A 57,671-nucleotide genomic window follows, 5' to 3' on the forward strand; every position below is an offset into this window, starting at 1 on the left:
GGCCGGAGCAAGGCTATCGTTTGCGATCTGCTGGAACAGTTTGACCGCATCATCGAACCGCTCAGCCTTCCAGGCAGCAAGTCCCAACGCTTCCCGTGCGCTTGAGCGCATCGGATTGCCGTCTGCGGAAAGCGTTTCGACGCGCTTGGCGACATCGTCATAGGAACCGCTGTCAACCAGCAGATAACCGGCACGCAGGCGAGCCACGTCGCGAAGCGGTGCAGGCACAGCGTTATCGGCAGCAACCTCATCAAACGCCTTCACGGCACCGGCGGCATCGCCCTTGTCCGCGATGACCGATGCGGCGCGAAGACGTGCCAGAACCGGATAGGAGCCGTAGCCGGTCTTTTCCAGATCATCGAGCGCGGTCAACGCCTCGTCGTTCTTGCCTTCCGAAGCCAGATCCAGTGCGGCAAGGAACTTGTCACCGGACGCAGAGGCCTTGCTGTCGACCCAGTGTTGATAACCGACCCAGCCAGCCGTTCCCAGAACGATGGCCACAGCACCGCCGATCAGCAGCGGACCGAAGTTCTGCCAGACCTGCTTTGCCCGTTCCGAACGGATTTCCTCGTTTACCTCGCGAATGAAACTGTCGTCTGCCATGGACCTGCCACTAAAGCCAAATTGATGTTCGTATTTGTTCGTTCTGGCGCTTTTAGTCGCATTTCGCGCCATATGTAAGACCCGTCTGCGAAATAAGCCGAAACACGCGTCACAAAGTGCATTTCGGTCCGACAATAGCCTTATTCAAGAAGTAGCCACAGAATTTCTGGAACTGTTCTCTCCCCCGCCTCGTTTAGTGGTTCATGCGCATTCTGTCCCCCCGCCCTCTTCTTCTGTCCGCCTTCGTTCTGGCCACCTGCACTGCACAGGCAGAACCTGTGTCCGCAAAGCCGCAATATGTGCTGATTTCCTTCGATGGCGCACATGACAATGCGCTGTGGACCCGCTCGCGCGAGCTGGCAAAGAAGAACAACGCCCATTTCACCTATTTCCTCTCTTGCGTCTTCCTGATGACCAAGCAGGATCGGCGCGATTACAAGCCGCCCCACAAGCGGGCCGGTTCGTCCAATGTCGGCTTTGCGCTGAGCCGCGACGAAGTTGTCACCCGCCTTGACAATATCTGGCAGGCGCATCTGGAAGGAAACGAAATCGCCAGTCATGGCTGTGGCCATTTTGACGGCACCGACTGGTCGACCGCCGACTGGGATACGGAAATCAAGGAATTCCGCCGCATTACCGCTGATGCCTACAGGAATAACGGCATCGACGGTGAACCGGAAGGCTGGCGCAATCTTGCGCTGAAGGGCATCGACGGTTTCCGCGCGCCCTATCTTGCCGCATCGAAGCCGGTGCAGGATGCGCTCAAGGCAAACGGGTTCCGCTATCAGGCGTCCTCCATCACGCGCGGCCCCGAGGAGCCGACCCTTGCCGGTCAGTTTGCTTCATTCGGATTGCCGCTTGTGCCGGAAGGACCATCGCAGCGCCCCATCGTGGCGATGGATTATAATCTTTATGTCCGCCACTCGAAGGGCAAGGAAGCCGTGCCGCAATCAGCGGCTTTCGAGGAAAGGGCCTATAAAGCTTTCCGGGCGGCGTTCGACAAGCAATATGCGGGCGAACGTAACCCGCTCCAGCTCGGCTTCCATTTCGTGCTGATGAATGACGGCGCCTATTGGCGTGCCATGGAGCGGCTCGTTACAGAAGTCTGCACCAAGCCCGACGTCAAATGTACCACCTACAGCAACTATCTGGACAGCCTCGACAGGGACACTGTCCATAACGACCAGAGCAGATCCTGACCTTATGTCGAAGGGGTTGTACCGAGGCTTGCGCTTTCAAGCGATGGCAGCGGCTCATCACGGATGACCGCCTCGAAAGCCCTCAGACGCTTGTAGATCGACAGCAGTTCGATGATCGTCGTCCATGAATTGACGAGATACTGGAACGATCCCTGCACCTGCGAGAAGACATTGCTGATCTGACTCATCAAGCCAAGGGTCAGCTTGCCTGCCACGATGGATGGTATGAGAATAACTGTTGGGAAAATATTGTCCGCCTGCAAGTAAACAATGCGGGCAACGTTGAAATAGACATAGTGGAAATAGAGCCGGAAATAATTATGCCGGACGTTGCCGAATAATTCGCGCATTGTGGCTGGTTCAGCCCGATCCGCATGATCCTCGCCATAGACCAGCTCCTTGCGGTAGGCCGCTTCAACGCGCTGATTGTTGAACTCCAGTCCCGGCAGCTTGATACCAACCAGCGACAGTAAACCAGTGCCGAAAGCAGCCCAGAAAATCGCCGCCCAGACAAGTGCATGTGGAATAACGCCGATAACTGGCAGTTCATTGATCTTTTCGGAGAAGCTGAACAGAACCGGCAGAAAAGCGATCAGCGTCATCACCGATTTTACGAGGCTGACGCCAAGCTGTTCCAGCGTCGTGGAAAAGCGCATCGTGTCTTCCTGCACGCGCTGGGCTGCACCTTCGATGGAACGCAGTTGCGGCCAATGGCTCATATAGTAGTCGTTCATCGCCGTGCGCCATCGGAAGATATAATGGCTGACAAAGAAAAGGCTCAGCACACCGATCGTCACGGCAATGAGAGCGATCCCTAGGAAATCAACGGTACCCCAGTAAAAATCACTGGCCGTAACGGCACCCGGCGTCGACAACGCCTTCTGCACCATATCGTAAAACGGTCCATACCAGGCATTAACCGCCACACTGGCCTGTACCGAAAAATAGGTGGTGAACAGGATCAAGGCCGATCCAAGGATTGACCAGCGCTGCCATGGGTGCGGTGAAAACCACGCCCAGAACAGGTAGAAAGCGAACGTCGCCACCGCGAAATAGACATAGAACCAGAGAAACGGCGCCGACCAAAACAGGCTTGCACCGATGATCGGCGCCGCGTCATGCGCCAGAGGCGGCAGACCGAATGTTGCGCCCAGCCTTTCCCCTCCTTCATACCAGCCGAGCACCGCAAGCAGGCTCCAGACCAGCGCGGACCAGAAGAACAATTTCGGGCGAGGAAAGAATGACACAAACACTGAATTTCAGTCCGGCTTCGTGAGGTTTTTTTCATAAAACGCCGGTCTTTGCACCTTTACCAGTTAAATTCTTGTAAGGTTTCAGCTCTGTGATCTTGTCATGCGGCCCGCCATGATGCCAAGCACTGCGACGACCACCAGCGAAAGCGCTGCGGCCAGACTTGCCGAAGTGAACGAACCGGAACGCTGCGCCATGAAGCCTGCGACCAGCGGGCCGACGATCTGGCCGATGCTGAAGCAGACCGTCATCCGCGCCAAGGCGCGTTTGGGAGACGCCGGTGCAAGCGTGCGGGCGATCTGCAATCCGAACGCCGTCAACGCCATGAAAGTGATGCCCAGAAGCGCACCCCCCACCAGGGGCCCCAGCGGCGGCGCCAGAACCACGCTCGCGGCAACGCCGACAGCCTCCAGAATGGCCGTCAGGGCAAAAGCGTTGAAGAGGCCGAACTTCTTCGCAGCCGGTGCCCACAGCCAGATCGAGGGCGCGGCCGTCAGGCCGGTCACCACCCACACGGCCGCTTCCATCAGTGGGCCGCCATCGGTTGCGCGCACAATTGCAATGAGGAAGGTGGCCGTGATCACATAGCCAAAGCCGAAAATTCCATAGCCCAGCGCCAGCGCGTTGAAGGCGAAGCTCTTGGGAAGCGGCGGTTCACGCGTGCCGCTGTTGCCACCGACCGGCCCTTCCCTGACGAAAGCCGCAACCAGAACAACCATCACAATGGTCAGAACCGCAGCACCGATCCAGTCGGCCCGCCAGCCCTGCCCGGCAAAACGGATCAGCGCCACCAGAACGGCAGAAAGTGCAATGCCGCTGCCGACGCCGCCGAAATGAAGGGCTCCCAGCCCGGCTCTTTCCGCCGCCGTGACATGGCTCAGCACGATTGCCGTGCAAAGGATCATCGTCACCGCGCTGATGAAACCAGCGGCAAAGCGGATGATGGAGAACAGCCAGACACCGTCAAAAAGCGCCATGGCCGCGCATAGCAATCCGCTGATGATCAGGCCCGCAATGACGCTTGCTCGTTCGATGCCCGCAGACCATCCATAACCGGCAACAATCGCTCCCAGCAGGTAGCCGATATAGTTTGCCGATGCGATGAAACCTGCATCGGTGGCCGTGAAGCCGACATCGGCCATCATTCCCGGCAGGATCGGCGTATAGATGAAACGCCCGATCCCCATGGCAGCAGCCATGGCCAGAAAACCGCCGAAAGCATAACGGACGGCAGTGCGGTGTTGTGAAGATACAGGCTTGGTCATTTCCAGGGAGGTCTCGGTCATTGGCGGGAAAATATACCTCAATCATCCGGGGACAATTGAATTTTTCTGATCGGACCGATCACGCGGATTGAGGCTGAAACTGTCCCTCAGCACGTTAGAGCGCGTCTCGATCCGATTGAATCAGATCGGCGCTCTAAATATTAGTTTTAACGCGCATCTGATCCGAAAACCGTTTCACACTTTTCGGGATGCGCTCTAACACTAACCACAGAGTTGGGTTTGAACTCCGCCAAAGCAGACCTACAATAGATTTGCTACACTTTCTTGATGGAGGATCAGGATGAATAGAACAGGACTATCCGTTTGTCTGTTGATCGCCGTTACGATCACCGCCACAGGGGCAGTTCAGGCGCAGGAACTGAAGACGATGGACGATGTCGGCAGCGCGTTGAACGCCTGCTGGTCTCCGCCTTCAGGCAGCAAGAATTCCGCCGTTACTCTCAGCTTCAGCTTCAAGCGAGACGGAAGCCTGATGGGACCGCCGCGCGCCAGCGCGATCAACGTTCAGGGCGATGACAAGGCCAAAAAGGCATTCGTGAACGCTGCAATCGAGGCGGTCGAAAAATGCACGCCGCTGAAACTTGCCCCTTCGCTGGCACAGGGCATCGGCGGGAGTGTCTTCACCATGCAGTTTCATTCATCTGATTAATCAAGACGCTCACGTTCAAATGAGGTCTTGCGAATCACATAAGTGTATGCTTATGTGATTTCATGAATGAGAACGATATATTTCGGGCGCTTGCCGACCCGACTCGCCGGATGATTTTCGAGAAGCTGGCATCGGGCAGCATGAATGCCAGTGCGCTGCGCGAAGGCATGGAGATCAGCCAGCCCGCCATGTCGCAGCATCTCGCAGTGTTGCGCGGTGCGGGACTGGTGCGTGAGGAACGTGAGGGACGCTTCGTCAATTACGAAGTCGATCCGAACGGACTGGCGCTCATCGCGAACTGGCTTGCGAAATACCGCGCTTACTGGCCGGAACGTATCGACGCTCTCAAAACCTTGCTGAAGGATATGGACCAATGACCGACCGGCAGGAAGAACCACGCGGAAAAGGCATTGAGTTGGAATATGCGCTGGATGCCGCGCCGCAGAAAGTGTGGCGCGCGATCAGCATTCCGGAGTTTCGCGAAAACTGGCTTCCGTCCGAGGCACTGGCCGATCCGGAGCCTGCATCCTGCAAACCCGGCGAGGAAATAAGCTACCGGATGCGGGAAAGCGAACCGCCCTTTCTGGAAAGCATGGTCACGTTCCGTATTGTACCGGGTATTTCCGGCGGCACCTGCCTGCGCGTCATCCATGAGCTGAACGATACGCGCCTGAAGCGCGTCGCGGCAGTTGCCGCCAACAGCAACCGGGCGCCGATGATGCTCGCAGCCTAAACTATCTACCTCCCCGAAGTTCTGGAAAAGAGGAGTTCGCCGATGCGCGAAACGATGCAACTCGTCCCTATGGTCGTGGAACAGTCGAGCCGAGGCGAACGGTCGTTCGATATCTATTCACGCCTGCTGCGCGAACGGATCATCTTTCTCAATGGCGAAGTGAACGACACCGTGTCCGCACTTATCTGCGCGCAATTGCTGTTTCTGGAAGCGGAAAATTCAAAACAGCCGATCAATCTCTATATCAATTCGCCGGGCGGCGTTGTGACCAGCGGTCTCGCGATCTATGACACGATGCGCTATGTCCGTGCGCCCGTGCACACGCTTTGCATGGGGACGGCCCGCTCGATGGGCTCCTTCCTGCTGATGGCAGGGGAGCCCGGTCATCGCGCGGCGCTTCCCAACGCAAACCTGCTTGTTCACCAGCCTTCCGGCGGATTTCAGGGGCAGGCATCGGACATCTTCATCCATGCAGAGGAAGCGCAACGAACCAAGCGGCTGATGACGCGTCTTTATGCCGAGCATTGCGGTCGCACCTATGAAGAGGTGGAACGCGCGCTCGACCGCGATAATTTCATGACTGCGGAAGCAGGCCTCGAATGGGGCTTGATCGACCGCATTCTGGAACGGCGGGAAGTCGCTGAAGCTTGAAGATATTCTGTCTTCAGCCATCGTTGTGTATGTCCGCCAGGGACAGTATCAACGAATGATGGTCGGAAATCACGTAACAATACCTGACGAAGCGACAAAGGCTCTGACCGTTTTGCGGGAAAGTCTGGGGCAATCTTTGCAGGCCGTGTATCTGCACGGCTCTGCCGTAAATGGCGGACTTCGCCCCAATAGCGATGTCGATCTGCTGGTGGTCGGCAACCAGCCTCCCGCACTGGAAACCGGCGCGCGTCTCGTCGACAAGCTCATGCAGATATCAGGTCGGCATCCGGCCAAACCCGGCACGCCCAGATGTCTGGAAGTGATGATTTTTCTAGAGCAGGATCTCGCCGCACTCAGCTATCCCGCGCGCTGTGCATTCATCTATGGAGAATGGTTGCGCGACGAGTTCGAGGCCGGAACCGTGCCGCAACCGCACACTGATCCGGAATACACATTGGTGCTCGCGCAAGCCGGTCAGGAGGCCGTAAGCCTCTTCGGCCCTGCACGGGAACACCTTCTGCCACCGGTGCCGCTTGACGATGTGCGACGGGCAATTGCGGACGCCTTGCCCGGCCTGCTTGGCAATCTTCAGGGCGACGAGCGCAATGTGCTGCTGACGCTTGCGCGCATGTGGTACACACTCGAAACTAGAAAGTTTACCCCGAAAGATGCCGCTGCCGCATGGGCCCTGTCGCTGGTTTCATCCGAAACCGCCGCTGCCCTTGCGCTTGGGCAGGCGGCCTATCGTGGTGCGGTTTTTGACGACTGGCAGAACCACTCCAAGCTTGCCCGACAAGCGGCGGATGAGCTGGCGCATCATGTGCGGTCGCTTCTCTGAAAATCGTCAAGCTGCGGCTTCGTCCTGCTTTTGCTGCCGTTTGGGCACGGGAAGACTGTCCGGAATATCGGAATGCAGGAAATGCAAAAGCGTGTCCTGAACCGACGATAGCCGATGCGCGCAATCACGCCAGCCGAACGGAATATCCTTTGGCATAGGCGGGATTCGACGTGGCTCCTGTCCCTCCTCCAACTCGCAATTGGCAATAACCACCTGCAACGCTTCCGTCAGCCAGAGCGGCGGCGGCGCCTCCTTCTTTCGCAGTGCATTGCCCAGCGCCTCCCCGAACAGCAGCGCCGATGCGTAAAGACGGATGCCGCGCCGGTCGTACCGGCCCGCCATTTCCGTAACCTCACGCGCCACCAGCCGCCCGCGCAGCGACCAGCGGGCATTGCTGCGCGCCAGCGCAATGCCGTCGCCCAATGCGATCACCGCCCGGTGGGCGGATGTGAACTGATTGATCGCGCTTTGTGCCCGCACGGGGTCCTGTTTTTCGAGCGCGACAGCCGATTGCTTGAGCCCGTTTGCGAGACGGTCGAGCAAGCCGCGAACAGCCCTGTCGATCAGAAGTACCGGACTTGGAGTCATCAATATCTGGCTGAACAGCAGACCCACCCCGGCACCGACCAGAACGTCGATCAACCGCGTCACACCCGCAACCTGCGGCCCCATGGCGAGAACCAGAATTGCCGAAACACCCGACTGGATGGCAATTGCCGGAGCCATGCCGAAAGAGGTCGCCAGAACCATGGCAACGAAGGTCACTATGCTTGTGTGGAAGACCGGAACCGTTTCCGGCAAGAGCAGCGAAAGTTCGCCGACCAGCACGCCTGTCGTGACGCCGACCATCACCCCTATCGCCTGCTTGCCATGGTTGGGCAGGTTCGGTGCCAGGCAGATCACAGCCGTGACCATGGCAAAGACGGGTTTTGGCTGCCCCAGAGCCAACTGGCAGATCAACCATGCGACACCGCCTGCAAAGGAAGCGATCAGGGAATCGCGCCAGCTCGCAGACCATTGCTGGACAACCTTATTTGCGCGCTGCCGCATCGATTTCTCCATCAGCTTATCGGCAGCTATCTATGGCAACGTTTTCCCGCCTCAAGGCTTGAAGAAGTTTTCGTACTGGTCCGGCTTGAAACCGACCGTCAGTTTCCCGCCCTTGTCGAGCACCGGACGCTTGACCATGGATGGCTGCGCCAGCATCAGCGCCCGCGCCTTGGCGGCATCGACATTCTGGCGTTCTTCCTCGGGCAGTTTGCGAAACGTCGTTCCGGCCCGGTTGAGCAACTGTTCCCACGCAATATCTTTCAGGAAGCGGTCCAGCGTTTCGCCGTCGAGCCCTTCCTTTTTATAATCGTGAAATGCGTAATCGATGCCATGGTCTTCAAGCCAGGTGCGCGCCTTCTTCATGGTGTCGCAGTTCTTGATACCGTAGATGGTCACGCTCATATCCGACTCCTTTGATCGCTTTGCCGCGATCAAAGGCTATCGAAACACCGGTTTCAACCTCTATCTGGAATCGTGAAAGATTATGCCCAGCGTATGCCGCTGGCCGGAACGTATACGGCTGACACCGTGCCGCATCTTGACGCGATAATCGCCGCGTGTGCCTTGCATCGGGCGATCATTGACCGCGAAAACCACACCGTCGCCTTGTCGGAGCGGCACGACTTCCGCCCGGCTCTGCATACGGGGACGCTGTTCGGTCAAAACGAACTCACCGCCCGTAAAATCCTTCTCCGGCTCGGAAAGCAAAATCGCCACCTGCAAGGGAAATGCGATATCGCCGTAAATATCCTGATGCAGGCAATTATAGTCGCCCTCGACATATTGCAGAATGAGCGGTGTCGGACGGGTCTGCCCTGCTGCGTGGCACCGGTCCAGAAATTCGTCATGGGTCGGGGGGAAGCGGACATCCGATCCCAGTCTCTCACTCCATCGATTGGCGATGGGCGCAAGCTGCGGATAGAGCTTCTGGCGCAGATTCCAAATTAAGGCAGGAATGGGATTTGCGTAATATTTGTATTCTCCGCGCCCAAAACCGTGTTTTCGCATCGAAATAACGGTTCGAAATGCGGCCAAATTGTAGTAACCGGCGGCTAATTCGTGGCACTCTTGTGGCGAAATGATGTTTTTGAGGATTGTGGCGCCGAACTCGTCCAGTTCGGCACCGACTTTTTGCCAGTCATAGGCGGCGATATTTTCCGCCTGCAAGGGTACATTTCTGTTCATGCCTGGCTCTCCCGCTTCAGGAGATCGCGCTTGCGCTCGACGCCCCAGCGATAGCCGGAGATGCCACCATCATTGCGCACGACCCGGTGACACGGAACCGCAACAGCGATCTTGTTGGCCGCACAAGCCTGCGCCACTGCACGCACCGATTTCGGCGCGCCTATCCGTTCGGCAATTTCAGTGTAACTTACTGTTTTTCCTGCCGGAATTTCGCGCAAAGCCTGCCAGACGCGCTGTTGGAATGCGGTTCCTTGCAGATCGAGCGGCAGGTCGAGACCGATGCGCGGCGCTTCTACGAAACCGACAACTTCGGCCACCATGTCCTCGAACTCACGGTCTGCACCGATGAGATTGGCCTGCGGAAACCGCTTTTCCAGGTCGCGGATCAGTTCTTCCGGGTCATCGCCCATCCAGATAGCACAGACGCCCTTGTCGCTTGCAGCCACCAGCACCGCCCCGAGCGTCGACTGGCCGATGGCAAAACGAATATCCGCGTTCTTGCCGCCTTGCTTGTAAGCCTTTGGAGTCATTCCTAAAATCCCGCCTGAAGCCTCATAGAAACGGCTGCTGGAATTGTAACCGGCATCATAGATGGCGTCGGTTACGCGGATTTCCGGGGCATCAAGCGCCGCCCTCATTTTCCTCGCGCGATGCGCATCGGCATAGGCTTTCGGGGTCAGCCCTGTGAACTCCTTGAATACACGATGAAAATGGGCCGGGCTCGCTTTCACGGAAGCCGCAATTTCTTCAAGGGAAGGCACCTCTTCCGCCGTCTCTATAAAGCGGCAGGCGCTCGCGACCATATCGGCATAACGGGTGCTGTTCTGTGTCGCCAATGTCTCGGAGAGATGCGGCTTGCAGCGCATACATGGCCGGAAGCCAGCACGTTCCGCATCCTCGCAACCGTCGAAAAATTGTACATTTTCGCGCTTTCCACGCCGCGACGGGCATGATGGACGGCAATAGACGCCTGTAGTGCGCACCGCATAGACAAATGCACCGTCCGACGCCTTGTCGCGGTCGAGTACCTTCTGCCAGCGATTTTCGTCAGGGTCGTGGGTTTTCATGGTCATAAGGTTCATGTCCGTATTCCTTCAATATGAGCATGAAGGAAGGCTAATGCCACCGCGTCGAAGCGACACTCCGCTGCTTGCTTTCAAATTCGAAACAGTGCCGTTGCACAGTCTGTTCACAAATAAGGATCATGCAAGCTTTCAGCTTTTATACCATGATATGAGAGGTAAATAGGGAGAAGACCATGACGACAATCGGCTTCATCATCAACGGCAAGGAAACTGTATCCGCATCGGGCAAGATGTTCGATCGCAAGGATCCGGTCACCGGAAAAGTCGCCACTACCGCGCCTGCGGCCAACCTCGCCGATGTCGATGCGGTTGCAAAATCTGCCGCGAAAGCCTTTGAAAGCTGGTCTGATACCGGCCCGAACGAGCGTCGTTCTCTGCTGAACAAGGCGGCTGACCTGATGGAAGGCCGGGCCGATGAATTCACCCGCCTCATGCTCGAAGAGACCGGTGCAACGGCCCCATGGTCGGGCTTCAACGTCCATCTTGGGGCTGGCGTGCTGCGCGAAGCCGCAGCGCTCACCACGCAGATCACCGGCGAGATCATCCCTTCCGACAAGCCCGGCATCGTTTCCATGGCCGTGCGCCAGCCGGTCGGCGTGGTGCTTGGCATGGCACCATGGAATGCGCCGATCATTCTCGGCGTGCGCGCTATTGCAGCAGCACTTGCCTGCGGCAACACGGTTATCTTGCGGTCGTCGGAATCCTGCCCCGGCGTTCATCACCTGATCGTCAAGACACTCAACGATGCAGGCTTTCCGGCGGGCGTGGTCAATGTCATCTCCAATGCGCCAGAGGACGCGCCGGAAATCGTCGCGGCCCTCGTTGCCCATCCTTCCATCCGCCGCATCAATTTCACCGGCTCCACCCATGTCGGCAAAATCATCGCCAAGCAGGCCGCAGAACATCTGAAGCCTGTGCTGCTGGAACTGGGCGGCAAGGCGCCCTTCATCGTGCTGGAAGATGCTGATCTCGACCAGGCAGTCGATGCCGCGGCTTTTGGCGCTTTCATGAATCAGGGCCAGATCTGCATGTCTACGGAGCGCTTCATCGTGCATGAGAAGGTGGCTGATGCCTTTGCCGAAAAGCTTGCCGCCAAGGCAAAATCCCTGCCTGCCGGTGATCCGCGCGGCAATGTCGTTCTCGGTTCGCTGGTCGATCTCAAATCGGCTGAGCGCATGGATGCACTCATCAAGGATGCAGTGGCGAAAGGTGGCAAGGTTCTGGCAGGCGGCAAGCGCGAAGGCTCCATCGTCGAGGCGACGATCATCGATCACGTGACGCCGGATATGGATATCTATGCGCAGGAATCCTTCGGGCCGGTAAAACCCATCATTCGCGTCAAGGATGCCGACGAGGCAATCCGCGTGGCCAACGACACCGAATATGGTCTCTCATCGGCGATTTTCAGTCAGGATGTGAAGCGGGCGCTGACGCTTTCGAAAAAGCTTGAAACCGGCATCTGTCACATCAACGGCCCGACGGTTGCCGACGAAGCGCAAATGCCGTTCGGCGGCGTGAAGTCTTCCGGCTATGGCCGTTTCGGCGGAAAGGCCGTCATCAATGAGTTTACCGATCTGCGCTGGATCACCATCGAAGGTCCGCAGCATTATCCGTTTTGAATCAGAAAGGGCGGAGCTTTTTTAGCTCCGCCCTTTCGTCAATCGTGTCAGTTCAAGACTTTCGCGCTTCCTTGATCGCTTCGATCAGTTCCGGCTCTTTCATGACACCGCCATAAAGCTTGGTGCCGATAACGAAGGAAGGTGTGCCGCCGAAATTGAAGGCTTCACCCTGATCCATATTGCGTTCAAGAATGGCATTGATGCGCTTTGAATCGGCTTTATAGGCTGCGTTGAGCTTTGCCGGATCGAGCCCGCCCTTCTTCAGCGCCGCATCCACCTGTTCCGGCGTGAGACGACCGGGCGTTGCCATCAATGCTTCCATGGCCTTCACATAGTTGCCGGACTTTTCCGCAGCCAGAACGAGGCGTGCGGCATAAGCCGACGTGTCGCCGAAGATGATCCAGTCCTTCATCACAAGGCGAACATTGCCGTCATTCTTGATCACGCGCATCAGTTCGCCATGCCCCTTCTTGCAATAGGGGCATTGGTAGTCGAAATACTCCACGATGGTCACATTGCCGTTCGGGTTGCCCAGAACCGGAATTTCCTTGTCGTAAAGCACTTCCGCAACCGTCGGCACGCGCTGCGCAAGGCTCTCGCCGCCTGAAATCGCAATCGTTGCGGCACCGGCTGCCGTTGCGGCCAGTATCTGACGACGGTTCATCATGAGCTAACTCCTTTACCCGACTGGGATTTATTCAACACGACGACACGCGCACCGGCGGTAGCGCGTTTGTAGAGATCGAGGATGTCCTGATTGTAGAGACGGATGCAGCCGGACGATGCAGCCTTGCCGACGGACCAAGGCTCGTTGGTGCCGTGAATGCGGTAAAGCGTGTCCTTGCCATCGCGATAAAGATAGAGCGCGCGGGCACCGAGCGGATTGCGGATGCCGCCCTCAAGGCCTTTCGCGTATTTTGCGTAATGGTCCGGATTGCGCTTGATCATGTTGGCGGTCGGCGTCCAGCGCGGCCACTGCGATTTGTAGGCAACCTTGGCATCCCCTGAGAAGGTCAGTCCGGCGCGACCGACCCCCACCGAATAGCGGATCGCCTTGCCGCCCGGCTGCACGAGGTAGAGATAGCGCGCATAGGGATCGACCACGATGGTCCCGACCGGTTCGGCCGTGACATAGTCGACTTCCCGGCGCAGGTTACGATCCGCAATCTTGTTGAGATCGAGTGCCGGAATGAGATTGCCGCGATCGTTCACCGCGCCATACATGGTCTCGAATTCGCTCTTGGCCGTTTGCACTTCTGGCGCCGGTTCAACTGCAACAGGTTCCGGTGTGAAGGCCACAGGCTGCGGCATGGTGACGGCAATCGGCCGATCTGCAGATGCAGTCGTGCATGCTGCAGCAACAAAAGGCAGACAGGCAACCACAGCCATCCGCAACAGCGATCTCCGCGCATTTCGCTTTTCTTTCACTACGTTCAAAACCCCAGCCCCCGGTCCATCTTAAAATCCTTACATCCTTATTTCTGGTCGGCGCTCACAAGGCCGACCGAACGTTCGATAGAGGCGGTTGTGACATCGCCCACCAATCTGGTCCCCTCCAGTTCCTTGCTGATGCGATTGAAGAAGATCATTGTCGGCGGCCCTGCCACACCAAGCTTTGCCATCAGATCGGCATTGCCACTGGTGAGCTGCGAAATATCCGCCTTGATGAGCTGATAGCCATCCAGTGCCTTCTTCACGTTTGCATCGGGCAAAACCCGACGCTCCACGGTGGAACAGCTTACGCACCAGTCCGCCGTGAAATAGACAAGCGTCGGCTTGTCGCCGCGCGCTTCAACAAGTTTCTCCTGAAGGGAAGAAACAGTCTCGACCGGCGCAAATTGCAGCGCGGCCAGATTCTGGTTGCCGCCACGGTTACCGAATGCGGCCAGCGGTTGCAACGGGTCTTTTCCGCCTGAAGCCACGCCGAGCATCAAAATGACACCATAGACGAAAGCTGCCGTGCCGATTGTGCGCGCGACAACGCTGCGCCCTGGAATTTTGAGAAAAGCGAAACTTGCAGTTCCGAAAAGCAGAAGCGCCCACAGCACCATATCCACGCCGGGCGGCAGAAGCGGAGCGGCCATGAAGATTGCGGTAGCCAGAAACCCGAAGCCGAAAATCTGCTTCACCGTTTCCATCCATGCGCCTGCACGCGGGAGCGTACCAGCGCCGAGCGTGGCGAAAGCAATGAGCGGCAATCCCTTGCCGATGCCAAGCGCAAAGAGCGCGGAAGCGCCCAGCGCGACATTGGCCGTCTGCGCGATATAGAGCAGCGCGCCTGCGAGAGGTGCCGTAACACATGGGCCGACAATCAGTACCGACGAGAAACCGAGAATGGCGGCAGAACGCTTGGAACCTGTTCGCTGCTGGCCATGAGGGCCAGTACGCGAAGAAATCGCGCTGACCCATGAATTTGGAAGCTGGATCTGGAACAGGCCGAACATGGAGAGCGCCAGAAGCGTGAATATTCCGGCCAGTACGAGCGCGGTCCATTTCGATTGCAGCACCATTTGCAGATTCTGCCCCGACCAGCCTGCAATTGCGCCCACGACGGCAAAACCCAATGCCAGGCTGACGACATAGATTATTGAAAGCACAAAGCCGCGCTTTGCTGTCAGCTTTTCACCTTCGCGTGCCAGCGTTCCGGCAAGAATGGGATAGATCGGAAAAACGCAAGGTGTGAAAGCAAGCAGAACGCCGAAAGCCAGAAATGCCGCGATCACCAGCCCGGTGCCACCTTGATCGAGCAGCCCTTCGACCATGCCCTTTTCGGGTGCAAGGGCGAACGCCGTATTTTGCTCCATGGATGGCACAGCAGCCGGTGCAAATGCCGATGCCTGCGTCAGCGCCTTTGCCTTCTGCCCCATTTCGCTCGATATGGCGAGCGTGACCGGATCGACGGTTCTCGTTTCCGGACGGTAGCAGATACCGTCTTCCTGACAGCCCTGATAAGTCAGTTCCAGCGGCTGTTCACCAGCCTTCACGCTTGCTGTGGCATGGGTGTAATAGACTTCCAGCTGCCCGAAATTCGGGTCGTCCTTGGGTTGGCCGGGCTGCGTGTCGACAGCAAGCGCATTTCCCTGCCCGTCCTTCGCCTCTATGTGATCGCGATAAAGATAATACCCTTCCGCGATCTGCCAGTTGAGCACAAGACGGCCATCCGTATCCTTCAGCACGCTCAGTCGGAACGCCTGATCGACGGGCAGCGGATTTGCTGCCGATGCCGGGCCGAGCGCGAGAAACAAACTGATGAATAAGCCGGCAAGGCTCGCAAAGAAACGCATTACGATTTTCCGCATAAATTCGATTCGGACAAATTGATCATGTTGCAAAAGGCGAATGCTCCGGCCACCTTAAGGCAGCCTTAAGCTGGCGCGGTGAAAAGCTCGCGTGCCAAGTATTTGGTTCGTCGCACTATCCTACGCAAAACCGCTTCGCCCTTTTGCTGGAAATGCTCTAATTGCCAATAACGGCGGAAACAGGAACTCATGCGCATACTCGTGGTTGAAGACGACACGATCCTCCTCGACGGACTGACCGTAGGGTTGGGGCTTGCCGGTTTCACCGTGGATGCCGTTTCCAATTGCGGCGATGCGGAAGCAGCACTTGCCGCACAAAATTACAACGCCGTGGTGCTCGACCTGATGCTGCCCGACGGTTCAGGCCTCGACATCCTCAAGACCATGCGGCGCGGTCGCGACGAGACGCCGGTGCTGCTGCTGACTGCCCGCGATCAGGTGCCCGAGCGCATCGCAGGCCTCGATGCGGGTGCAGATGATTATGTCGGCAAGCCCTTCGACCTGCATGAGCTTGCAGCCCGTGTGCGTGCCGTCGCCCGACGTGGTGCCGGACGTGCAAATGCCCTGCTTGAATGGCGCGGCGTCGAACTGGACCCGGCGGAGATGTCGGTGCGCTTCCATGGTGAGCCCGTCAGGCTGACGCGACGTGAATTCTCGATCCTGCGCGCCCTCATGGAACGGCCGACCGCCACCTTCTCCAAATCCTCGCTGGAAGAAGCGCTTTATGGCTGGCAGGAAGAAGTGGAGAGCAACGCGGTGGAAGTGCATATCCACCACCTGCGCTCGAAACTCGGTTCCGATTATATCGAAACGGTGCGCGGAGTCGGCTACCGTCTGGCGGGGGCAAACGCATGAATTCCATTCGCAGCCGCCTGACCGGCATATTGATCGGCGTCACCTGTCTTGTCTGGCTTTTCGCGGTGGTGTGGATTCACATCAGCACCCAGTCACAGCTCGAAAAAGTGCTCGATGCGCGCCTGATGGAGGCCGCACGCATGGTCAATTCGCTTTTGACCGAGCATCGTGTGGAGGTTGGGCCGGAAGGCGACGGCGGGCAATTGTCGCTGAAGCCGATGCCGGATTTTCCACTCTACGACCGACAGTTATTCTGCCAGATATGGGCGCTCGACGGCAAGCTTCTCGGACGGTCTGAAAGTGCGCCCGGTGTACGGCTTACCAATGTTGCGAACGGTTTCTCCGATACGGAAGTCGCTGGCGACCGATGGCGCGTCTTCGCTGTCGAAAATACCCAGCTTGGCCTGCGTGTCATGGTTGGTGACAGCCTGAGCGTTCGCGAGAGGCTGGTACAAAATGTCGTAACGGGTCTTGTTCTGCCAGCCTTGCTGATGCTGCCCGTTCTGGCGCTGATGATCTGGCTGTGCGTGCGGCGCGGCCTCAACCCGCTGAGCCGTCTTGCCTCCGTGCTTTCCAAACGGCGTGCGGAGGATTTGCGCCCGCTTCCCGAACAGAATCTGCCGAAGGAGATCGCGCCTGCTGTCACCGCGCTGAACGGACTTTTCCACCGCGTCGAGGACGCACGCGAGCGCGAGCGCAACTTTGCGATCTTCGCTGCGCATGAGCTGAAGACGCCGCTCGCCGGACTGAAGACGCAGGCACAGATTGCCGAAGGTGCAAAGGACGAGAAAATGCGCGCCAATGCGGTGCGCCAGATCGCGGCGGGCGTCGACCGCACGAGCCGCCTCGTCAGCCAGCTTCTCGATCTTGCGGCGCTCGAAACCGGCGACGAGACGGAAACGCCGATAGGCGAACCGGCATGCCAGCTTCTGGTCGCGGTTTCCACCGATATGCGGATGCTCGCAGCCCAGCGTGGAATTTCCATCGAACTGCCGGAAACCATGCCTCTGGTGCAACTGCCCTCCCCGCATCTGTTCACGCTTGCCGCCCGCAATCTGATCGAAAATGCGGTCAATCACTCGCCGAAGGGCGGCACCGTGCGCTGCCGGATCGAAGCCGAAGCGGGCAAACTCAGGCTCACCGTCGAGGATGACGGCCCCGGCATTCCCGAAAGCGAAATGCCGCGCGTGACAGAGCGGTTCTTCCGCGGCGCACATCGCAACGAAACCGGTAGTGGCCTTGGCCTTGCAATCGTGAAAATGGCGACAGAACGGATGGGTGGCAAAGTTTTGCTGCAGAACCGTCCCGAGGGCGGCCTGACCGCGGCACTTGTCGTGCCCAGCACGATTGTCGGATAAAAGCCCCCCTATTTTTCGGGCTTTTGGTCGCTGTCGTTGATTTAGATCAATGACACTTGCATCTGATGCGCGGATAGGGAACCTATCGCTATTGCTGTCTCATCCGAGACGGCTCTTGTTATGCGCTCTGCGAGGGGATTTCATGAACTACGCCGCTGGAACAGTCCTTTCCGGTCTGGGGGCACTTTTTGCCGTGCTTCTGGCCGGTTTCTCCCATGACGAGCTGTTCAGAACCCATATGTGGATTCTGTTCGCTACGCTGGCCATCTTCACCATTCTTCTGATGCGAAATGCCGATTACGGCCTGACGCCGAAAAAGGTCGATCAATCCACCTATATGGATGGCCCGGTCCGCTACGGTGTCATCGCAACGGTTTTCTGGGGTGTGACCGGCTTTCTGGTCGGTGTGGTTATCGCCGCGCAGCTCGCCTTTCCCGATCTCAATCTGGAACCCTATCTGAACTTCGGTCGCCTGCGTCCGCTGCACACTTCTGCGGTTGTTTTTGCGTTTGGCGGCAACATCCTGATCGCATCGTCGTTCTATGTCGTGCAGCGCACCTGCCGCGCCCGGCTCATCGGCGGCGACCTCGCATGGTTCGTGTTCTGGGGCTATCAGCTCTTCATCGTGATGGCCGCGACCGGCTATCTGCTCGGCATCACACAGAGCCGCGAATATGCCGAACCGGAATGGTATGTCGACATCTGGCTCACCATCGTCTGGGTCGCCTATCTGGTCGTCTTCCTCGGCACGATTCTGAAGCGCAAGGAGCCGCATATCTATGTGGCGAACTGGTTCTACCTGTCCTTCATCATCACCATCGCCATGTTGCACATCATCAACAATCTGGCGATCCCGGTCTCCTTCCTCGGCGTGAAGAGCTATTCTGCTTTCTCCGGCGTTCAGGATGCGGTGACGCAATGGTGGTACGGTCATAACGCCGTTGCCTTCTTCCTGACCGTGCCATTCCTGGCCATGATGTACTATTTCGTGCCGAAGCAGGCAGAGCGTCCGGTCTATTCCTACCGCCTGTCGATCGTGCACTTCTGGTCGATCATCTTCCTCTATATCTGGGCTGGTCCGCACCATCTGCATTACACTGCTGTTCCTGATTGGGCACAGACGCTCGGCATGGTGTTCTCGATCATGCTCTGGATGCCTTCATGGGGTGGCATGATCAACGGTCTGATGACGCTTTCGGGCGCATGGGACAAGGTTCGCACCGATCCGATCATCCGCCTGATGGTTGCAGCTATCGCCTTCTACGGCATGGCGACCTTTGAAGGCCCGATGCTCTCGATCAAGGCCGTCAATTCGTTGTCCCACTATACGGATTGGACCATCGGTCACGTTCATGCGGGCGCACTTGGCTGGAATGGCATGATCTCGTTTGCCGCCGTCTATTACCTCGCACCGAAGCTGTGGAACCGCCAGCGGCTCTATTCGATCCGCATGGTCAACTGGCACTTCTGGCTGGCGACGCTCGGCATCGTTCTCTACGCGGCTGCCATGTGGGTTGCCGGTATCCAGCAGGGCCTGATGTGGCGCGAATACGACGATCAGGGCTTCCTCGTCTATTCCTTCGCGGAAACCGTGCTCGCCATGTTCCCATACTACGTCATCCGTACGCTTGGCGGTGTGTTCTATCTCGCCGGTGGCTTCGTGATGGCCTGGAACGTCTATCAGACCATTCGCGGCAATCTGCGCAACGAAGCCCCTATGGGCGGCACCCGGACCGTTGCCGGTGCAGCCATGCAGCCTGCCGAATAAGGAGCGTGTGATTTATGTCGATACTAAAGAACCACTCCAAGCTGGAGAAAAACGCAACGCTGCTGCTGATCGCATCGCTCGCCGTGGTTACGGTCGGTGGCATCGTTGAAATCGCACCGCTCTTCTACCTCGAAAACACCATCGAGAAAGTGGAGGGCATGCGCCCATACTCGCCGCTGGAGCTTGCGGGCCGTGACGTCTATGTGCGTGAAGGCTGCTACCTTTGCCACAGCCAGATGATCCGTCCGTTCCGCGATGAAGTAGAACGCTACGGCCATTACAGTCTGGCTGCGGAATCCATGTACGATCATTCGTTCCAGTGGGGTTCGAAGCGCACGGGGCCTGACCTTGCGCGCGTCGGTGGCCGCTATTCGAACGAGTGGCATGTGCAACACCTTATCCGCCCGCGCGACGTGGTGCCGGAATCGGTCATGCCAAGCTATGCCTTCCTGAAAGACCGTCCGCTGGATGCTTCCAACATCGCAGGCAATCTGAAAGCCAATGTGGCAGTCGGCGTGCCTTACACGCAGGAAATGATCGACAGCGCGCTTGACGATCTGAAGGCACAGGCCTCTCCCGACGCCGATACATCCGGCGTCGAGGCCCGCTATCCCAAGGCCAAGCTCGGCGACTTCGACGGCAATCCGCAGATGGTCTCGGAAATGGATGCACTCATCGCCTATCTCCAGATGCTCGGCACCCTCGTTGACTTCTCGACCTACGATCAGTCCCCCAAGGCGAGATAAAGCGGAGATTTAGCGATGGATTACAACACCCTACGCACTTTCGCCGATAGCTGGGGCCTGCTTGCCATGGCGCTCTTCTTTGTCTTTGTCATTCTTTTTGCTTTCCGCCCCGGAAGCAAAAAGAAAGCCGATGAAGCGAAGGAAATTCCATTCAAGGACGACAAAAATGACTGACAAACAGATCGATGAAGTCAGCGGTGTAGCAACAACCGGACACGAATGGGACGGCATCAGGGAGCTGGACAATCCGATGCCTCGCTGGTGGCTGTGGACTTGGTATGCAACCATTTTCTGGGCGCTTGCCTATGTGATCGCCTATCCGGCCTGGCCGCTGATTTCCAGTTCCACGGAAGGCATGCTTGGCTGGTCGAGCCGTGGCACTTTCTGGGAAGAAACCGCCAAGATCGACAGCGAGCGTCAAGGTATCATCGACCAGATCAAAGCCAAGGATGTGCACGAGATTCTGGCGGATGAAAACCTGCGCCAATATGCGATTGCCGGTGGCGCTGCTGCCTTCCGCGTCAACTGCGTGCAGTGCCACGGTTCCGGCGCGCAAGGGGCGCCCGGCTATCCGAACCTCAACGATGACGACTGGTTGTGGGGCGGGTCCATCGACGACGTCCTGACCACCATTCGTCATGGTGTGCGCTCGAAGGATGATGCCGACACCCGCGTTTCCGAAATGCCGGCATTTGTCGACGTGCTGGAACCGCAGCAGATCCGCGATGTCGCCGCCTATGTGGTGAGCCTCTCCGGCACACCGCATAATCCGGAAATGGTGCCGGAAGGGCAGAAGGTCTTCGCGGAAAACTGCGCCGTCTGCCATGGCGCGGATGCCAAAGGCCTGCGCGAGTTCGGCGCACCGAACCTGACAGACGCCATCTGGTTCTACGGTTCCGGCGAAGACGCCATCGTGCGTCAGGTCTCGCATCCCAAGCATGGCGTCATGCCCGCATGGGAAACGCGCCTCGGCGATGCGACCGTCAAACAGCTTGCCATCTTCGTCCATTCGTTGGGCGGAGGCGAATGAAGAGAAGGGAGTAAGGCAGTAGGGGAATAGGGGAGTATGTTTTGGTTGTGAACGCCCGAAACGACGCTGCCTCTTCTCATACTCCCTTACTCCCATATTCCCCTACTCCCTTTCAGTCTCTGAGCTTGCCAAAGGCCCAGTGCGGCAGGAGCAAAAAATGTCAGACGATGTCGAACGCATTGACGTTCAGGCAGTCAATTCCCCCAAGACCCGTGCCCCTAAAAGCGGGAAGGCGCTTTATGCGGCGCGGGTGAAGATTTTTCCGAAGCGCGTGCAGGGCGAATTCCGGCGCTTCAAATGGATTGTTATGCTCATTACGCTGGGCATCTACTATCTGACGCCCTGGCTGCGCTGGGATCGCGGCCCCTATGCGCCCGATCAGGCGGTGCTGATCGATCTTGCCAACCGTCGCTTCTACTTCTTCTTCGTCGAAATCTGGCCGCAGGAATTCTACTACGTCGCGGGCCTGCTCATCATGGCGGGCCTTGGTCTGTTTCTCGTCACCTCCGTCGCGGGCCGCGCCTGGTGCGGCTATACCTGTCCGCAGACCGTCTGGGTCGATCTCTATCTCGTCGTGGAACGCGCTATAGAAGGCGACCGCAATGCGCGCATGAAGCTCGACAAGGGGCCATGGACCTTCGACAAGATCTGGAAGCGGGTTGCCAAACACTCCATCTGGATCGTCATTGGTGTCCTGACGGGCGGCGCCTGGATTTTCTATTTCGCCGACGCGCCGAAGCTGCTCATGGATTTCGTGACCGGTCAGGCCGCACCCGTCGCCTATTTCACCGTCGCTATCCTGACCGCCACCACCTATATTTTCGGCGGACTGATGCGCGAGCAGGTCTGCACCTATATGTGCCCGTGGCCGCGTATTCAGGCCGCGATGCTGGACGAAAATTCGCTCACAGTCACCTATAATGACTGGCGCGGCGAGCCACGCTCCCGCCATTCCAAGAAGGCGATTGCCGCAGGCGAAACCGTGGGCGATTGCGTGGATTGCAATGCCTGTGTCGCCGCCTGCCCGATGGGGATCGATATTCGCGACGGCCAGCAACTGGAATGTATTACCTGTGCGCTGTGCATCGACGCCTGCAATTCCGTGATGGACAAGATCGACAAGCCGCGTGGTCTCATCTCCTATGCGACACTGGCCGATTACGACTTCAACATGGCGCTTGCGACCAATAACGGTACCGCTCCCATCGACCCCGCCCGTGTCTACAAGGCACCGAACACGTTCTCGGACAAGGTGCAGAACCTGTCATGGAAGAAGGTGTTGCGCCCGCGCAGCATGTTCTACTTCGCTATATGGGCGCTCATCGGTCTGACGCTCGTCATCTCGCTGTCGACACGCCAGCGCATCGGCATCAACGTGCTGCACGATCGCACCCCGCAATATGTACTTCTGTCGGACGGATCGATCCGCAATGGTTACACGGTCAAGCTGCTGAACATGATCCCGACACCACGCACCTTCCGTCTTTCCATCGAGGGCCTGCCCGGAGCAACACTGACCGTTCAGGATGAAACAGCGGATGCAGACGGCAATTACGACGTGCCAGTGGAACCGGACCGTCTGAAGACGTTGCGTGTCTTCGTCACCATGCCGCATGATGCGATTACGGATCATCGCCACGACTATGAAATCGAGGTGCGTGACGCAAATGGCGCGGAACAGGCCCGCTACAAGGCAACTTTCATGGCACCGGAGGGCAGATAATGTCGATCAAGTCGAAAACCTCGGGCACGTTCACCGGCTGGCATATGCTGGGCATCATGTTCGCCTTCTTCGGTGTCATTATCGCCGTCAACCTGACCATGGCCTATAACGCTATCCATAGCTGGAGCGGGCTGGTGGTGAAGAACACCTATGTCGCCAGCCAGGAGTTCAACGACAAGGCCCAGACCGGCAAGGAGCAGGCCGCCCTGCAATGGCAGTCGAAACCTGCCTATGAGAACGGCGTTTTCACCTGGAAGCTGGCCGACAATGAAGGCAAGGCCGTCGTCACGACGGGCGGCACGGTGGAGTTCAAACGCCCGGTCGGCGATGAACACGACACCAAGGTCACGCTCACCGCCCGCGAGCCCGGCATACTGACCGCTCCGCTTGAACTTGGCGAGGGTGCATGGATCATGGAAGTGAATGCCGATGCCGGTCTCGAAGACCCCTATCGTCATATCATTCGCGTTCTGGTGAAGGACGGGAGAATACTATGAGCTGCTGCGTCGAGAATGCTCAGATAGCGACCGTTGTTCAGGCGGTTTCGGCGGATGAAATGCAGATTGCAAGCCGCGCGCTCGGTGACGGCTTTCGCCAGCTCGACCTGTCGGTTCCCGGCGTTCATTGCGGCCTGTGCATCAAGACTATCGAGGAGACGCTCGGCAGAATAGCGGGCGTTGCCTATGTCCGCGTCAACCTGACGGCCCGCCGCGTGACCGTGCGCTGGAAAGATGGCGAAACGCCGCCCGATGTGGTCGATCCGCTACGCAGGCTGGGTTATGAAGCGCATATTTTCGACATGGCGCAGGACAAGGACCCAACCTTCACACGACTTTTGATCGCGCTTGGCGTTGCAGCTTTCGCTTCCAGCAATGTGATGCTTTTGTCCGTTGCCGTGTGGTCGGGTGCGGACGCTGCAACACGCGATATGTTTCACTGGATTTCCGGCCTCATCGCCCTGCCGACGCTGATCTATTCCGGCCGGATTTTCTATGTTTCCGCGTGGAATGCGCTGCGAGCACGGCGCGTGAACATGGATGTGCCGATCGCGCTCGCCATCACGCTTGCCTTCGGCATGAGTGTTTATGAAACGCTGCATCATGGCCAGCACGCCTATTTCGATGCATCGGTGACCTTACTGTTCTTCCTGCTGATCGGCCGCACGCTCGACTACATGATGCGCGCCCGTGCACGTTCTGCGGTGCGCGGACTGGCACAACTCGGCAGCCGCGGCGCGGTGGTGATCGGCGAGAATGACGAACGCAATTACCTGCCGGTCAACGAAATCCGCCCCGGAATGCGCATCATTCTTGCGGCTGGTGAACGTGTACCCGTCGATGCCAAGGTGGAAGAAGGCCGCTCGGAACTCGATTGCGCTATTGCATCGGGTGAAAGCGATGCGGTTCCTGTCGGTCCCGGCTCGGATATTCGCGCGGGCACGCTCAATCTTTCCACACCGCTCGTCATTCGCGCGACGGCGGAAGCCAAGGATTCCTTCCTTGCCGAAATGGTGCGGCTAATGGATGTGGCGGAAGGCGGGCGCGCCTATTACCGTCGTCTTGCAGACCGCGCTTCCGAACTCTACGTGCCGATGGTCCATACCATCGCCTTTGCGGCCTTTGTCGGTTGGATGATCTATACCGGTGGCGACTGGTATCGTTCGATCTATATCGCGATCTGCACCCTCATCATCACTTGCCCTTGCGCGCTCGCTCTTGCAGTGCCGATTGTGCAGGTGGTTGCGGCCCGTCGCCTGTTCGAAAACGGCATCATGATCAAGGACGGCTCCGCCATGGAACGGATGGCCGAAATCGATACCGCCATCTTCGACAAGACCGGCACATTGACCCTCGGTCAGCCGGGACTGATCAATACCGATGCCATCGATCCCCACAATCTCGAAATCGCAGCCGAACTATCGCTTTACTCGCGTCATCCGCTGTCGCGGGCGCTTGCACTGTTCTCGGGCGCAAAACCGATGACCGCATTTACCCGTATCGAGGAAGTGCCGGGCGCAGGCATCGAAGCAGAGCTCAACGGCTCCATCTATCGGCTTGGCAAGCGGGACTGGGCGGAAAATAGCGCCACCGCCCTGCCCCATGCTGACGGCCCTGAAACCTGCCTTTCCATCGATGGAAAGCTGGTTGAGAGCTTCCATTTTGAAGACCAGCCGCGCGAAGACGCTGCCGGAGCTATTGCCACACTAAGGCAAAACGGCCTCAAGCTCGGCATCATTTCAGGAGACAGATTGCCCGCCGTGCAAAAGCTAGCGGGTTATCTCAGCATCGATAATTTCCAGGCGGAGGTATTGCCCGCCGACAAGTCGGAGCTGGTGCAGAAACTATCGGTCGAGGGTCGCAAGGTCCTGATGGTGGGCGACGGATTGAACGATGCTCCTGCCCTTGTCGCCGCCCATGTTTCCATGGCGCCGGCAACCGCTGCCGACATTGGCCGCAATGCTGCCGATTTCGTCTTCCTGCGTGAGAGCCTGTCTGCCGTGCCGCTTGCTTTTGCTGTATCGAAGGAAGCGGGCCGGTTGATCAGCCAGAATTTTGCGCTTTCCATCGGCTATAATATAATAGCCGTGCCGATTGCGATTTTTGGCTTTGTCACACCGCTGGTGGCGGCCCTTTCAATGTCGCTGTCGTCCATCGTGGTCGTCAGCAACGCATTGCGGTTGCGGGCTGGAAAACAAAAGCAACAGACGCAAAAGACTATCGCGCCTGTTGCCATCATCAAGGAAGCGCACAAATGAGTGGACTTCTCTTTCTCATTCCCATCGCGCTGTTTCTGGGCCTGCTTGGCCTTGTCGCCTTTCTCTGGTCGTTGAAAAACGGCCAGTATGACGATCTGGACGGAGCGGCAAACCGCATTCTCCTTGATGACGAAACTAGCCCGTTATCAAAATCGCGCGTAGATCATTGACATTCGTGCCGGTTGGCCCCGGTACGAACAGATCACCAACGGCGTCGAATGCCGTCCATGCATCATTGGCATTGAGCCGCGCCGCGCCATCTTCGCCCGCTTTTTGCAGACGCGAAACGGTGGAACCATCGGCAAAGGCGCCCGCATTGTCCTCCGAACCGTCAATGCCATCTGTGTCAGCGGCCAGCGCATGGATATTTTCATAGCCATCAATATCAAGCGCGAAAGACAGCAGGAACTCGCTGTTGCGCCCGCCCTTGCCGCCCTTGCCGCGAATGGTGACGGTCGTTTCACCGCCTGACAGAATGACCACCGGCTTCTTGAACGGACGGTCGCGGTCGGCCACTTCGCGGGCAATCGCCGCATGAACATGCGCCACTTCCCGCGCCTCACCCTCCATCGCATCGGACAGGATCACAGCTTCGACGCCATGACGCGCGGCTTCCTTCACCGCCGCTTCCAGCGAAACCGCAGCCGAAGCAATGACGCGCACTTCATTGCCTGCAAAAACCATGTCTTCCGGCTTCGGTGCGTGGGCAGCTTCGCTCTTGATGTGGGCAAGAACAGCTTCGGGCAAATCCAGCCGATAGCGTTCGATGATTTTCAACGCCTCATCGCGGTTTGTCTCGTCCGGCACAGTTGGGCCGGAAGCCACGAAGGCCGGATTGTCGCACGGAATGTCCGAGACGACCAGCGAGAAAACCTTTGCCGGATGCGCCGCTGCTGCCAGTCTGCCGCCCTTGATCGTCGACAGATGCTTGCGGACCGCATTCATGGCCGAAATCGGTGCACCGGATGCGAGCAGGATCTTGTTGACGGCGATTTCATCCTCAAGCGTCAGCCCTTCCGGCGGCGACGGCAGCAAGGCAGACCCACCACCGGAAACAAGCGCCACCACGAGATCATCTTCCGTCAGGTTCGACACAGCATCGAACAGCCGCTTCGAAGCCGCAAGCCCCGCTTCATCGGGAACCGGATGTGCGGCTTCGATGATCTCGATACGCTCGCAGGGCGCGCCATAGCCATAACGTGTGACCACCACGCCCTCCAGCGGGGCATCGTGTTTTTCGGCCCAGGCGCGCTCGAAAGCCGCCGCCATCTGCGCCGAGCCCTTGCCCGCGCCGATGACAATCGTGCGCCCCTTCGGCTTGGCCGGAAGATTGGCGCGGATCACCAGTTCAGGATCGGCAGCCGCAACAGCGGCATCGAAAAGGCTGGTCAAAAACTTTTTCGGATCGGCGATGGCAGTCATGAGATTCCCGATGTGATTTGTGGCTGGCAGGACTATTCCGCGCCGCACCAATAAAATCAATGGAGCCGGCCACTTCCTCCAAGCAGCCAGCTCCACCCTCTCCCTCCAGAGAATTCAAATCCCTGAGTTTGCAATAGTCGTGTCAGGCGACGTCGTGGTTCGCCATCCGCTCCAGAGCGCGCACCAGACCCGAATGGTCGAGACCATCGTCACCATGTGCCGCGCAGGAATTGAACAATTCCTGAGCCGTGGCCGTGTTCGGCAGCGAGACACCGAGCGCCTTTGCGCCTTGCAGTGCAAGGTTCAAATCCTTCTGGTGCAGCGAAATGCGGAAGCCCGGATCGAAGGTCCGCTTGATCATGCGTTCGCCATGCACTTCGAGAATGCGGGACGATGCAAAACCGCCCATCAGGGCTTCGCGTACCTTTGCCGGGTCTGCGCCTGCCTTGGAAGCGAAAACCAGCGCTTCGGCAACAGCCTCGATGTTGAGCGCAACGATGATCTGGTTTGCAACCTTGGTGGTCTGGCCATCGCCGCAATCGCCGACGAGCGTGATGTTCTTGCCCATGAGCTTCAGGAGCGGGAGCGCCTGATCGAAAGTCTCCTGTGCTCCGCCAGCCATGATGGAGAGACTTGCATTTTTCGCACCGACCTCACCGCCGGAAACCGGCGCATCGATATATTCTGCACCCGTCGCCCGCACCTTCTTCGCGAACTCTTTTGTCTCGATGGGCGAAATCGAGCTCATGTCGATAAGCGTCTTGCCTTTGCCGAGACCTTCTGCTGCTCCGTTCTCGCCAAAGAGAACTTCGGCTACCTGTGGCGTATCCGGCAACATAAGGATGGTGGTGTCGCAATGAGCTGCCACATCCTTCGGGGTATCGAGAATCTGCATACCGTTGTCGAGCAGTTCCTTGTGCGTCGGCACAATATGCTTCGACGTGAAAAGCTCGTGGCCCGCATCCTGCAGATGCCGCGCCATTGGCTTGCCCATGATCCCCAGTCCGATGAAGCCTATCTTGGCCATGTCGCTCACTCCCTAATCAAATTTACGCAGTCAGCCGTTCGGCTTCGTAGTTTTTGAACCAGCCGAGGCCTTCTTCAGTGGTGGTCTTCGGCTTGTATTCGCAGCCGATCCAGCCCTTGTATCCGGCGTTTTTCAGTGCTTCGAACACGTTCGGATAATTGATCTCACCAGTGCCCGGCTCATTGCGGCCCGGATTGTCTGCAAGCTGCACATGGGCAATCAGCGGCTTGTAACGTTCATAAGTCGCAACCAGTTCGCCGCGTGTCCGCTGCTGATGGTAGAGGTCGTATTGGATGAACAGGTTGTTGCTGCCCACTTCATCGATGATCGAAACCGCCTGCTCTACCGTGTTGAGGTAGAAGCCCGGAATGTCATAGTGGTTGATCGGTTCGATCAGCAGGCGAATGCCGTGCTTGCCCAGTTCCTTTGCAGCCAGACGCAGATTGCTGACGAAAGTGGCGCGCATCGCGTCTGGATCGATGCCTTGGGGCGCAATGCCGGAAAGGCAGTTGACCTGCGAACAGTTGAGCGTCGTGGCATAGTCGATGGCATCGGCCACACCGCGGCGGAATTCATCGACGCGATCCGGGAGAACCGCGATGCCGCGCTCGCCACCAGCCCAGTTGCCCGCAGGCAGATTGTGCAGGACCTGTGCCAGATTATGTTTGGTCAGCGCTGCCTTCAGCTCGTGCCGGTTGAACTCATAGGGGAAGAGATATTCGACCCCGGTAAACCCGGCCTTCGCGGCCAGCGCAAAGCGATCCATGAAAGGCGCTTCGTTGAAAAGCATTGTGAGATTGGCTGCAAATCTCGGCATTTTCGCCTCCTTTAAATTTTAGTCTAACAAAGCTGCGATAGCGGTCGGCGCATCTTCGCCACGTTCGGCCAGTTCCTCGAATTCGACAACCTGATCGATGTCGATACCCATGGAAATATTGGTAACGCGTTCCAGAATGAATTCCAGAACCACCGGCACCTGATGCTCCGCCATCAGCGCTTTTGCCTGTTCAAAACTTTCGGCAAACTGGTTGGGGCTGCGCACCCGGATTGCCTTGCAGCCGAGCCCTTCGGCAACCGCTACGTGATCGACGCCATAACCCTTTTCCGCGTCGCCATCGGCATTGATGTTGTCGAAGGCGAGGCTCACCTCGAAATCCATATTGAAGCCGCGCTGCGCCTGTCGGATGAGGCCGAGATAGGAATTGTTCACGACCACATGAATGTAGGGCAGCTTGTGCTGTGCGCCGACCGCCAGTTCCTCGATCATGAACTGGAAATCATAGTCACCGGAAAGTGCAACAATCGGGCGATCAGGATCGGCAGCACGGACACCGAGAGCTGCTGGCAGCGTCCAGCCGAGCGGACCGGCCTGACCGCAATTGATCCAGTTGCGCGGACGATAGACATGCAGGAACTGCGCGCCTGCGATCTGGCTGAGGCCGATAGTCGTCACATAGCAGGTATCGCGACCGAAAGCCTTGTTCATCTCCTCATAGACCCGCTGCGGCTTGAGCGGCGTCTGGTCGAAATGCGTCTTGCGCAGCATGGTGCGCTTACGCTCCTGGCATTCCCTTGCCCAGTCCGACCAGTCGCGCAGCTTACCAGCAGACTTCCATTCGGTCGCAACGTCCAGCAGCAGCTTCAGCGCCTTGCCTGCATCCGAAACGATACCGAAGTCCGGCGCAAAGACACGACCGATCTGCGTCGGCTCGATGTCGATATGGATGAACTTGCGGTCCTTCTTGTAGGTATCGACATTACCCGTGTGACGGTTGGCCCAACGATTGCCGACGCCGATAACGACATCGGAGGCCAACAGATTGGCATTGCCATAGCGGTGCGAGGTCTGGAGACCGCACATGCCCGCCATCAGGCGATGGTCGTCGGGAATGACGCCCCAGCCCATCAGTGTCGGGATGACCGGGATACCGGTGATCTCGGCAAACTCGACCAGAAGATCGGATGCGTCGGCGTTGATGATGCCGCCACCCGCAACGATCAGCGGACGTTCCGCGGCGTTCAGCATGGCGAGCGCCTTTTCGGCCTGCGCCCGCGTGGCAGCAGGCTTGTAGGCTTCCATCGGCTGGTAGGTATCGATATCGAATTCGATTTCGGCAAGCTGGACATCGATCGGCAGATCGATCAGAACCGGACCGGGACGGCCCGACTTCATGATATGGAATGCCTTCTGGAAGACAAATGGTACCAGTGCCGGTTCCATGACCGTGACTGCCCATTTGGTGACAGGGGCTGCGATCTTGGCGATATCGACCGCCTGAAAGTCTTCCTTATCAAGACGCGCACGTGGCGCCTGGCCCGTGATGCAGAGGATCGGGATCGAGTCGGCGGAAGCCGAATAGAGACCCGTAATCATATCCGTTCCGGCGGGGCCGGAGGTGCCGATGCACAGGCCGATATTGCCATGCTTGGCGCGGGTATAGCCTTCAGCCATATGCGAAGCACCCTCGACATGACGCGCCAATATGTGGCGGATCGAACCGCGCGCTTTCATTGCCGAATAAAATGGATTGATCGCTGCGCCCGGCACACCGAAAGCACAATTGATCCCTTCTCTTTCCAGCACAAGCACGGCTGCATCGACTGCACGCATTCTGGCCATGGCCATTCCTCCTATGGAATCTATCTCCATTTACAAACGTTAGTATTATAAAATGGAAATGCATACCATTATATGGAAATAAAGATTTTCAACGGAATGGAGATAATCCGCTGCTCTCTTTCCGAGTAGCAATGGATGCGATAGTGATAATTCGTGAGTTTAGGCGGGATTCGGAGACGGTGATGGAACAGGCAAAGGCGAAGCGGGGCCGCAAGGCGACGGAAAACGCGGCGCCCTCGTCTGTGCAGGTTCTGGATCGAAGCCTGAAACTGCTGGCATTGATTGCCGAGAACGATGGCTCGACACTGACCGACCTTGCCGATCAGAGCGGCATGGCGCCTTCAACTGTGCACCGCCTTCTGTCATCGCTGGCAAATCATGGTATGGTTTCCCACGATCTGGAAAGCGGAGACTGGACCATCGGCGTCAAGGCTTTCGAGATCGGCAATGCCTTTCGCCGGTTCCGCAAGCTTGGCATTCTGGCACGGCCCTATCTCAAGACATTGATGGAAACGAGCGGCGAGACCGCCAATATCGGCGTCGAGGACAGCGGCGATGTGGTGTTCATCTCGCAGATCGAAAGCCATGCGCCGATGCGCGCCTTTTTCCGGCCCGGACGGCGCGGACCGATCCATGCATCCGGTATAGGCAAGGCCATATTGTCCACCTGGTCGGACAAGGAAATCGCGCACGCCCTGTCAGGGCGCATGCTTGAGCATTTCACGCAGCGCACGCTCGACAACCTGCCTGCGCTATTGAAAGACATTCAGGCAACCCGCACCCGCGGCTGGTCTATCGATGATGAGGAACACACGCTCGGCATGTGCTGTATCGCCGCTCCCATCTTCAATGAATATGGCGAAGCGATTGCCGGTATTTCGGTTTCCGGCCCTGCGGTGCGTCTGCCGAAAAAGAGGCTCGAGGAATTCGGACCGCTGATCCGCTCCACCGCCGATGAGCTGACCCGCGCCATGGGCGGCAAACGCCCCGAAGAACTTTGAGTACGAAAAGGCCCGCAGCAGATCGCTCCGCCGCGGGCCATCCTCCTCCAAGGATTGGTTGATTAAGCCAGTTCGGCCTTGAGCGGCTTGCCAGCCACATAGGTTTCGACAATGGCGCGGTCATCGCCCAGCGTCTGCAACAGGAACAATTCCTGCTCCAGTGTCGCGCCAGCCGCCATGCGAAGCCGCATCGGTGATGTGGCCGATGAATCCAGCACCACGATATCGGCTTCCGTGCCCTCGTCGAGCGTACCGATCTTGTCTTCCATGGAGAGTGCGCGGGCATTGCCCAGCGTCATCATGTAGAAGGACTGAAACGGGTTCAGACGCTGTTCGCGTAGCTGCAGGATTTTGTAGCCTTCGTCCATGGTACGCAGCATGGAGAAACTCGTGCCGCCGCCAACGTCGGTCGCCACCGCCATGCGCACGCCCGACGCTTTCAGGCGGTCGCGGTCGAAAAGCCCGGAACCAAGGAACAGGTTCGAGGTCGGGCAGAAAACGGCAATCGAACCCGTTTCCGCCATGACGCGCACTTCACGCTCTTCCAGGTGGATCGAGTGGCCGAGCAGGGTCTTGTCACCCAACAGGCCATAATGTTCGTAAATGCCGAGATAGTCCGGCGCTTGCGGGTAGAGCGACTTGGTGAAAGAGATTTCGTCGTGGTTTTCCGAAAGATGCGTCTGGATGTAGCTGCCGGGGTGCTCACGGACAAGCGCTTGGCTTGCTTCGAGCTGCTCTGGCGTCGACGTAATGGCAAAGCGCGGGGTGATTACATAATCGAGGCGGCCCTTGCCCTGCCAGCGCGCAATCAGCGCCTTCGTATCGTCATAGCCGGATTGTGCCGTGTCGCAAAGTGCAGGCGGCGCATTGCGATCCATCATCACCTTGCCGCCAAGCATGCGCATGTTGCGATGCTGCGAAGCGCGGAAATAGGCATCGACGCTTTGCGGATGCACGGAGCAATAGGCAACTGCCGTGGTGGTGCCATGGCGGATCAGCTCGTCAAGAAAGCGCTCCGCGATGAATTCGGCATGCTGCTCGTCGGCAAACTTCTGCTCGGCGACGAACGTATAGGTGTTGAGCCACTCCAACAGATTGGCGGCATAGGAAGCAACCACCTGCGTCTGCGGATAATGGATATGCGTATCGATGAAGCCCGGCAGGATCAGGTGCGGGCGATGATCGGCGACGTTGACGTCGCTGCCTACCTCGGCACTGACTTCAGCATAGTCTCCGAGACGCAATATGCGGCCATCTTCGACCAGCACGGCACCGTCTTCAATGTAGCGATAGGCGGCATCGTCATCGAGGCTCTGCGGTTCGTCACGAAAGGTCAGCACGCGGCCGCGGATCAGAAGCTTGGTCATCAAATTGGTCCTTATTTCGGGCCTTGCGTGGCAGACTGGTACCAGGAGGCCAGAAGCTGGCGCTCTTCGTCGCTCACGCCGGTGACATTGGCGGGCGGCATGGCGTGCGAACGACCAGCCTGCAAATAGATTTCACGCGCATGGGCCGCGATGTCCCGGTCGGTGTCCAGCACGACGCCCTTCGGCGGCGCAATGATGCCTTCCCAGCCCGGCTCCTTGGCGTGGCACATGGCGCAGCGCCCAAGAACGGTATCCCGCACTTTTTCAAAGTGCGGGTCCGAGATGAAAGATTGCTGCAATGCCGAAATCTTCTGTTCTTCCGGCTCACCGGTCAGAACCTTCGGCACTGTCGACAGCCAGATGATGATGATGAACAGGATCACCGTTACCAGCCAGGTCCAGGTCGGGCTGCCCTTGCGGGCATGCTGCGTGTTGAACCAATGACGGATCGTGACGCCCATCAGGAACACCAGCGAGGCGATGACCCAGTTGAACTCAGTCCCGAACGCCAGCGGATAGTGGTTCGACAGCATCAGGAACAGAACCGGCAGCGTCAGATAGTTGTTATGCGTCGAACGCTGCTTGGCGATCTTGCCGTATTTCGGGTCCGGCTTGCGACCTGCGATCAGATCCGCCACCACAATCTTCTGGTTCGGAATGATAAGCATGAACACGTTGGCCGACATGATCGTGGCCGTGAAAGCGCCAAGATGCAGAAAGGCAGCGCGTCCGGTGAACAGGTGCGTATAGCCCCAGGCCACCACCACCAGAATACAGTAGAGGATGACCATCAGGAGCGTATCGCTCTTGCCGAGCATCAGCTTGCAGATGGTGTTATAGGCGATCCAGCCGAATGCGAGCGAACCGATCGAAATCGCGATGGCGACCGGCACAGAAACATCGAGCACGTTCGGATCGATCAGGTAGAGATCGGCGCCAGCATAATAGACGATGCAGAGCAGCGTGAAACCCGACAGCCACGTGGCGTAGGATTCCCATTTGAACCAGGTCAGGTGCTCCGGCATTTCGGCAGGCGCAACCAGATATTTCTGGATGTGATAGAAGCCACCACCATGGACCTGCCATTCCTCGCCATGCGCGCCGACCGGCAAGCCGGGACGCTGGCGCAAGCCCAGATCGAGCGCAATGAAGTAAAAGGACGAGCCGATCCACGCAATCGCGGTAATCACATGCAGCCACCGCGCTGCGAAGCCCAGCCAGTCCCAGGCTACGGCAAAATCATACATCAGGGACTCCCATTTCTTAGCCCGTTTCTTGGGCCACTTTTGGGACCCATTGTTCGTTGTTGCATTATGTGCCAAAGGAATCAGGTTCAGGGAACGTCACATCACGACCAGCACTTTCAAAAAAATCTAGACAATCGTGGAGGGGACGTATGTCATATCTTGATAATCTGCGCGTTTTTGTGCGCGTTGTCGAATTGGGAAATCTATCTGCGGCGGGTCGCGACCAGCGCGCATCGCCGGCAGTTGCAAGCAATCGAATCAAGGAGTTGGAGAAGCACCTGGGGGTCAGGCTCTTCAACCGGACGACGCGCAAGCTCACGCCGACCGAACACGGTCGCGTATTCTACGACGGAGCATTGAAAATCCTCGAAGCCGTGGATGAAGCGGAAGCGGCTGTGGCGGAATTGGCGAAGAATCCCAAGGGATCGATTCGCATCACCGCCCCGCTTGGCTTCGGGAGACGGCTGATTGCGTCGGGAATTCCCGAGTTTCACGACAAATATCCGGACATCGAAGTGCGGCTTCGCCTGTCCGATCATGAAGTCGACATCATGAGCGAAGGCGTCGACGTTGCTTTCAAGCTCGGTGTTCTGGAGAATTCGAACCTGCGCATGCGTGGCATCATGAATTGCGAGCGCGTGATCTGTGCAGCGCCTGAATATCTGGAAAAATATGGGGTTCCACAGTCGCCGGACGAATTGCTTGGCGACAAGCATGATTGCCTTCTGCTGCGTTTTCCGGGCTCGAAGGAATATTACTGGTCGCTGCAGACGGCGGAAGGCTTGCGCAAGTTCGAAGTCACCGGGCCATATGACTCGGATGACGGCGACGTATTGACGCAATGGGCGCTCGGTGGACGCGGCATCATCAACAAGCCGCTGTTCGAAGTGAAGGAATATATCCGCGACGGACGACTGATTCCCATCCTCGAAAGCACGCCACCGGCGCCGATCCAGCTTGCTGCGATCTATCCGCACAAGCGCTTTCAGGACCCGAAGGTTCGTCTGATCATTGATTTCATGACGGAACGGTGTCAGCGACTGATCCGCGAGGTCTTGGCATAGAACGGCTAACACCGTTCTATACCTTTGTTTTTAATTTACTATTTCGCGGGAGCCGTTTCGCTCTTTGTTGGAAATGCTCAAAGAAAAACCCGCCAGATCAGGCGGGTTGCGATACACGTGCAGATGTCAGAACCGCCGTCAGAACTTCGGCAGCGGCCAGTGCCGCAATGACTTCGGGCCTCTTGTCCTTCACCACGGCTCCGCCGACGGGACAGACCAGATTTTCAAAAAGATTGTCGTTACCGATTTCGCGTTTCAACCAATTTTTGAAAGTGGCTTTTTTGGTCTTCGAGCCGATCATGCCGACATAGACGGCATCGCGCCGCTGCAAAGCCTCGGTGACAATCAGAAAATCCAGCGCATGGTCATGGGTGAGGACGATGAAAGCGCTGCCCGGCGGTGCGGAACGCACCACCTGCTCCGGCATGGCCGAAAGACAGGTTTCGATGCCCGGTACATCGCAGGCCATCAGCTCCGCTTCGCGCGTATCCACCAGAACGACGCGGACGGGCGTTAGCGAAAGCGCATTGGCCAGCGCATCGCCGACGTGCCCCGCACCGAAGACATAGACGTGCGGGCGCGTGGCTATTTCCGCGTCCACCTTGCCGACAAGCTCGTCGGTGAGCCCGCGACTGACACGTCTGAAGCTCAGGCCCACCCGCCCGCCGCAGCACTGGCCGATTTCGGGGCCAAGTGGCACATCCATGGGTGAGTCCCTGCCGCCAGCCAAGATTTTCCGGGCATGGTCAATCGCCATATATTCAAGCTGCCCGCCGCCGATGGTCCGGAAGATCATATCGCGGGCAACCAGCATCCACGCCCCGGCATCGCGGGGCGCAGAGCCTTTCACATCGGTGACTTCAACCAGCACGCAGTCCTGAGAATTCTGGGCGGGACGCCGGTTGAGAAAAGCCCGGATATCGTCGCGTGCACCCGGCATCGTTCTAGCCCTTTTGCTTGCGGAGCCGTTCGATGGCCATCAGTACACGTTCCGGTGTCGCAGGCGCATCGAGACGCGGACAGATCTTGTGATCCGCCACACTGGCAATGGCATCGGCCAGAGCATGCAGCACCGACAGCCCAAGTGGCAACGGCGGTTCGCCGACAGCCTTGGAGCGATGGATCGTCGGCTCATAGGCCTCGGACCAGTCGGTCAGTGCGACATTGAAAATCTTGGGCCGGTCGGACGCCAATGGAATCTTGTATGTAGAAGGCGCATGGGTGCGAAGCCGCCCCTTGTCATCCCACACAAGCTCCTCGGTCGTCAGCCAGCCCATGCCCTGCACGAAGCCGCCTTCAACCTGACCGATATCGATGGCGCGGTTCAGGGAACGCCCGGTATCATGCAGAATATCGGTGCGCTCCACCACATATTCGCCAGTCAGCGTGTCGACGGAAACTTCGGAACAGGCTGCTCCGTAAGCATAGTAATAGAAAGCATGGCCCCGGCCCTTGGCGCGGTCCCAGTGAATCTTCGGCGTCTTGTAGTGACCTGCCGCCGATAGCTGCACGCGACCGATAAAGGCTTGCTTTACGAGATCGTTGAAGCTGATTTCCTGATTGCCGATGCGAACCCGGTTGGGAAGAAACACGACCTGATCTTCCGGCACCTGATATTGCTGTGCCGCAAAATGGATGAGACGCTTCTTGATCTGACGGGCAGCATCCTGTGCGGCCATGCCATTGAGATCGGCACCGGAAGAAGCCGCCGTTGGCGCGGTGTTCGGCACCTTGGCGGTGGTCGTCGCGGTGATCTTCACCCGGTCGATGTCGATCTGGAATTCCTCAGCCACAACCTGCGCCACCTTCATATGGAGCCCCTGCCCCATTTCCGTGCCGCCATGGTTCATATGCACCGAGCCGTCATTATAGACATGCACCAAGGCGCCAGCCTGATTGGACTCGGTCTTGGTGAAGGAAATGCCGAATTTCACCGGCGTCAACGCCATGCCGCGTTTCACATAACGGCTTTTCGCGTTGAATTCGCGGATTGCTTCGCGGCGCTTTGCGTAATCGGAACTTTCCTCAAGTTCCGCAACGATGCGCTGAATAATGCAATCTTCAACCTTCTGATGATAGGGGGTGACGTTGCGCGTCCCATCCTTACCCATCTCGTCGTAGAAATTGCGCTTGCGGATTTCGAGCGGGTCCTTGCCAACAGCGAAAGCCACTTCATCGATGACGCGTTCCGCACCGACCATGCCCTGTGGGCCGCCAAAGCCGCGAAACGCCGTATTCGACACCGTGTTCGTGTAAAGCGGTGCCGACTGCGCATGAACTGCCGGGAAGAAATAGGCATTATCGCAGTGAAACAGTGCGCGGTCGCCGACAGGCCCGGAAAGGTCTGCCGAAAACCCGGCATTGAGGGCGAACAGATAGTCGATGCCCAGAATATTGCCGTCATCATCGAAGCCGACTTCATAATCGATGACGAAGTCATGACGCTTGCCGGTCGAGGTCATATCCTCATCGCGGTCGAGCCTGATCTTCATGGCACGTTTGTGCTTCTTGGCCGCAATGGCTGCAATGGCCGCCCACTGGTTGGCCTGTGTTTCCTTGCCGCCGAAGCCGCCGCCCATGCGGCGCACTTCCACCGTCACGGAATGGCTCGGCACGCCCAGCGCATGGGCAACCAGATGCTGCGTTTCGCTCGGCCCCTGCGTGGAGCAATAGACGGTGACGTCTTCATCCTCGCCGGGAATAGCCAGCGAAACCTGACCTTCCAGATAGAAATGATCCTGTCCGCCAAGATACATACGGTTCTTGATACGGTGCGGCGCAGCATCAATGGCCGCACGTGCATCGCCGCGCTTCAGCGTCAATGGCGTCGTGACAAGCCGATCCTTCAGACCGTCCAGCGCATCGATGGAGTAGATGCCCGCTGCTTCCTCATATTCGATCTTCGCCAGACGGGCAGCGCGGCGTGCTTGATCACGGGTTTTCGCGATAACAGCAAAGATCGGCTGACCGTGGAACTCGACCTTGTCGACGGCAAAGATAGGATCGTCATGCATGCCCGATGGTGAAACATCGTTTTCGCCAGGCACGTCCTTGTAGGTCAGCACGTCGATCACGCCGGGAGCGGCGCGCACTGCCGACAAATCAATCGACTTGAATGATCCATGTGCGACAGAGGAATAGCCGACCCCGATATGCAATGTGCCTTCGGGCTCCGGTATATCGTCGATATAGACAGCCGTTCCCGTCACATGCTTGTGCGCGGAATCATGCTTCTGGTCGGTCGCGACGCCGCCGACAATGCGGGCAGCTTTCAATGCGTGTGCCGGATGCTTGTTCATGATTGCCTCCTCACGCCGCCGCGATTTCAGCCGCGCGCAGCGGCGTGTAACTGCCTTCCGTTTCGGCAAAGAAACGCCGCAACAGATTGCGCGCCGCGAGCAGCCGGTAATCCGCTGTCGCGCGCATATCGCTCAAGGGCGTATAGTCCTGTGAATAGGCTTCCAATGCCGCTTCAACCGTGGCCTCGGTCCAGGGCTTAGCCGTCAGTGCGGCTTCCACCGCGCTGGCGCGTTTCGGCGTCGCGGCCATGCCGCCATAGGCGATGCGAATTGTTTCCACATTGCCGGCTGCATCAAGCGTCAGGTGGAAAGCGCCAAGCGTCGCCGTAATGTCTTCCTCGAAGCGCTTCGACACCTTGTAGATGGCAAAATGGCTGCCTTCGCGCGGCACCGGCACATGCACGGCCTCGACAAACTCGCCGGGCTGGCGATCCTGCTTGCCATAAGCGATGAAGAACTCTTCCAGCGGTATGGTGCGGCGCTCCGCCCCTTTGCGAAGCGTCAGCGTAGCATCGAGCGCGATCAGCGGCGGCGGCGTGTCGCCAATTGGCGAACCATTGGCGATATTGCCACCGATGGTTCCCATATTACGCACCTGCTCGCCGCCAATGCGGTTGATAAGGCTCCCGAGCTGCGGAATGCGCTTGGCGAGAAATCCGAACGCTTCCGTGTAGGTCACACCTGCGCCGATGGTAACGACACCATTCTCCTCCCGGATGGAACGCAGCTCCTCCAGATGACCGATGAAGACGACCGGGGAAATATCGCGCATCATCTTGGTGACCCACAGGCCCACATCGGTGGAACCAGCAACGATGGTTGCCTTCGGCTCCACCGCCAAAATGGTGGCGAAATCATCGAGATCACCGGGCACAATCAGGCGATCCTTGCCTTCGCCCACTTCCACCCGCACGCCGTCATGCATGGCGGTCAGCTGTTCAAGAACATGGGCGCGCTCGGCTGCAAGCGGGTCTTCCATGACTGTACCGTAGTCGGAAATGATGCGGGCGGCACGCATGATCGCCTCATAGCCGGTGCAGCGGCAAAGATTGCCCTGCAAAGCTTTCTCAATCTGCGCATCGGCAGGCTTCGGTTCGCGCATCCACAAGGCGTAGAGCGACATGACGAACCCCGGCGTACAGAAGCCGCATTGGGAGCCATGAAACTCGATCATCGCCTTTTGCACCGGATGCAGATCGCCGTCGGCCCCGCGCAGATGCTCGATGGTCACCACATGGCAGCCATCCAGCGAACCCATGAAGCGGATGCAGGCATTGACGCTCTCGTAAACGAGCTTGCCATCGGAAATCTTGCCGACCAGCACCGTGCATGCGCCGCAATCGCCTTCGCCGCAACCTTCCTTGGTGCCGCGCAGCCTGGCGGACAGCCGCAGATAGTCGAGCAGCGTTTCGGTCGGGGAAACACGGTCGAGTTCGATCTTTTCACCGTTCAGAAGAAAGCGGATCGTGTGTCGCACGGACTGGTGCACTGACTGGTTCATGGCGCTTAGCTCCCGCGATAGGTGGAATAGGAAAACGGCGAAACGAGAAGCGGTACATGATAATGCGCTTTTTCATCGGAAATGCCAAAGCGCAGTGGGACAACATCGAGGAACGGAATGGCATCGTCGGTCTTGCCGAAATACTCGCCGACGTGGAACAGAAGCTCGTAGGAGCCGGTCCGCAGATTCTCGCCCGACAGCAACGGCTCGCTGCAGCGACCATCGTCATTGGTGCGAATTTCCCGGATCGGTTCGGCCTGCTGATTCTCGACGCGACGCAATTCGATGCGCAGATTTGCAGCCGGTTTACCGCTTACCGTGTCGAGGACATGCGTCGTCAACCGGCCATTACCGCTGTTTTCCTGACCCATTTGCACTCCTGCAGCTTGCTGATTCTCTAATCAAGTAGACTGGAAAATGTTACAAGCTTTTGATTTCCGGTGGTTTATTTCGGCCCAACGTCGCCATTGGCTGTGGGGGCCGCAAACCACACCATGTTCCCAGCATTCAGTATTTCGCGATCCTTCTCATTGTGAAAGATGGTTATCGTTGGATGTCTTTCAAATTTTTGAAGGGGAATAATAGCGATAAATCTTTATTATCATGGGTAAAACGAACGAAAACGAGGGAAGACCCGCAATGAAATATCCGCGCAATCTCGTCGGCTATGGACGCAACACGCCAGATCCGCGCTGGCCGGGTGGGGCCAACATCGCAGTTCAGTTCGTCGTCAATTACGAGGAAGGCGGCGAATGCAGCATTCTCGATGGCGACGCGGCATCCGAATGCCTTCTGTCCGAGATTGTCGGCGCGCAGCCCTGGCAGGGTCAGCGCAACCTCAATATGGAATCCATCTATGAGTATGGCGCACGCTCGGGCTTCTGGCGCCTGTGGCGCGCCTTCACCCGCCGCAACATGCCCGTCACCGTCTATGGTGTAACACTGGCCATGGCGCGCAATCCTGAAGCCGTTGCCGCCATGAAGGAAGCCGACTGGGAAATTGCCAGCCACGGATTGCGCTGGTGGGAATATAAGGATGTTCCCGAAGAGATCGAACGCGAACACATCCGCGAAGCTGTTCGCCTCCATACCGAGCTTACCGGCTCCCGGCCGCTCGGCATCTATCAGGGCAAGCCTTCCGACAACACGCTGAAACTGGTGATGGAAGAAGGCGGTTTTCTCTATTCCGCCGACTCTTATGCCGACGAGTTGCCCTACTGGGTTGAAGGTCCGAAGGGACCGCATCTGATCGTGCCCTATACGCTGGATGCAAACGACATGCGCTTTGCGACTCCACAGGGCTTCAATTCCGGCGACCAGTTCTACACCTACCTGAAGGATACCTTCGACGTACTATACCGCGAAGGCGCGGAAGGTTCGCCGAAGATGATGTCCATCGGCCTGCATTGCCGCCTTGTTGGTCGTCCGGGTCGTGTGGCCGCGCTTGAGCGGTTCCTCGACTATGTGCAAAGCCATGAAAAGGTCTGGGTCGCCAAGCGTATCGACATTGCCCGCCACTGGCACGAAAACTACAAGCCCGTCGCTGCCGATGTCGTGCCTTCGAAAGCCGGTAAAGATGAATTCGTCGCGCGCTACGGCAGTATTTTCGAGCATTCGCCCTGGATCGCCGAACGCGCATATGATGCCAGTTTCAGCCAGGAGGAAGACACCGCATCGGGCCTTGCAGCCGCAATGACGAAAGTATTTCGCTCCGCCTCGGCAGATGAGCGGCTTACCGTTTTGAAGGCACATCCGGATCTTGCCGGCAAGCTCGCACAGGCCAAGCGGCTGACGGCGGAATCGACTGCCGAACAGGCTGGTGCCGGCCTCGATGCACTTACTGATGCGGAAAAGCAGGCATTCACCGAACTGAATGACGCCTACACCGCAAAGTTCGGGTTTCCGTTCATTATTGCCGTCAAGGGCCGCAACAAGAAGGAAATCCTCGACGCTTTCCAGCGCCGGGTTTCCAATGACCGCGACACGGAATTTGAAACGGCCTGCGCTCAGGTGGAGCGCATCGCCCTCCTGCGCCTCAAGGATACTCTGCCGGAAGCGCTCTACTGATCCCCAGCGTCTGGAAGGTCGGCTTCCGGGCGCTCTCATTTGATGATTTCACGGTACCTGTTTCGCCGTGATTGCTCAGGTTCTCACATAAGGAATTCCCCATATGGGCAACGACAAGAACAATCGCACCTATTATGCACCGACAGGCGGATTGCCGCCGCAGACCCAACTCCTCACCGATCGGGCGATGTTCACCGAAGCCTATGCGGTGATCCCCAAGGGCACGTTCAGCGATATCGTGACGAGCTTTCTTCCCTTCTGGGACAAGACGCGGCTTTGGGTGATTGCGCGCCCCCTTTCAGGCTTTGCCGAGACCTTCTCGCAATACATCATGGAAGTGCAGCCGGGCGGCGGCAGCGACCGTGCAGAATTGGATGAAAGCGCGCAAGGCGTGCTGTTCGTGGTTGAGGGTGAGATTGCCGTCACCGTCGCAGGCAAGACGCACACACTGACCGAAGGCGGCTATGCTTATCTGCCGCCGAAGAGCGGCTGGCGGCTGCGCAACAACGGCGCTGCGACGGCCCGCTTCCACTGGGTGCGCAAGGCTTATGAATATGTCGACGGGCTTGATGTTCCTGAACCGCTATTCCTCAACGAAAACAATATCGCTCCGAGCCCGATGCCAGATACCAACGGCGCCTGGGCGACGACGCGTTTCGTCGACCCGAATGATCTGCGCCACGACATGCATGTCACCATTGTGACCCTGGAGCCGGGCGGCGTCATTCCGTTTGCCGAAACCCACGTCATGGAGCACGGACTTTATGTGCTGGAAGGCAAAGCCGTCTATCGGCTCAATCAAGACTGGGTGGAAGTGGAAGCCGGTGACTTCATGTGGCTGCGCGCTTTCTGTCCGCAGGCATGTTACGCGGGCGGTCCCGGCAAGTTCCGCTATCTGCTCTATAAGGATGTCAACCGACATATGAAGCTTTCGAGATAGGCGGCAGCCGAACTGGGATCAGCCCATACTCTGGGATGCAATCACACAACGAAAAAGGCCGGATCATTCCGGCCTTTTTCGTTTCTGGAGTTCTTCCTGAATCTGGAGAAATGCGCCGAGGAATACAGATCACGCATAGTCAAAACAAAAACGGCGAGCCGAAGCTCGCCGTACCATTCTTCCGACTGGAGATCAGATTTGAAAACAGCGCAGTCCTTCTACGCTATCGAATGGTTCTTTCAAGATAGTACAGACATATCGAAATTCAAATTAAAAATTCGACACCTCAATATTTGTTTACTTCACGCTATAATGTTCTGACAAAAAGATCTCATCAATAAATTAAAGCTCAATAAAACTAATTAATATACGCATATCAACTTGATCTACCAAGACGAACAGATGAAATTACTCTTCAGACGTGAATGGGAGGCATGTAATAGCCTCCCAAATCAGCATCAGAACGAGCGCTGGAAGCGAACCATACCCTGAACGGCATCCTTGCCGTTCAGATAGGACTTGCTATCGCTCCATTTGGTGTAGGAAACTTCCGGCGTGACCGTGAAGCCCGGAACCATCTCATAGGCCACATTGGCCGTGGCTGCGAACGTGCTCGTTCCGTCATAAGCGAGCTGAGCATTGATGACGGCCTTGTCGGTCGCCTTGAATGCCGCACCGCCCCAGACAGCCCAATCGCCACCCCACGTGCCATAGAAGCTGCTGATCGCGCGAACAGGACCAATCACGTCGCCATTGCCATTGGTCGCGTTGATGTACTGGTCCTTGTTGGACTTGTAACCGCCCATGGCCCAGACCGAGAAGCGGTCCGTAACGTTCACGTCGGCGCGAATCTTACCAGCCCATTCCTCATTGCGCGCATCATAGGCCGCAACGCCCGCGATCTTGCCCCAGCCACCTTCATACTTCAGGCCACCGACAACATGCGGCGTGTAATCCTTGATGACGCCGTTGAAGCCGTATTTGCTATCCGTATCTTCATTGTTGCCCTGTTCGAGCGACAGAATGGCGGAGAAGCCGTTACCGCCCGTGAAGGTGTAGCTGATCAGACCCGTGCGATAGCCGCCAGCAAGGATCACGTCATCGTTGATGACGTTGCCGAGATAGCCCGGAAAGGTAACAAAGGCCGATTCATCGAGACCGACACGCAGGCCGCCAAGCTGGATATAGGCAAAACGCAGCGAACCGGAGGAGCCCTCAACACCATTGCCCCAATCATAACGGGTTTCAGCAAAGGTCTTCAGAGTGCCCAGTTCGGTTTCCGAGGCCGTCGAGAGGCGCAGCGTGAAGCGAGCCTTGTTGTCCCAGGATTTACGGTTCGTATCAACGCTACCGTTGCGATCGACGAAGCCACGGCCGTAGACATTATCACCGCCGGTGGCATCATAACGAACATAACCGGAAACACGAAGGCAGGTTTCGGTGCCCGGAATATAGAAATATCCAGCTCCATAAGCGTCGCAGACGCGTACATATTCAACAGATTCAGGTTCGGGTGCCACGACGGCATCCGCAGCATATGCTCCTGTGGTCGCAACTAGCGCCGCAGCCGAGCCGAACAATACGCTCTTGATCTTCATTTCATTGCCTCCAGAAATTTTTCAGACGAGGCCTCATAGAATAATTAAACCAAGTACATCAATTCCAATTTTAAGAATTAAAGATGGTTCATTACCTTATGTGTTAATTTTAGCACTAATTATAAACGTCTTTACTTTATAGCAACTTCAAGTTTGTAAAATATAACTAATAATAAATTTCCTATACATTTAAATTAGCAACTTTAATCTATAAGTTTACTTATTTCTCATATAAAAAACGGGACCGATTGGTCCCGTTTCATAAATCGCCTTGCGGCTATGCGGTCAGAGCATCCCCTGTTTTGTCTGAAACAATGAGAATGCTCTATCTGTTTGTTTTTACGCATGTCTCCCGAAAGTGGTTCCCGCTTTCGGGAGACATGCTCTAGCAGGCTTACTTGCCCGCAGCCTGCTGCGCATAGACATAGCTGTCATAGGTATATTCGGCCACGCGGAACCATTCGAAGCCCTCGTCGCGGAACTTCTTCCAGCTCGGATAGATTTTCGCCCAGGCCGGATTTTTCTCGTTGTATTCCGCATAAAGTTCGAAAGCGACCTTGTAGGCCGCATCCAGAACATCGCGTGGTAGCGGTTGAAGCTTCACGCCCTTGGAAACCAGAGACCGGATCGCGGCTGTGTTCTTCACATCGTAAAGCGAAATCATGTTCTGGGTAGCAGCTTCGGCAGCGGTATTCAGCGCAACCTTGTATGCCTCCGGCAGGCTTTCATATTGCTGCTTGTTGATGAAGAAGTGCACCGAGGCCCCACCTTCCCAGAAAGCCGGGTAATAGTAATAAGGTGCAATCTGGTAGAAGCCGAGTTTCTCGTCGTCATATGGGCCGACCCATTCGGCAGCATCGATCGTGCCACGTTCCAGCGACGGATAGATGTCGCCACCTGGAAGCTGCTGCGGGACGACGCCGAGACGTGACATGACCTCGCCTGCAACGCCGGCGATACGCATCTTCAGGCCCTTCAGATCCTCAAGGCTCTTGATTTCCTTACGATACCAGCCACCCATCTGGGCAGCGGTATTGCCGCCGACGATGCCGACGATGCCGTAATCGGCGAGGAAGGCATTATAAAGTTCGTTGCCGCCGCCATGATAGAGCCAGGCATTCTGCAGGCGCGTGTTCATGCCGAAAGGGATAGCCGTCCCAATGGCAAAGGCCGGGTTCTTGCCGGTAAAATAATAGCCGCATGTATGGGCCATTTCGACCGTATTGGCCTGAACCGCATCGATGGCCTGCGGGCCCGGCACGATTTCACCAGCCTGGAACACCTGAATCTGAAACTTGCCCTCGGTCATCTTCGACACGGCGTCGGCCATGAAGACCGCACCGCCATAGATGGTATCCAGATTGTTCGGAAAACCCGACGTCAAGCGCCAACGGAGCGTCGGTAGCTCCTGTGCGATTGCCGGTGTCGCCAGAGCGGCTCCGCTCGTGGCTGCGGCAGCGCCAATTGCGGCGCCCTTTGTTAGAAATGTGCGGCGACTCAAATCCTGTTTCATGTGTCTCCTCCTAAGATTGTTCTGGTTTTATCAAGACCTGCGCAATGCTCGTTTTCCCCTCACTGCGCAGGCTTTTTCTGTTGATCCGCGCCTTGTCCGAAGCTCGGTTGCGGTGAACCGAAGGAAGGTGCAGGCAGAGGCTCAGTTGAGGGCGAAGGCGCTCCGAACGGTGCGGGTGCCGCACCAAACGGATTTCCACCCCCCGCATCGGGCATCGGTACATTGATCTGGATCGATGCCGGATCGGCCTGCGGATGGCCGCTCTTGTAGTGGGTGACGATACCGGGGAAGGCAATGATGATGCCGACCATGACAAGCTGGATCAAAAGGAACGGGATCGACCCCATATAGATCTGCCCCGAAGTCACCGGCTGGATTGTCGAACCCGTCACCTTGTCCTTGTAAGGCCGGGCCGGTGCGACCGAACGCAGATAAAAGAGCGAAAAGCCGAATGGCGGATGCATGAACGACGTCTGCATGTTGACCGCCAACATAACGCCGAACCAGATCAGGTCGATGCCGAGGCTGTCTGCCACCGGTGCCAGAAGCGGGATGATGATGAAGGCCAGCTCAAAATAATCGAGAAAGAAGGCCAGAAAGAACACCAGAAGATTGGCGACGATCAGGAAGCCGACTTCGCCTCCAGGAATAGACGTCATCAGGTGCTCGACCCAGACGTGGCCGTTGACGCCATAAAAGGTGAGCGAGAAGACGCGTGCGCCGAGCAGAATGAAGATGACGAAGGACGACAGTTTCGCCGTGGCATAAAGCGCCGATGTCAGGATCGTCATGTTGAGGCGGCGATTGATGATCGCGAGAAGCAGGGCACCAACCGCTCCCATCGCGCCGCCTTCCGTCGGCGTTGCAAGGCCGATGAATATCGTACCCAGAACAAGGAAGATCAGCACAAGCGGCGGCACAAGCGAGATCACAACGCGCTGCAGCAGCTTCCAGCCCTTCAGTGTACGGGCCTGCGGCGGCAGTGCTGGCACCGATTCCGGTCGCAGGATCGCCATGCCTATTATGAAGGCGCAGTAGAATCCAACCAGCAGGAGGCCGGGAACCAGCGCACCCTTGTACATATCGCCGACCGAACGGCCGAGCTGATCGGCGAGAACGATCAGAACGAGGCTTGGCGGAATGATCTGCGCCAGCGTGCCGGAGGCGGCAATCGTACCGCTAGCCACTTTCCGATCATAGCCATAGCGCAGCATAATCGGGAGCGAAATCAACCCCATGGAGATCACCGATGCAGCAACCACACCCGTGGTAGCCGCAAGAAGCGCACCGACGACGATAACGGCAAAGGCCAGCCCACCACGCACAGGGCCGAAAAGCTGCCCGATCGTATCGAGCAGATCTTCCGCCATGCCGCTTCGCTCCAGTATCAGCCCCATGAACGTAAAGAACGGAATGGCGAGCAATGTTTCATTCGACATCTGCCCGAAGATACGATCCGGTATCGCTCCGAACAGATTGACAGGCAGGAGCCCCATTTCGATGCCGACGAAGCCGAAAGCAAAACCGACGAAAGCCAGCGCAAAAGCCACCGGATAGCCGAGCAGCAGCACAATCACCAGCGACAGAAACATCAGCGGCGCGAGATTTTCCGCGACAAAAGCAAACATATCCATTCCCCTCAAAGCGCCTGTGCTTCTGCATCTTCAACGGCAACCGTATCCGGTATCCGCCCTTGCAGAATGGCAATGCGCTTGATGAGTTCGGAAATGCCCTGCAATGCGAGCAGCCCGAAGCCAATCGGGATCAGCACCCAGACCGGCCACAGAACGAGCCCGCCCGTATTGTTGGAAATTTCACCACTTGCAATCTTGGCTTCCACGATGGGCCACGAGAGATAGATTGTGATGAGACAGAAGGGCATGAGAAAAAAGATTGTACCGAAAATCTCGACGAGAAGCTGAGTTCGCCGCGAATACCGACTATAGAGAAGATCGACTTTCACATGCTCGCTATGCAGCAGCGTATATCCGGCTGCAATCAGAAAGACCGCCGAAAACAGATACCATTGCGCTTCCAGCCAGGCGTTGGAACTGACATTGAACAGCTTGCGCGTGGTCGCATTGATAGCGCTGATAAGCACTGCTACCAATATCAACCACGATATGGATTTTCCGATGAAATTATTGGCCGCGTCGATAGCGCGCGACAACGCCAGCAAAACTGACATCGCTCCTCCCCTCCTGTTCCGCCTCCTCAAGCGGTTTTGGAGCGAATGATAGGACCGGCGAATCCCTGCCGCAAGCGGACGAAAGTTCTAAGAAGCGGACTCCTACCCATTTGTGGGTAAGAAAATATCGGGGAGGATGCTGGACATGCGTTATACCAAGGCGCTGAGATGCCAACGCATAACGCCTTGAAAAAGTTCAATCGCCACTCGGGCTTAACCAAAGCCCAATGAGTTTCATCAATGGACTTTTGTATTACTGCGAGGACAGGCGCAATCGGTTCTCGATGGCATAACGTGTCAGGCCGGCCGTGCTGGCGATTCCGAGTTTCTTCTTGATATTCTTGCGGTGGGTTTCGACAGTTGCCTCCGAAATACCGAGCCTTGTTGCAATCTCGCGATTGCTTCCACCGTCAGCCACCAGCACCAGCACGTCATTTTCACGGGCGGACAAACCTTCCGACTTTTTTTCCCCGCTATCGAGCAACGCTTCCGAAACGCCGGATGAGAAATATGTTCCACCCGAGGCTACCGCGTGAATGGCAGCAACGATTTCAGTCGTGGACACGTCCTTCAACACATAACCCGAAGCACCGCGCATGATCGAGGTAGAGATATATTCGCGGCTGTCATGCATGGAAAGCATGAGAATACGGGTACCCGGCAATTGCTTCTTGAACAGTTCGATAGCATCGATACCGTTGAGAAGCGGCATATTGATATCCATCAAAACGACATCGGGATTGACGGCAAGCGCCAGTTCCAGGGCAATCCGTGCATTGGAAGCAGCACCGGCAATATCGATGTCGTCATAGGTTTCAAGCACAGCCCGCAGACCGTCCAGCACCAGCGGATGATTGTCCACGAGCAATACGCGAATCTTGCATTCGTTCGTCATGCGACTTCCGGTTCCCGCTTTCCTTCTGTTGCCGATTTCGGCAAACGCGCGGTGAGCTGCGTACCATCTGTGCTGGTGTCAACCAAGAGCACGCCACCGAAATGTGCCATCCGTTCCTGCATATTGCGCAAGCCAAGCCCCGACAACTGATCTTTCAGATCACGCGCGGTGAAACCATTGCCATCGTCGGCCACTGTCATTGTAACCTTGCCGTTGGAACCCCAGAGCCGGATTCCCACATGGCTGGCACCGGAATGGCGCTCAACATTGGTGAGCGCTTCCTGCACGACACGATAGAGCGCGGTACTTGCCTCCGGCTTCAACGTTTCATTCAGTCCGCTTGCCTCCAATTGCGTTTCAATGCCGGTTCGTTCCGAAAAATGCTCACACAAGGCTTTGAGCGCGACCGTCAGGCCGAGATCATCCAGAATGCGCGGACGCAGATCATGCGAAAGCCGCCGCACCTCCTTGATTGCGCCATTGAGGGCATCGGATGCTTTCTCGATTGCAAGGGGCGCACCCCCGCTGCCCGTTCTGACCTGACGGCTTGCAAGGTCGATGGCATAGCGGACGCCGACCAGATTTTGGGAAATACCGTCATGAAGCTCACGCGCCAGGCGTGCCCGTTCTTCCTCCTGCGTGTCGATGATGCGCTGGGCCAGTTCCTTCAGCTTGTTGTCGGCCATGCGCCGCTCTCGCAGGTTGAGCAACATGCAGGTCGCGAAGACGAGCATCACTGCCGGTACGGCAATCAGGCTGACGATGAGGAATGTCGTGCGAATGTTGGCACGGAAGTCCGCATTGGCTGCTGCGGTCTGTACATAAACATCGTCGAGATAGACGCCCGTTCCGAGCATCCATTTCCATTTATCCAGACCAACGGCGAAGGAGAGCTTGTCGGCCATCTCCCCGCTCGACGGTTTTTCCCATTTATACTGATGCAGCCCTCCGCCTTCCTTCGCCTTGCCAATCAGATTGGCAATGACCCGATCACCGTCGGAATCGACGAGATCGAGCCAGTTGTGACCCGGCCGAAACGTCTGGCGCGGATGGACGACATTGTTGCCGTCATAATCATAGACAAAGAAGTAGCCATCTCGGCCGTAGTCCAGCGAAGTCAGAATCTCCCGCACCTTTTCCATGGCTGCGGTATCGTTGGGACCAGCCTCATCGTAAATCTGCTGTATGGAAGAAAGTGCCAGATTGGTGAGATTGAGGAGTTCGGTCTCCTTGGCTTTCAGCATATTCTTCTCGAAAGTCGCGATACTGCTCTGTACGAGATTTGCCGATTGCCAGGTGATAAAGGCCGTAACCGTCAGAATAGCCACGATAAGCGGCACAATCGCCAGTGCAACGATCTGATAACGCAGCGTCACGTCTTCTCCTCCAGGCATAACAGGCCGACTTGTCACCCGACGACTTTAGAGCCTATCCTGAGAAGTGTGAAACGGTTTTCGGAGCAAGATGCGCGTTAAAACAAACAGTTGAGACGCGCCAATCTACTTCAATCGAATCGAAACACGCTCTAAAGTTCCCACATTGTGAGGAAAAGGAGCTACGCGCAAAACCTCGCCCCAAAGACAAAACTGCCCGTACAACCAATAATATACTTCCCTATATTTATATAATTAAAATATAATATATAAATCATAATTGAAGAAACGAATATTTTATGCTCCATACTGTTTTCCTGAACACTGTGCCCGAGTATACGGTTCCCATACTCATTCATTTCAGAGAGAACCTATTTATGAAAAGCTATCACGCAATCGGTCTTGCATTCACGCTCGCAGCCATTTCCGGAGCACCAGTGCTGGCGGCTCCCCTGCCCGGCGGAGCAAGCACCCTCCAGGAGACCTATCAGGACTGGACCGTTTCCTGTCAAAGCCAGAAAGAAACAAGCATCTGCGTCATGCGCCAGGATCAGAGCAGCACGCAGACCGGTCAGCGTGTTCTCACGGCAGAACTGCGCAATGTCGCCGGCGGCAAAGTCGAGGGCGTGTTGCTGATGCCGTTCGGTCTCGATCTCGCCAAGGGTGCTTCGCTCAAGATCGATGAAGTCACCGGACCGAATCTCGCTTTCTCCACCTGCCTGCCGCAAGGTTGCCTTGCTCCAGTCAGCTTTGATGCCAAGCAGGTTGCAGCTCTCAAGGCTGGTACCAACATCAATGTCACCACGACGGCATTGAGCCCAAGCCAGCCGGTCGCCTTCAAGGTTTCCCTGAAGGGCTTCGGTTCCGCGCTTGAACGCATTGCGGCACTGACGAAGTAAGTCGCGGGACTACAATCCAAAAGCCATACGCCGGGACGGGCGTATGGCTTTTTTGTTAGGCGGGATGAGCCGAGATATGCGCCAGGTGTCTGCGCCACCGCAGCGTCATCAGCACAGCGACAATGCCGAGACCGGCAGCAAGACCGAGCCAGATGCCCACACCGCCGAGTTCGAACTTGAACGCAAGTAAGGCACCCAGCGGCAACCCGACCCCCCAATACCCAAACAGGGCCAAAAACATCGGCACGCGCGTATCGCGCAATCCGCGCAACATGCCCGCGGCGACGGCCTGCGCGCCGTCAACGATCTGAAAGAGGGCCGCCAGCGCAAGGAAAGTCACGGCCAGTTCCATCACCGGCAGATTTTGCGGATCGTGCAGATCGAGGAACACGCCAATGAACAAGCGCGGTATGAGGACCATCAAGAGCCCCATCACGGCCATGAAACCGACACCGAGGAAATAGGCGCTCCAGCCAGCATAAGCAATCGCCTTGGGATGTCCAGCGCCATAGGCTCTGCCCACACGCACGGTTGCAACCTGCCCGAAACCGAGTGGCACCATGAAGCTGAGCGATGCGATCTGGATCGCCACGGCATGAGCGGCCATGGCAGTCGGGCTGATCCGGCCCATCATGACGACAGCGGCATAGAAGATGGAGGTTTCAAATACGAATGTCAGTGCCATCGGAATGCCGATGGGCCAAAGTTCGCGCAAGCGTGCCCAGTCGGGACGCCAAAAGCGACCGAACAGGTGATACCGGCGAAAACGGTGGTGACGCAGCGTGATGAATGCAAGTCCGAGGAACATCATGGTGCTTGACGCTGTGGTGGCGATACCAGCACCGTGCAGTTCCATGCGTGGGAAACCGAAGTGACCGAAAATCAGCGTCCAGCCCGCAAGCGCGTTGAAGCCGATGGCAAGTGCGGCGATCAGCAGCGTCCACATCGGTTTTTCCATGGCCGCAAAGAACGAGCGCAGGACGATGTAGCCGAGATAAGGCAACAGCGCCCATTGCAGCGTGTGCATGAAATCCGTCGAGCGGGCGGCAATATCCGGGCGTTGGCCGAGGAAGAGGAAAATCTCCTCGCAATGCCAGAGCACGATCCACACCGGGATCGCGATCATGATCGCAGTCCAGAACCCCTGACGCACGGTGCGGCGCACATCGCGCACCGAATGGCGGTTCTTGCCAAGCGCAATAGCGATCATCGGCATCACAGCCGAGACGAGCCCCATCGAGAAGATCATCAGTGTATGATAAAAGCTTGTCGCCAATAGCGCCGAAGCGAGCGTATTCGCGCCAAGACGACCGATGAAGATGACGTCGGTCGCCGTCAGCGCTGCTTGCGAAAGATTGGTGAAGATCAACGGCCAGCCAAGTTTCAGTGCCGCTGCCATCTCCCTACGCCAACGTTGCGCGCTGGTTTCGTGGGGTTCCTGAAAACCCGCATCGATTGTCCTGTCCATAGTCCGCTCCCCGAAGCACCCAGGGCCGTCAATCTGCCGGATGCTCCATTTTGTTTGAGGCCGCACCCCGGAACATCAGAGACCATGTCAATCTGAGAAGAGGCTTGGAAATACGATCATCGATCGTCCCATGCCGGCTAAGGGTGTCTATCGCTCATAAAGCGATTACGCCCCATTTTTCGGGTTGTTCAATTTCTATCGGGAACGTTGTGTATGTTCCAGAAACTGATCCGGAGCCAAGCGGGCTGCGCATCGATTTGCACAAAATTAGAGCATCATGGATATCAGACTTGCTCAAAGAAGCAACACGTCTCGAAATGGATTTTTCGCCTCCTGACAGAATGTGGAATGAAATCCTCATTCTGACGCGAAAGCGCAATTGCCCGTCCGATAAAGGATTGACGCTTGTAGCCTAACCGATAGGAATGATTGCGTTAGAGCACCGATCCGACTATATCGGATCGGTGCTCTAACTGTTTGTTTTCACGCGTATCTTATCCGAAAACCGTTTCACACTTTTCGGGATGCGCTCTGATTCCAGGAGGCGTCATGCGCAGCACCAAAGTCATCCATATTGTCGGCTGTCATGCGGAGGGCGAAGTCGGCGATGTCATCGTGGGTGGTGTCACACCGCCTCCGGGCGATACCGTCTGGGAACAATCGCGCTTCATCGCCAGTGACGAAACCTTGCGCAATTTCGTGCTGAACGAGCCGCGTGGCGGCGTGTTCCGCCACATCAATCTGCTGGTACCACCGAAAGACCCGCGTGCGCAAATGGGCTTCATCATCATGGAACCTGCAGATACACCGCCGATGTCGGGTTCGAACTCGATCTGCGTTTCGACGGTACTGCTGGATAGTGGCATCATCCCGATGCAGGAGCCGCTGACGCGCATGGTACTGGAAGCCCCAGGCGGGATCATTGAAGTGGAAGCGGAATGCCGCAACGGCAAGGCCGAGCGCATCAGTGTCCGCAACGTGCCGTCCTTTGCCGATCGTCTGGATGCATCATTGGAAGTTGAAGGACTTGGCACGATCACCGTCGATACGGCCTATGGCGGCGACAGCTTTGTCATTATAGACGCGGCGCAGATCGACATGAAGATCGAGCCGGGTCAGGCGCGCGAACTGGCCGAAATCGGTGTGAAGATTACCAAAGCCGCCAATGAGCAGCTTGGTTTCCGCCATCCTGAAAAAGACTGGAACCACATTTCCTTCTGCCAGATCACCGAGCCGGTGACGCGCGACGGTGATGTACTGACCGGCGTAAACACAGTTGCCATTCGCCCGGCCAAGCTCGACCGCTCGCCAACCGGCACCGGCTGCTCGGCACGCATGGCCGTGCTGCACGCAAAGGGCCAGATGAAGGCGGGCGAGCGCTATATCGGCAAATCCGTGCTTGGCACCGAATTCCACTGCAAGCTCGACCACGTGCTGGAGCTTGGCGGCAAACCCGCCATCAGCCCCATCATTTCCGGTCGCGCATGGGTGACTGGAACGTCGCAGCTTATGCTTGATCCCAGCGACCCGTTTCCCGGTGGATATCGTTTGTCTGACACCTGGCCCAACATGCCCTAGAGCGCGTTTCGATCTGATTGGATCAGATCAGCGCTCTAACTTCTTCTATTTCAAGCATAATCTTATCGATCCTCGTTTCACTCCGGTCGGATTATGCCTAAACAAAAAAACCCCGCCAAAGCGGGGTTTTTCACGTCTTTTATTCCGCGTTTACGCGAAGTCGAGCGCGCGGTCGCCGTCTTCATCCTTGATGCGGGATGGCAGGCCGATCTGGTTCAGGATGTGGAGGAAAGGCTTCGGGTTCAGCTCTTCCACATTGACCATCTTCTTCACATCCCACTCGCCCGATGCGATCAGGATTGCCGCTGCAACCGGCGGAACGCCAGCCGTATAAGAAATGCCCTGCGAACCCACTTCGTTATAGGCGTCCTTGTGGTCGGCAACATTGTAGATGAAGACTTCCTTTTCCTTGCCGTCCTTGGTGCCCTTGACGAAATCGCCAATGCAGGTCTTGCCGGTATAGTCAGGCGCCAGCGACGACGGATCGGGCAGCACAGCCTTGACCACCTTGAGCGGCACGACTTCCAGACCTTCAGCGGTCTTGACCGGCTGTTCGGACAGAAGGCCCAGATTGTTCAGCACCGTGAAGACATTGATGTAGTGATCGCCAAAGCCCATCCAGAAGCGCACATCGGCATTCGGATAGTTTTTCGAGAGCGAATGCACTTCATCATGGCCGGTCATATAGGCCTTGCTTGGGCCAACGACAGGCAGATCGAACGTCTGGCCAACTTCGAACATCTTGTTTGACTGCCACTGACCACCCTGCCACGAATAGACCGTGCCGGTGAATTCGCGGAAATTGATTTCCGGGTCGAAATTGGTCGAAAACCAGCGGCCATGTGAACCGGCATTGATGTCAACGATATCAATGGACTTCACTTCATCCAGATAATCGTCAGCAGCCAGACGCGCATAGGCATTGACTACGCCCGGGTCGAAGCCGATGCCGAGAATGGCGGTGATGCCCTTCTCTTCGCATTCCTGCAAGTTCTTCCATTCGTAGTTGCCATACCACGGTGGTGTTTCGCAGATCTTCTTCGGGTCTTCATGGATCGCAGTATCCATGTAAGCCACGCCCGTATCGATACAGGCGCGAAGGACCGACATATTGAGGAAGGCCGAGCCGACATTGATGACGATCTGAACGCCCGTCTTACGGATCAGAGCCTTGGTGGCTTCAATATCCAGAGCATCCAGCGCATGCGCTTCCAGTTTCACCTCGGTCTTGAGGCTCTTCTTTTCATGCACGCTATCGATAATCTTGCGGCATTTCTCAACCGTGCGGGACGCAATATGGATATCGCCCAATATGTCAGAGTTTTGCGCACATTTATGTGCAACAACCTGTGCCACGCCCCCGGCGCCGATAATGAGAACGTTCTTCTTCATTTTCTGTCGATGCTTCCTCTTCCAGCGGTTTCCCGCCATCTGTTTCTCGTCCCCGGCGCTCTCAGCCGCGGAACCTGTTTAAGTTTTACGCCGCTGAACAGTACCGCGACGCAGGGCTCAGGAGAGCGAACCCTCAAAATCCGCGTAATTAAATTCGCGGACAAGTTTGACCGTGCCATCCAGTTCACGCACGGCAATCGCAGGCATTTTCACGCCATTGAACCAGTTTTTCTTGACCATCGTATAACCGGCCGCATCTTCAAACGAGAGACGGTCGCCGATGGCCAACGGCTTGTCAAAAGTGAACTCGCCGAAAATATCGCCAGCAAGGCACGACTTGCCGCAAACCATATAGCTATGCTCGCCATTGTTCGGCGCCATCTTCGCCTTTTCGCGATAGATGAGCAGGTCGAGCATATGCGCTTCGATTGAGCTATCGACAATGGCGAGGTTCTTGCCGTTGAACAGCGTGTCGAGAACCGTCACTTCCAGCGTCGTGGTCTTGGTGATCGAGGCTTCGCCCGGCTCCAGATAGACCTGTACGCCGAACTTTTCCGAGAAAGCTTTCAGGCGCGCGCAGAATTCATCGACCGGATAGTTTTCGCCAGTGAAGTGGATGCCACCACCAAGGCTGACCCATTCAACGCGGTGCAGAAGAGAGCCGAACTTGTCTTCGATCTCCGTCAGCATCTTGTCGAAAAGACCGAAATCGGAGTTTTCGCAATTATTGTGAATCATGAAGCCGGTCACGCGGTCCATGACCTTCTCGACCTTCGCCACGTCCCATTCGCCAAGACGGCTGAACGGACGCGCCGGATCAGCAAGATCAAAGCTCGAAGAAGAAATGCCCGGATTGAGACGCAGGCCGCGCTTGATATGCGCTGCCTTGTCGGCAAAGCGTTCAAACTGGCCGATGGAATTGAAGATGATCTTGTCGGCATTGGCGATGACTTCGTCGATCTCATGATCGGCATAGGCAACGCTGTAAGCGTGGGTTTCTCCGCCAAACTTTTCATGGCCAAGACGCACTTCATTGAGCGAAGACGAAGTCGTGCCGTCCATATATTGGCTCATGAAATCGAACACAGACCATGTGGCAAAGCACTTCAGCGCCAGCAGTGCCTTGGCGCCGGATTTCTCGCGCACATAGGCAACCTTTTCCATGTTGCTCTTCAGCTTGGTCTTGTCGATCAGGTAGTAAGGCGTCTGGATCATGAGAGTTCCGGGTCGTCCAAAGGGGAAATCTGGCCTCGCCAGCAAGACTGGTTTGCCACGTTGAGGAAACACGCAAGTAGTTTCCCGAATTATTCGAAGGCTTATAGGAAGCTTGTGACAGAAACACAAATCCGCCACAGCATTATTGGGAAAAAATTTCCCAACAAGCTATCGCGGATTACTTCCTCGCCCTTGGCGGTACGCGCTTCATATAGAGCTTTTTGTGAAGATTTGAACCCCTTCCCTCTTGCTCCCCCTTGGCTGCGTTGTTTTCATTGAAAGTCTTTGTCAGGACAAATGGCTTCTGCCCGATA

At 57.1% G+C, this 57,671-nt stretch carries 52 protein-coding genes (1 of these 52 cut by a window edge); 23 read left to right on the forward strand and 29 right to left on the reverse strand.

Going from position 1 to position 57,671, the window contains the following annotated elements:
- Positions 1–603, reverse strand: partial view of a tetratricopeptide repeat protein gene (locus ACYSN1_RS04810; RefSeq protein ID WP_461724619.1) — the 5' portion only. Its footprint begins 81 nt before the window's first position; the window shows 603 of its 684 coding nt (coding positions 1–603); its start codon is at positions 601–603; its stop codon lies beyond the left edge, outside the window.
- Between the two features lie 203 nt (positions 604–806).
- Here ACYSN1_RS04810 and ACYSN1_RS04815 point away from each other — a divergent pair, with 203 nt between their 5' ends.
- A complete protein-coding gene (locus ACYSN1_RS04815; protein WP_461724620.1) occupies positions 807–1,802 on the forward strand; it encodes a polysaccharide deacetylase family protein in 996 nt (331 codons plus the stop codon).
- A gap of 2 nt (positions 1,803–1,804) precedes the next feature.
- Here the strand turns inward: ACYSN1_RS04815 and sbmA are convergent, their stop codons facing one another.
- Both sbmA and ACYSN1_RS04825 read right to left on the reverse strand, forming a co-directional pair.
- Positions 1,805–3,055, reverse strand: coding sequence for a peptide antibiotic transporter SbmA (gene sbmA / locus ACYSN1_RS04820; protein WP_461724621.1), 1,251 nt, complete (start codon positions 3,053–3,055; stop codon positions 1,805–1,807).
- 81 nt (positions 3,056–3,136) lie between these two features.
- Positions 3,137–4,318 (reverse strand): YbfB/YjiJ family MFS transporter, encoded by a 1,182-nt coding sequence (locus ACYSN1_RS04825; RefSeq protein WP_461725279.1) that lies wholly within the window; start codon positions 4,316–4,318, stop codon positions 3,137–3,139.
- Positions 4,319–4,619: 301 nt separating this feature from the next.
- Between ACYSN1_RS04825 and ACYSN1_RS04830 the strand changes: the two genes are divergently transcribed.
- The 5 genes from ACYSN1_RS04830 to ant(9)-Ic all read left to right on the forward strand — a co-directional run bounded on the left by ACYSN1_RS04830 (position 4,620) and on the right by ant(9)-Ic (position 7,210).
- Complete coding sequence (locus ACYSN1_RS04830; protein ID WP_461724622.1) at positions 4,620–4,988, forward strand: hypothetical protein; 369 nt, start codon at positions 4,620–4,622, stop codon at positions 4,986–4,988.
- A gap of 62 nt (positions 4,989–5,050) precedes the next feature.
- The gene (locus tag ACYSN1_RS04835) at positions 5,051–5,365 is read left to right on the forward strand and encodes an ArsR/SmtB family transcription factor (protein ID WP_461724623.1); all 315 of its coding nucleotides are present in this window, start codon (positions 5,051–5,053) and stop codon (positions 5,363–5,365) included.
- The gene (locus tag ACYSN1_RS04840) at positions 5,362–5,721 is read left to right on the forward strand and encodes an SRPBCC family protein (RefSeq protein WP_461724624.1); all 360 of its coding nucleotides are present in this window, start codon (positions 5,362–5,364) and stop codon (positions 5,719–5,721) included. The genes ACYSN1_RS04835 and ACYSN1_RS04840 overlap by 4 nt, the downstream gene beginning before the upstream one ends.
- A gap of 42 nt (positions 5,722–5,763) precedes the next feature.
- A complete protein-coding gene (locus ACYSN1_RS04845; RefSeq protein WP_140020095.1) occupies positions 5,764–6,372 on the forward strand; it encodes an ATP-dependent Clp protease proteolytic subunit in 609 nt (202 codons plus the stop codon).
- A gap of 55 nt (positions 6,373–6,427) precedes the next feature.
- Positions 6,428–7,210 carry an aminoglycoside nucleotidyltransferase ANT(9)-Ic gene (gene ant(9)-Ic / locus ACYSN1_RS04850; RefSeq protein ID WP_461724625.1) on the forward strand — a complete coding sequence of 261 codons (783 nt, stop codon included), beginning with the start codon at positions 6,428–6,430 and terminating at the stop codon, positions 7,208–7,210.
- 6 nt (positions 7,211–7,216) lie between these two features.
- Here the strand turns inward: ant(9)-Ic and ACYSN1_RS04855 are convergent, their stop codons facing one another.
- Genes ACYSN1_RS04855 through ada form a run of 4 tightly spaced genes read right to left on the reverse strand, consistent with a single transcriptional unit; the run spans position 7,217 to position 10,527 of the window.
- Positions 7,217–8,260 (reverse strand): FUSC family protein, encoded by a 1,044-nt coding sequence (locus ACYSN1_RS04855; RefSeq protein WP_461724626.1) that lies wholly within the window; start codon positions 8,258–8,260, stop codon positions 7,217–7,219.
- Between the two features lie 51 nt (positions 8,261–8,311).
- Positions 8,312–8,662, reverse strand: a complete 351-nt coding sequence (locus ACYSN1_RS04860) for an ArsC family reductase (protein ID WP_461724627.1) — start codon at positions 8,660–8,662, stop codon at positions 8,312–8,314.
- Positions 8,663–8,722: 60 nt separating this feature from the next.
- The gene (locus tag ACYSN1_RS04865; protein WP_461724628.1) at positions 8,723–9,445 is read right to left on the reverse strand and encodes a 2OG-Fe(II) oxygenase; all 723 of its coding nucleotides are present in this window, start codon (positions 9,443–9,445) and stop codon (positions 8,723–8,725) included.
- A complete protein-coding gene (ada, locus tag ACYSN1_RS04870) occupies positions 9,442–10,527 on the reverse strand; it encodes a bifunctional DNA-binding transcriptional regulator/O6-methylguanine-DNA methyltransferase Ada (protein WP_461724629.1) in 1,086 nt (361 codons plus the stop codon). The genes ACYSN1_RS04865 and ada overlap by 4 nt, the downstream gene beginning before the upstream one ends.
- A gap of 176 nt (positions 10,528–10,703) precedes the next feature.
- On the opposite strand from ada, the gene ACYSN1_RS04875 reads away from it, so the two are divergent.
- Positions 10,704–12,149: an aldehyde dehydrogenase gene (locus ACYSN1_RS04875; RefSeq protein WP_461724630.1), complete on the forward strand. Its 1,446-nt coding sequence runs from the start codon at positions 10,704–10,706 to the stop codon at positions 12,147–12,149.
- A 52-nt stretch (positions 12,150–12,201) separates the two neighbouring features.
- On the opposite strand, the gene ACYSN1_RS04880 is transcribed toward ACYSN1_RS04875, so the two are convergent.
- The 3 genes from ACYSN1_RS04880 to dsbD form a co-directional block, all read right to left on the reverse strand.
- Positions 12,202–12,816, reverse strand: coding sequence for a DsbA family protein (locus tag ACYSN1_RS04880; protein WP_461724631.1), 615 nt, complete (start codon positions 12,814–12,816; stop codon positions 12,202–12,204).
- A complete protein-coding gene (locus ACYSN1_RS04885) occupies positions 12,813–13,538 on the reverse strand; it encodes a L,D-transpeptidase (protein WP_461725280.1) in 726 nt (241 codons plus the stop codon). Before ACYSN1_RS04885 ends, ACYSN1_RS04880 begins: the two co-directional genes overlap by 4 nt.
- 86 nt (positions 13,539–13,624) lie before the next feature.
- Positions 13,625–15,433: a protein-disulfide reductase DsbD gene (gene dsbD / locus ACYSN1_RS04890; RefSeq protein WP_461724632.1), complete on the reverse strand. Its 1,809-nt coding sequence runs from the start codon at positions 15,431–15,433 to the stop codon at positions 13,625–13,627.
- Positions 15,434–15,637: 204 nt separating this feature from the next.
- Here dsbD and ACYSN1_RS04895 point away from each other — a divergent pair, with 204 nt between their 5' ends.
- The 10 genes from ACYSN1_RS04895 to ccoS all read left to right on the forward strand — a co-directional run bounded on the left by ACYSN1_RS04895 (position 15,638) and on the right by ccoS (position 25,853).
- On the forward strand, positions 15,638–16,303 hold the full coding sequence (locus ACYSN1_RS04895) for a response regulator (RefSeq protein ID WP_461724633.1): 666 nt from the start codon (positions 15,638–15,640) through the stop codon (positions 16,301–16,303).
- A complete protein-coding gene (locus ACYSN1_RS04900) occupies positions 16,300–17,661 on the forward strand; it encodes an ATP-binding protein (RefSeq protein ID WP_461724634.1) in 1,362 nt (453 codons plus the stop codon). The genes ACYSN1_RS04895 and ACYSN1_RS04900 overlap by 4 nt, the downstream gene beginning before the upstream one ends.
- 142 nt (positions 17,662–17,803) lie before the next feature.
- Positions 17,804–19,429, forward strand: coding sequence for a cytochrome-c oxidase, cbb3-type subunit I (gene ccoN, locus ACYSN1_RS04905; RefSeq protein WP_461724635.1), 1,626 nt, complete (start codon positions 17,804–17,806; stop codon positions 19,427–19,429).
- Positions 19,430–19,443: 14 nt separating this feature from the next.
- Positions 19,444–20,175, forward strand: a complete 732-nt coding sequence (ccoO, locus tag ACYSN1_RS04910; RefSeq protein ID WP_461724636.1) for a cytochrome-c oxidase, cbb3-type subunit II — start codon at positions 19,444–19,446, stop codon at positions 20,173–20,175.
- A gap of 15 nt (positions 20,176–20,190) precedes the next feature.
- Positions 20,191–20,349 carry a CcoQ/FixQ family Cbb3-type cytochrome c oxidase assembly chaperone gene (locus ACYSN1_RS04915; RefSeq protein ID WP_024896091.1) on the forward strand — a complete coding sequence of 53 codons (159 nt, stop codon included), beginning with the start codon at positions 20,191–20,193 and terminating at the stop codon, positions 20,347–20,349.
- Positions 20,342–21,205, forward strand: coding sequence for a cytochrome-c oxidase, cbb3-type subunit III (ccoP, locus tag ACYSN1_RS04920; protein WP_461724637.1), 864 nt, complete (start codon positions 20,342–20,344; stop codon positions 21,203–21,205). The genes ACYSN1_RS04915 and ccoP overlap by 8 nt, the downstream gene beginning before the upstream one ends.
- A gap of 157 nt (positions 21,206–21,362) precedes the next feature.
- Positions 21,363–22,928, forward strand: coding sequence for a cytochrome c oxidase accessory protein CcoG (ccoG, locus tag ACYSN1_RS04925; RefSeq protein ID WP_461724638.1), 1,566 nt, complete (start codon positions 21,363–21,365; stop codon positions 22,926–22,928).
- Positions 22,928–23,425 carry a FixH family protein gene (locus ACYSN1_RS04930; protein WP_461724639.1) on the forward strand — a complete coding sequence of 166 codons (498 nt, stop codon included), beginning with the start codon at positions 22,928–22,930 and terminating at the stop codon, positions 23,423–23,425. Before ccoG ends, ACYSN1_RS04930 begins: the two co-directional genes overlap by 1 nt.
- On the forward strand, positions 23,422–25,683 hold the full coding sequence (locus tag ACYSN1_RS04935; RefSeq protein ID WP_461724640.1) for a cation-translocating P-type ATPase: 2,262 nt from the start codon (positions 23,422–23,424) through the stop codon (positions 25,681–25,683). The genes ACYSN1_RS04930 and ACYSN1_RS04935 overlap by 4 nt, the downstream gene beginning before the upstream one ends.
- Entirely contained in the window at positions 25,680–25,853 is a 174-nt protein-coding gene (gene ccoS, locus ACYSN1_RS04940) for a cbb3-type cytochrome oxidase assembly protein CcoS (protein WP_061345049.1), read from the forward strand. The genes ACYSN1_RS04935 and ccoS overlap by 4 nt, the downstream gene beginning before the upstream one ends.
- Here the strand turns inward: ccoS and ACYSN1_RS04945 are convergent.
- The 4 genes from ACYSN1_RS04945 to gcl all read right to left on the reverse strand — a co-directional run bounded on the left by ACYSN1_RS04945 (position 25,819) and on the right by gcl (position 30,752).
- A complete protein-coding gene (locus tag ACYSN1_RS04945; protein ID WP_461724641.1) occupies positions 25,819–27,105 on the reverse strand; it encodes a glycerate kinase type-2 family protein in 1,287 nt (428 codons plus the stop codon). The two genes, ccoS and ACYSN1_RS04945, sit on opposite strands and share 35 nt — an antisense overlap.
- 142 nt (positions 27,106–27,247) lie before the next feature.
- Complete coding sequence (gene glxR, locus ACYSN1_RS04950; RefSeq protein ID WP_461724642.1) at positions 27,248–28,132, reverse strand: 2-hydroxy-3-oxopropionate reductase; 885 nt, start codon at positions 28,130–28,132, stop codon at positions 27,248–27,250.
- 22 nt (positions 28,133–28,154) lie between these two features.
- A complete protein-coding gene (gene hyi, locus ACYSN1_RS04955; protein WP_461724643.1) occupies positions 28,155–28,949 on the reverse strand; it encodes a hydroxypyruvate isomerase in 795 nt (264 codons plus the stop codon).
- A gap of 18 nt (positions 28,950–28,967) precedes the next feature.
- On the reverse strand, positions 28,968–30,752 hold the full coding sequence (gcl, locus tag ACYSN1_RS04960; RefSeq protein ID WP_461724644.1) for a glyoxylate carboligase: 1,785 nt from the start codon (positions 30,750–30,752) through the stop codon (positions 28,968–28,970).
- 182 nt (positions 30,753–30,934) lie between these two features.
- Between gcl and ACYSN1_RS04965 the strand changes: the two genes are divergently transcribed.
- Positions 30,935–31,753, forward strand: coding sequence for an IclR family transcriptional regulator (locus ACYSN1_RS04965; RefSeq protein ID WP_461724645.1), 819 nt, complete (start codon positions 30,935–30,937; stop codon positions 31,751–31,753).
- 62 nt (positions 31,754–31,815) lie between these two features.
- Here ACYSN1_RS04965 and guaD read toward each other — a convergent pair whose 3' ends face one another.
- Positions 31,816–33,120, reverse strand: a complete 1,305-nt coding sequence (gene guaD / locus ACYSN1_RS04970; RefSeq protein WP_461724646.1) for a guanine deaminase — start codon at positions 33,118–33,120, stop codon at positions 31,816–31,818.
- An 11-nt stretch (positions 33,121–33,131) separates the two neighbouring features.
- Positions 33,132–34,367 (reverse strand): urate hydroxylase PuuD, encoded by a 1,236-nt coding sequence (locus tag ACYSN1_RS04975; protein WP_461724647.1) that lies wholly within the window; start codon positions 34,365–34,367, stop codon positions 33,132–33,134.
- Positions 34,368–34,516: 149 nt separating this feature from the next.
- On the opposite strand from ACYSN1_RS04975, the gene ACYSN1_RS04980 reads away from it, so the two are divergent.
- Entirely contained in the window at positions 34,517–35,431 is a 915-nt protein-coding gene (locus ACYSN1_RS04980; protein ID WP_461724648.1) for a LysR family transcriptional regulator, read from the forward strand.
- 97 nt (positions 35,432–35,528) lie between these two features.
- On the opposite strand, the gene xdhC is transcribed toward ACYSN1_RS04980, so the two are convergent.
- The 4 genes from xdhC to uraH are packed head-to-tail and all read right to left on the reverse strand — an operon-like array spanning position 35,529 to position 40,602.
- Positions 35,529–36,371, reverse strand: a complete 843-nt coding sequence (gene xdhC, locus ACYSN1_RS04985; RefSeq protein ID WP_461724649.1) for a xanthine dehydrogenase accessory protein XdhC — start codon at positions 36,369–36,371, stop codon at positions 35,529–35,531.
- A gap of 4 nt (positions 36,372–36,375) precedes the next feature.
- Positions 36,376–38,730: a xanthine dehydrogenase molybdopterin binding subunit gene (xdhB, locus tag ACYSN1_RS04990; protein WP_461724650.1), complete on the reverse strand. Its 2,355-nt coding sequence runs from the start codon at positions 38,728–38,730 to the stop codon at positions 36,376–36,378.
- A 10-nt stretch (positions 38,731–38,740) separates the two neighbouring features.
- Positions 38,741–40,219: a xanthine dehydrogenase small subunit gene (xdhA, locus tag ACYSN1_RS04995; protein WP_461725281.1), complete on the reverse strand. Its 1,479-nt coding sequence runs from the start codon at positions 40,217–40,219 to the stop codon at positions 38,741–38,743.
- Between the two features lie 17 nt (positions 40,220–40,236).
- Positions 40,237–40,602, reverse strand: coding sequence for a hydroxyisourate hydrolase (uraH, locus tag ACYSN1_RS05000; protein ID WP_140020122.1), 366 nt, complete (start codon positions 40,600–40,602; stop codon positions 40,237–40,239).
- 268 nt (positions 40,603–40,870) lie between these two features.
- Here uraH and puuE point away from each other — a divergent pair, with 268 nt between their 5' ends.
- On the forward strand, positions 40,871–42,298 hold the full coding sequence (gene puuE, locus ACYSN1_RS05005; protein WP_461724651.1) for an allantoinase PuuE: 1,428 nt from the start codon (positions 40,871–40,873) through the stop codon (positions 42,296–42,298).
- Between the two features lie 103 nt (positions 42,299–42,401).
- Entirely contained in the window at positions 42,402–43,238 is an 837-nt protein-coding gene (locus ACYSN1_RS05010; RefSeq protein ID WP_461724652.1) for a bifunctional allantoicase/(S)-ureidoglycine aminohydrolase, read from the forward strand.
- Positions 43,239–43,696: 458 nt separating this feature from the next.
- Here the strand turns inward: ACYSN1_RS05010 and ACYSN1_RS05015 are convergent, their stop codons facing one another.
- From ACYSN1_RS05015 to mctS, 6 genes are all read right to left on the reverse strand, one after another.
- The gene (locus tag ACYSN1_RS05015) at positions 43,697–44,836 is read right to left on the reverse strand and encodes a porin (RefSeq protein ID WP_461724653.1); all 1,140 of its coding nucleotides are present in this window, start codon (positions 44,834–44,836) and stop codon (positions 43,697–43,699) included.
- Between the two features lie 394 nt (positions 44,837–45,230).
- A complete protein-coding gene (locus ACYSN1_RS05020) occupies positions 45,231–46,349 on the reverse strand; it encodes a TRAP transporter substrate-binding protein (protein ID WP_461724654.1) in 1,119 nt (372 codons plus the stop codon).
- A gap of 59 nt (positions 46,350–46,408) precedes the next feature.
- Positions 46,409–47,977, reverse strand: coding sequence for a TRAP transporter large permease (locus ACYSN1_RS05025; RefSeq protein WP_461724655.1), 1,569 nt, complete (start codon positions 47,975–47,977; stop codon positions 46,409–46,411).
- An 11-nt stretch (positions 47,978–47,988) separates the two neighbouring features.
- A complete protein-coding gene (locus ACYSN1_RS05030) occupies positions 47,989–48,537 on the reverse strand; it encodes a TRAP transporter small permease subunit (protein ID WP_461724656.1) in 549 nt (182 codons plus the stop codon).
- Positions 48,538–48,790: 253 nt separating this feature from the next.
- Positions 48,791–49,432: a two-component system response regulator MctR gene (gene mctR / locus ACYSN1_RS05035; protein WP_461724657.1), complete on the reverse strand. Its 642-nt coding sequence runs from the start codon at positions 49,430–49,432 to the stop codon at positions 48,791–48,793.
- On the reverse strand, positions 49,429–50,808 hold the full coding sequence (gene mctS, locus ACYSN1_RS05040) for a two-component system sensor histidine kinase MctS (protein ID WP_461724658.1): 1,380 nt from the start codon (positions 50,806–50,808) through the stop codon (positions 49,429–49,431). Before mctS ends, mctR begins: the two co-directional genes overlap by 4 nt.
- A 374-nt stretch (positions 50,809–51,182) precedes the next feature.
- Between mctS and ACYSN1_RS05045 the strand changes: the two genes are divergently transcribed.
- Positions 51,183–51,704 (forward strand): invasion associated locus B family protein, encoded by a 522-nt coding sequence (locus ACYSN1_RS05045; RefSeq protein WP_461724659.1) that lies wholly within the window; start codon positions 51,183–51,185, stop codon positions 51,702–51,704.
- 55 nt (positions 51,705–51,759) lie between these two features.
- On the opposite strand, the gene ACYSN1_RS05050 is transcribed toward ACYSN1_RS05045, so the two are convergent.
- Complete coding sequence (locus tag ACYSN1_RS05050) at positions 51,760–53,172, reverse strand: MATE family efflux transporter (RefSeq protein ID WP_461724660.1); 1,413 nt, start codon at positions 53,170–53,172, stop codon at positions 51,760–51,762.
- Positions 53,173–53,721: 549 nt separating this feature from the next.
- On the opposite strand from ACYSN1_RS05050, the gene ACYSN1_RS05055 reads away from it, so the two are divergent.
- Positions 53,722–54,750, forward strand: coding sequence for a trans-3-hydroxy-L-proline dehydratase (locus ACYSN1_RS05055; RefSeq protein ID WP_461724661.1), 1,029 nt, complete (start codon positions 53,722–53,724; stop codon positions 54,748–54,750).
- Between the two features lie 150 nt (positions 54,751–54,900).
- Here the strand turns inward: ACYSN1_RS05055 and ACYSN1_RS05060 are convergent, their stop codons facing one another.
- Positions 54,901–56,142, reverse strand: coding sequence for a saccharopine dehydrogenase family protein (locus ACYSN1_RS05060; RefSeq protein WP_461724662.1), 1,242 nt, complete (start codon positions 56,140–56,142; stop codon positions 54,901–54,903).
- A 117-nt stretch (positions 56,143–56,259) separates the two neighbouring features.
- Positions 56,260–57,357 (reverse strand): carboxynorspermidine decarboxylase, encoded by a 1,098-nt coding sequence (gene nspC / locus ACYSN1_RS05065; RefSeq protein WP_461724663.1) that lies wholly within the window; start codon positions 57,355–57,357, stop codon positions 56,260–56,262.
- Between the last annotated feature and the right edge of the window lie 314 nt (positions 57,358–57,671).

The sequence above is a fragment of the Brucella sp. LJL56 genome, from assembly GCF_054871705.1.

Coding starts and splice junctions, on each gene's coding strand:
- ACYSN1_RS04900 (WP_461724634.1), top strand. CDS start 16,300: ATGAATTCCATTCGCAGCCGCCTGACCGGCATATTGATCGGCGTCACC.
- ACYSN1_RS04830 (WP_461724622.1), top strand. CDS start 4,620: ATGAATAGAACAGGACTATCCGTTTGTCTGTTGATCGCCGTTACGATC.
- ACYSN1_RS05015 (WP_461724653.1), bottom strand. CDS start 44,836: ATGAAGATCAAGAGCGTATTGTTCGGCTCGGCTGCGGCGCTAGTTGCG.
- ACYSN1_RS05030 (WP_461724656.1), bottom strand. CDS start 48,537: ATGTCAGTTTTGCTGGCGTTGTCGCGCGCTATCGACGCGGCCAATAAT.
- mctR (WP_461724657.1), bottom strand. CDS start 49,432: ATGACGAACGAATGCAAGATTCGCGTATTGCTCGTGGACAATCATCCG.
- ACYSN1_RS04815 (WP_461724620.1), top strand. CDS start 807: ATGCGCATTCTGTCCCCCCGCCCTCTTCTTCTGTCCGCCTTCGTTCTG.
- ACYSN1_RS04965 (WP_461724645.1), top strand. CDS start 30,935: ATGGAACAGGCAAAGGCGAAGCGGGGCCGCAAGGCGACGGAAAACGCG.
- ACYSN1_RS04875 (WP_461724630.1), top strand. CDS start 10,704: ATGACGACAATCGGCTTCATCATCAACGGCAAGGAAACTGTATCCGCA.
- ACYSN1_RS04865 (WP_461724628.1), bottom strand. CDS start 9,445: ATGAACAGAAATGTACCCTTGCAGGCGGAAAATATCGCCGCCTATGAC.
- ccoS (WP_061345049.1), top strand. CDS start 25,680: ATGAGTGGACTTCTCTTTCTCATTCCCATCGCGCTGTTTCTGGGCCTG.
- ccoO (WP_461724636.1), top strand. CDS start 19,444: ATGTCGATACTAAAGAACCACTCCAAGCTGGAGAAAAACGCAACGCTG.
- ACYSN1_RS04880 (WP_461724631.1), bottom strand. CDS start 12,816: ATGATGAACCGTCGTCAGATACTGGCCGCAACGGCAGCCGGTGCCGCA.
- ACYSN1_RS04860 (WP_461724627.1), bottom strand. CDS start 8,662: ATGAGCGTGACCATCTACGGTATCAAGAACTGCGACACCATGAAGAAG.
- ACYSN1_RS05045 (WP_461724659.1), top strand. CDS start 51,183: ATGAAAAGCTATCACGCAATCGGTCTTGCATTCACGCTCGCAGCCATT.
- ACYSN1_RS05060 (WP_461724662.1), bottom strand. CDS start 56,142: ATGAAGAAGAACGTTCTCATTATCGGCGCCGGGGGCGTGGCACAGGTT.
- ccoN (WP_461724635.1), top strand. CDS start 17,804: ATGAACTACGCCGCTGGAACAGTCCTTTCCGGTCTGGGGGCACTTTTT.
- xdhB (WP_461724650.1), bottom strand. CDS start 38,730: ATGAACAAGCATCCGGCACACGCATTGAAAGCTGCCCGCATTGTCGGC.
- ACYSN1_RS04915 (WP_024896091.1), top strand. CDS start 20,191: ATGGATTACAACACCCTACGCACTTTCGCCGATAGCTGGGGCCTGCTT.
- ACYSN1_RS04930 (WP_461724639.1), top strand. CDS start 22,928: ATGTCGATCAAGTCGAAAACCTCGGGCACGTTCACCGGCTGGCATATG.
- guaD (WP_461724646.1), bottom strand. CDS start 33,120: ATGACCAAGCTTCTGATCCGCGGCCGCGTGCTGACCTTTCGTGACGAA.
- ACYSN1_RS04845 (WP_140020095.1), top strand. CDS start 5,764: ATGCGCGAAACGATGCAACTCGTCCCTATGGTCGTGGAACAGTCGAGC.
- xdhC (WP_461724649.1), bottom strand. CDS start 36,371: ATGCCGGGTGCACGCGACGATATCCGGGCTTTTCTCAACCGGCGTCCC.
- ACYSN1_RS04855 (WP_461724626.1), bottom strand. CDS start 8,260: ATGCGGCAGCGCGCAAATAAGGTTGTCCAGCAATGGTCTGCGAGCTGG.
- ACYSN1_RS04835 (WP_461724623.1), top strand. CDS start 5,051: ATGAATGAGAACGATATATTTCGGGCGCTTGCCGACCCGACTCGCCGG.
- ACYSN1_RS04895 (WP_461724633.1), top strand. CDS start 15,638: ATGCGCATACTCGTGGTTGAAGACGACACGATCCTCCTCGACGGACTG.
- ACYSN1_RS04840 (WP_461724624.1), top strand. CDS start 5,362: ATGACCGACCGGCAGGAAGAACCACGCGGAAAAGGCATTGAGTTGGAA.
- glxR (WP_461724642.1), bottom strand. CDS start 28,132: ATGGCCAAGATAGGCTTCATCGGACTGGGGATCATGGGCAAGCCAATG.
- ACYSN1_RS05055 (WP_461724661.1), top strand. CDS start 53,722: ATGCGCAGCACCAAAGTCATCCATATTGTCGGCTGTCATGCGGAGGGC.
- gcl (WP_461724644.1), bottom strand. CDS start 30,752: ATGGCCAGAATGCGTGCAGTCGATGCAGCCGTGCTTGTGCTGGAAAGA.
- ccoG (WP_461724638.1), top strand. CDS start 21,363: ATGTCAGACGATGTCGAACGCATTGACGTTCAGGCAGTCAATTCCCCC.
- puuE (WP_461724651.1), top strand. CDS start 40,871: ATGAAATATCCGCGCAATCTCGTCGGCTATGGACGCAACACGCCAGAT.
- nspC (WP_461724663.1), bottom strand. CDS start 57,357: ATGATCCAGACGCCTTACTACCTGATCGACAAGACCAAGCTGAAGAGC.
- ACYSN1_RS04945 (WP_461724641.1), bottom strand. CDS start 27,105: ATGACTGCCATCGCCGATCCGAAAAAGTTTTTGACCAGCCTTTTCGAT.
- ccoP (WP_461724637.1), top strand. CDS start 20,342: ATGACTGACAAACAGATCGATGAAGTCAGCGGTGTAGCAACAACCGGA.
- ACYSN1_RS05050 (WP_461724660.1), bottom strand. CDS start 53,172: ATGGACAGGACAATCGATGCGGGTTTTCAGGAACCCCACGAAACCAGC.
- ACYSN1_RS05020 (WP_461724654.1), bottom strand. CDS start 46,349: ATGAAACAGGATTTGAGTCGCCGCACATTTCTAACAAAGGGCGCCGCA.
- ACYSN1_RS05010 (WP_461724652.1), top strand. CDS start 42,402: ATGGGCAACGACAAGAACAATCGCACCTATTATGCACCGACAGGCGGA.
- ACYSN1_RS05025 (WP_461724655.1), bottom strand. CDS start 47,977: ATGTTTGCTTTTGTCGCGGAAAATCTCGCGCCGCTGATGTTTCTGTCG.
- hyi (WP_461724643.1), bottom strand. CDS start 28,949: ATGCCGAGATTTGCAGCCAATCTCACAATGCTTTTCAACGAAGCGCCT.
- ada (WP_461724629.1), bottom strand. CDS start 10,527: ATGAACCTTATGACCATGAAAACCCACGACCCTGACGAAAATCGCTGG.
- uraH (WP_140020122.1), bottom strand. CDS start 40,602: ATGGGTCAGGAAAACAGCGGTAATGGCCGGTTGACGACGCATGTCCTC.
- ACYSN1_RS04975 (WP_461724647.1), bottom strand. CDS start 34,367: ATGTATGATTTTGCCGTAGCCTGGGACTGGCTGGGCTTCGCAGCGCGG.
- ACYSN1_RS04935 (WP_461724640.1), top strand. CDS start 23,422: ATGAGCTGCTGCGTCGAGAATGCTCAGATAGCGACCGTTGTTCAGGCG.
- ACYSN1_RS04825 (WP_461725279.1), bottom strand. CDS start 4,318: ATGACCAAGCCTGTATCTTCACAACACCGCACTGCCGTCCGTTATGCT.
- dsbD (WP_461724632.1), bottom strand. CDS start 15,433: ATGCGTTTCTTTGCGAGCCTTGCCGGCTTATTCATCAGTTTGTTTCTC.
- ACYSN1_RS04885 (WP_461725280.1), bottom strand. CDS start 13,538: ATGGCTGTGGTTGCCTGTCTGCCTTTTGTTGCTGCAGCATGCACGACT.
- ACYSN1_RS04980 (WP_461724648.1), top strand. CDS start 34,517: ATGTCATATCTTGATAATCTGCGCGTTTTTGTGCGCGTTGTCGAATTG.